Here is a 54,447-nt window from a genome sequence, read left to right on the forward strand (position 1 = left end):
GAGTAGTGAGTAGTGAGTAGTTATGAGAGTACTCTATTTAAGAAGTACTCCCTTAATTTTGATATAATAGTCTAGTTATAATGTTGGAAGTCGAATTATTGGATATAATAAGATACTTCTTCTTTTGTTAATTTAATAATGCCATCTTTGCGTTTACGGAATAAACGAAGCAAGATGATTAAACGGGGTAAGCAAAACCAAATATGCCACATAACTAAAGAAATTGAAAAGTTGACTGGGAGCCACATACATAAAACAGCAGCAAAGCATAACCCGATCCACGTTGTATGTAATAACACTCTGCGGAATGTAGAATAGCCCATAAATTGATCAGGCAGATAACCGATCCATGGAAATTGAATTTGAAATTTCCATCGTTTGCGTAAATGATTTACCGTCATAATCAATACAGAACGAGAAATAACATATTGAATCCATAATACTAATGGAAAAGAAAGCACCCAAAAACCAAAACTAGACCATGAGAAGTAATACAGTTCAATCGCTAATGTTAGAATAGGTATAAGTAAATATATTAAATTCCAGACTCTGGTCACTGGCCATTTTTTGATGAGTTGGTATTGATAAAAAGTTGCATTTTGTTGAGCTTCTGCTACCATCCAGTGCGACCCTCCTTGTATTGTATTATTGTTATCATTTGGTAGTGGTATTTAACTTTTGATCTTCATATTTTCGACGAGAAGTAGTCTGTATCCAATCGCTAGTTGTTACCCTTATATCGGTTAAATATGTACCTTTTGAAATACACGTACTCAAATTATAAGTACCTAGCATATATCATAAGTTAGTTTGAGACGATATCTGTTATTTTGATTATAATAAGAATAGGGAACAATACACAATAAATATTATAGGAATGACTATATGACTAATCAATGGAAAGCTTCTACAACCAAATTATGCAAAGCACCTTTGTACAATGCTTTGACTCATTACGCTGGTTCAGATCAGCGTAGCTTTCATGTGCCTGGACATAAAAATGGCATGATCTATACGAATGTGCTCAAACCAATCAGAGGAAATGACTTATTTAGCTCTATACTACAACTGGATGTTACCGAAATTAGTGGTACCGACGATCTTCATTATCCTCAGGGTGTTATTCAAGAAGCTCAGCAGTTGGCTGCCCAATGTTTTGGAGCTGAAGAAAGCCATTTTCTTGTAGGTGGTAGCACAGTTGGTAATCTAGCTCTTATTTTAACAGTATGTAGTCATCCAGGGGATATTATTATTGTACAACGTAATGTACATAAATCGATATTACATGGATTAATGATGGCAGGAGCTAAGGCAGTCTTTTTAACACCGGAGTTAGATCAAGCAAGCGGTCTGGCTGTAATTCCAAATCTAGAAAGTATTGAAGTAGCGTTGAAGCAATATCCGACTGCCAAAGCTGTTCTACTTTCTTCGCCCAATTACTATGGTATGGGCAAAGACTTGAGTGGAATTGCTGACGCTTGTCATCGCTATCAGATACCTTTGCTAGTTGATGAAGCTCATGGAGCACATTATAGCCAGCATCATCGTTTCCCTATCAGTGCGTTAGCAGCAGGTGCAGATGGTGTTGTTCAATCTACTCACAAAATGTTGGCGGCAATGACTATGAGTGCGATGCTACATGTGCAGGGGGATTTGATTGCTCGTTCTTTATTAAAGCAACGGTTGACGATGGTTCAGAGTTCAAGTCCTTCCTATCCGTTGATGGCTTCTCTGGATCTAAGTCGTTATTTATTAGATTGTTATGGAGAGCAAATTTTCACAACTGGATTAGAAGCTCGAGATCATTTTACGGATAAATTGGCGGAAAACAAAAGATTCGATTATTTATCTTTTTTAGATGAGAGATATACACAAGATCCTTTTAAAGTGGTGATCTATGATCTAGAAGGGTATTTGTCTGGTGAAGTCTTGCAAGAGCGGTTAGAGCACTATGGTTGTGTACCTGAGATGAGTGATGATCGGTATGTTGTGCTCGTATTTAGTCTGGGTTCGACATTGGAAGATAGTCTGCGCTTGTTAGATGCTCTTCATCAGATCGCTCAAGAGCCACTCACAGTTAGTGTAGAAGATCATCAAGTAAACAACGTGGAACAAGATAAGAATCAAGCTACAATAGAGCGTACACGATCTTCTGAGGGCACTGAGGATGACCATTTGTCAAAAAAGAAGAGTTCAGTGACTTTATTTCATTCTAATGCGGATAGTGCAGATCAGAAAATTAATGATCATACAGAACAGCATAGGGATCAAGCAACAAATCAAGGCAAATCTATCAATCTTGATAAAGATCAATCTAATGAGCAAAATAAGTACAATATATCAGAGCCTATTTTGTTTACAATGACACCTATTGATGAAGAAAATGTAGAGGTAGTGTCTCTAGAACAAGCAGAAGGACGTATATGTGCAGAAATGGTGATTCCCTACCCTCCCGGTATTCCCATTTTGTATGCAGGAGAAATCATACATTCTTCTGTATATGATAGACTGTTAACATTACGAAGCCATCATCACAAAATACAAGGCACTGCTGATTCTACATTGAATACATTGCGTGTCTATAAATAGATGTCTACCGAGCAGTAGTCTACAGAAAGCAGGAATAAGAATGAAGGCAAAAGGTTTATTTATTGTATTAGAAGGTATGGATGGTAGCGGTAAAACAAGTCAGCTTGAACATATTAAACGTTATCTTAATGAACAACAGATTGATTTTTTATCGACTCGTGAACCGGGGGGAATCTCTGTATCTGAACAAATTCGTGAAGTTATTTTGAATGTCGATAATGATATGAGTGGATTAACAGAGTGTCTATTATATGCAAGTGCTAGAAGAGAACATTTAATTCAAAAAGTGATTCCAGCGCTTCAGGCAGGAAGAATCGTTATCTGTGATCGGTATGTGATGTCTTCTTTGGCTTATCAAGGGTACGGACGTGAACTGGGCAAAGCTGTACTCGATATTAATCAATTAGCGATAGATGTAGATGGTCAGCAGTATTGGGCAGATATGAATATCTATATTGATGTTAAGCCTGAAGTAGGATTAGAGCGCATTATGTCTAAGTCTGGTGAACGAGAAGTCAATCGTCTGGATCTGGAAGCATTGGAATTTCATCATCGAGTACATCAAGGATATATGGAATTATCTGAACAACACGCAGAACGGTTTGTTATGATCAATGGTGAGCAAGATGAACAGCATGTTTTTAACGATATTAAGCAAGTATTGGATACATTAATTCAGCAGTATCATGTATAAGAATAAGGAATATGCTTCTTATTCAGGGTAGTCGGTTACAATATGGATAAAGAGTAAATAGAGGTATTATGCTTATCGATGTCGAATACAAAAAGCAGGGCTTGGTGCCTTACAGATCTGTAAAAGGAGGGCTATTATAATGAAACTGATTATTGCGATCGTGCAAGATAAAGATAGTAACCGTCTATCAGGCGAATTGGTAAAAGCTAATTTTCGGGCAACAAAACTAGCCAGTACAGGCGGATTTTTACGTGCTGGAAATACAACATTTATGATTGGTGTTGATGATAGCCAGATCGAAGCTGTTATGGAAGTCATTCGTAATAGTTGTAAGATTCGTGAACAGCTGGTTACACCAGTTACTCCAATGAGCGGTACAACAGATTCGTATCTTCCATTGCCAGTGGAAGTACAAGTAGGTGGCGCTACTGTATTCGTAATGCCTGTTGAGCGATTTGAACATTTCTAAAAAAGAATTTGATTTTATTTTAAAAAATACGCAAAAATCAGTACATCTTTAAACATAATTAAATAATAAAGAGTATAATTAAGAAACAAACAGAGGATCGGTTACGTTATTGGGAACCGGTCCGTCTTTATTATCTGCTGTAAATCTGTGATCGTTCGTTGTATCGATACGTAAAAATTGAACTTTTTTTCATTTTACTATTCGTAAATCAGTGAATATGAACGATACTAATTAATAACGACTCTGTTTAGCGACTGCTAATTGATATATACACTATCCGGCATATATAAAGAAAATCTGCCTATAAGCAGAAGTTCAATGCCAGCAAAGAAAGGAAGAAAATAATGAAAATTAACCCCGGTTATCCTCCATTAAAAAGTAACCCTATCGTATCCGATTCTCCCAATAGAGTAGTACAACAACGGAATTTCTCGGATGTGCTTCAAAATAATAGTGCTCAAGCGACACATGATGATATTCAGCGTCAATTTAAAGAGATTCAAATGCAGGGTGACCGGCTTGCAAAATCGATGACACTACGTGAACTTAAAGCGTATCAAATGTTGGTTAAACGCTTTTTGGAAGATACCGTGCGTCGCGGTGTCAAAGTAAAAGAAACGCAAAGCTTCGATCGTCGGGGTCGGGGTAAAAAGTATAAATTGTTAGATGAAGTGGATTCTATGTTGATGAATATGGCAGAAGAATTGCTTCAAAGTGAAGAAGGACGAATCGAGTTATTGCAACGGATGGGTGAAATTCGAGGTATGCTTATTAACTTTTTATATTAATATAGTGAGTATAGATCTTGAAGTGAGCTGTTCAGTAAGGAGGCACCATGTCTTTTCAAGAAATTGTCGGGCAAGATATTGCTAAGCAGATGTTACAAAATGGTCTGCGTAATCAAAAGATTTCTCATGCGTATTTGTTTAGTGGACCAGCAGGTAGCGGTCAGATGAAGATGGCGAATAGCTTTGCCAAAGCATTAGTCTGTATTCATAAAGGCGACGAAGCCTGCGGAGAGTGCATACAGTGTCGCAAGATGGAACATGGTAATCATCCTGATTTTCATGTGATTGAGCCAGATGGATCTTCAATCAAAATTGAGCAAATCCGCGATATTCAGCGGATTTTTTCGTATCGTTCAGAATCGGGTAACCGTAAAATATATATTATCAAAGATGCAGATAAAATGACGATACAAGCGTCCAATAGTCTGTTAAAATTCTTGGAAGAACCGCCAGCACCTGCTGTAGCTATTTTGCTCACAGAAAATGCACAGTCAGTATTGCCTACGATTCGGTCCCGTACTCAACCTATAGTATTTACGCCACCAGATCCTCAAAAAATGGCTCAAATCTTAGGAGATGAAGGCTTTCCAATGCCTTTAGTACGATGCGTTGTTCATATTGCGTCTGATCTGGAGGAATGCCGAGAATTGCTAGCACAGAATTGGTTTGCAGAAATCAGAAACGTAATGTTACAATTAGGGAAGGAATCCGCAGGTAGAGGGAGTATGAGCCTTATTACTGCTCAGCAAAAGCTGTTTAAAGGCGGACTTGGAGATCATATTGAGCACGTATTTGATCTTTTCCACTTATGGTTTAAGGATATCATTCATATCCAGATTGGAAGGCACGAGAGTATCGTTTTTATAGATCAGTTAGAGTCTCTCTCCAAGGTGGCTACCACTCGTGATATGCAGCATTGGATATCGTGTATGTCGCTTGCTGCAGAGTGTAAGAAAATGCTTCGTTCTCATGTGAATCCACAGTTATGCATGGAGCAATTTCTTATAGGCGTTAGCGGTTGAAGGAGCTTCATCACAGACCGGACAGTGTATAACATCATGCCGAGTGCACAAAGCTTTAAACAAACGCACATTTTTTGAATACGTCATGTCAGGTGAGAATAAGAAGTAATTCTTCATATCGGAATTTTTGCCGTAGAGTTGAAAAACGGTATTGGCAAATGAGGGGGCTTATCTTTTGTATAGTGTAGTAGGAGTCCGCTTTAAAAAAGCGGGTAAAATATATTATTTCGATCCGTTAGACTTTCCAGTTGAAAGTGAACAACACGTTATTGTAGAAACTGCACGTGGGATTGAATATGGTAAAGTAGTGATTGGTAAAAAAGAAGTCAATGAATCTGATGTCGTTCTTCCTTTGAAAAAAGTGATTCGGATTGCAGAAGATCATGATGCTCAAGTAGTAGAAGAAAATCGGATCGCAGCTAAAAATGCTTTCACAACCTGTCTTAACAAAATCAGAGAGCATGAATTGAAAATGAAGTTGGTCGATGTAGAATTTACATTTGATCGTAATAAGATTATTTTCTATTTTACAGCTGAAGGTCGAGTCGATTTTCGAGAGCTGGTTAAAGATCTAGCCAGTATCTTCCGTACACGTATCGAACTACGCCAGATTGGTGTACGTGATGAAGCTAAAATGCTAGGTGGTATAGGTCCTTGTGGACGTATTCTATGCTGTTCTTCCTGGTTAGGAGACTTTGAGCCAGTATCGATCAAAATGGCTAAAGATCAAAGCTTGTCCTTGAATCCAACCAAGATTTCTGGATTGTGTGGACGTCTAATGTGTTGTCTTAAATTCGAGCACGATAATTATGAGAGCGTGAAGGAAGAGCTTCCGGCTATCGGTAAATTTGTCGTCACTTCGCTAGGCGATGGTAAAGTGGTGGGTATCAATGCCGGTTCGCGTACTGTACATGTTCAGATTTTTGACATCAGTAAAGTCAAAGAACTGCCATTGGATGACGTGGTCGTGAAGTAAACCCGATCAAGGCTGCTTTTGAGGTGGGAACTTGGAGAAGAAAAATCTTTTTACACACATTCACGAATTGGAAACACAGATGGATCATATGCATGGAGATATGGGTAAAATGAAGCAAGCTGTGAAAGAACTGTTAGAAGAGAATCAACGCCTGAGTACCGAAAATGAACAGTTGCGCAGAGTCTTGAAAAAAGAGGTTCCTGTTATTGAGCCTAAATCTGTTGGCACCTATTCGTCTAAATTGTATTCAGAATTACCTGATCTAGAAGTCGTTGGAGAAGGTTATGATAATCTAGCACGTATTTATCACGAAGGCTTCCATATCTGTAATGTGTATTATGGACATTTGCGTACAGAAGGCGATTGCTTGTTCTGCCTTTCTTTTTTGAATAAATCTGAATAGTAGCATTATCCAAACCGCGGACAGCATTATGCCGCGGTTTTTATATAGTGTAATCATAATGTAGTATCATTTCTAAACAAAGCAGGATAAGAAAGGAAATACCATGAACGAACAACCCCTTCTGGCAGATGAGCGTATTGATGATCTGCTTACGTATGACCTTAAAATTATTCAAAGTCGAGAAGTGTTCAGCTTTTCGATGGATGCTGTACTGCTGGCACGGTTTGCCAGTATTCCTAAGCGTGGTAAAATAATTGATCTATGTACTGGCAATGGGGTAATACCTATTCTGTTATCGACACGGACAAATGCTAGTATTGAAGGTGTGGAAATTCAAGAGCGCTTAGCAGATATGGCGATGCGTAGTGTAACCATGAATAACTTACAAGAACAGGTGAAAATTCGCATACAAGACCTTAAAGATATGCCACTTGCAGGTGAACGAGAAGCTTATGATGCTGTAACCGTTAACCCCCCTTATGCTCCTGTAACAGGAAGCGATATGAAGTTAAATATTCATCATGCGATGGCAAGACATGAGATTGGTTGTACGTTAGAAGATGTGATTCAAACGTCTGCCAAGCTTCTTCGCAATGGTGGTAAGCTGTCTATGGTTCATCGTCCGCACCGGTTAGCAGATATTATTATTTTGATGCGTCAATATGGAGTAGAACCGAAGCGTATTCGATTTGTACATCCTCGTCAACATATGGAAGCGAATATGGTGTTAATTGAAGGATTACGTGGAGGTAAGCCAGAAATGCGTATGCTACCACCACTTATCGTATATGATGAACATGAACAATATACACCTGATCTCAAAGCTGTCTATTACGGGTTAAAGGAGTCACTATGAGCATACAGATTCAAAAAAGTTTTGCTAAAGGAGAGTCTGCTGTTCTTCATGAAGGGGCAGGCACTTTGTATTTAGTTGCGACACCGATTGGTAACTTAGAAGATATGACGTATCGAGCTGTACGGACATTACAGGAATGCGATATTATTGCTGCTGAAGATACAAGGCAGACTCGCAAATTGCTAACTCATTTCGATATTACACCAGGCAAATTACTGAGTTATCATGAGCATAATAAAAAAGCCAGTGGACCGGAGTTAATTCGCCTTATTATAGAAGGAAGTAGTCTGGCGCTTGTGAGTGATGCTGGATTGCCTGCTATATCTGACCCAGGGCAAGAATTAGTGAAGTTAGCACTGGAGCAACAAATTGCTGTGGTTCCTATTCCTGGAGCGAATGCAGCACTGTCTGCTTTGATTGCTTCTGGATTATCGACAGATCGATTTACGTTTATTGGATTTTTGCCTAGAGATCATAAAGGTCAAGAAGAAGTACTGGGTAGTGTGAAGCATGGAGCAGGTACATTGCTGTTATACGAGTCTCCACACCGAATTATCAAAACATTAACAGCGATTGCACATCATTTAGGCAATCGTAATGTGGTATTAGCACGTGAGCTGACAAAGCGTCATGAAGAATGGACACGTGGTAGTGTAGAAGAAGTATTGGAATGGTTAGAATCGCATCCACCGATTGGTGAATACTGTGTTGTAATCGAGGGACAATCTATCATTGAAGCCAAAGCTGAAGCCAGCGAATGGTGGCAACAGATGACGATAGAAGAGCATGTGATCTATTACGAAAATAAAGAGAATATTTCACGTAAAGATGCAATGAAAAAAACAGCAAAAGATCGTGAAATCTCTAAACGTGATGTATATCAAGTGTTATTAAATGAAGAAGAGTAAGACGCATATGAGTGGTTACGAAAGAGCTTGCTTGGTAAATACATTTATAATAGAAGAAACTCGTTAAATAGATGAGTTTTTAACAAAAATAATGAAGAAAATAAGCGTGAAAATAGAGGAATCTTGATCTGTTCGAGGTTCCTTTTTGATGTGCAAATTGGAAGTGCTATGCAAAAGGAAGTATAATGAAAGATAAGCCTTTTTTGAAAACCAAAAGAAAGCAAAAAAATACCTTTACCCAGACAAAATGCTGAGTAAAGGTTCAAGGAGATATTAAAAAGGTTAGAATTAATAAGTTGATAGTTCTAGTATAACCTATTTTATTTATTTTGTCACAGGGACAGGAATTTCGGAAATACACTCATTACAAACGATTTTTCCTTTAAAATAAGTTACATTTTCAGCGTTACCACAGAAAATACAAGCAGGCTCGTATTTTTTAAGCATAATGCGCTCGCCATCAACGTAGATTTCCAAAGCGTCTTTTTCTCCGATACCTAGTGTACGGCGAAGTTCGATAGGAATTACTACGCGGCCCAATTCGTCTACTTTTCTTACAATACCAGTTGATTTCATCATTACTGATCAATCCTCTCAAATTTAAATATATTAGTTGTTATTTTTTTGTTTGATGTGCTAACATTCGACAAATTTCTATGTTTTATGATATTCATAATACCAACGTTTCCCAAATCAGTCAACCTATAATTTAAGAAAAATACAGTTTTTTTCACTTTTTTTTGAAAAAATATTTTTATATAGCGGTATTATCAAGTATTATAGGGTTAAAATTATTTTGTCGATTTGGAAATTCGTAGCTTGTATATACCGACAACATTCGACAATATCGTCGAAAAAACTATTTTTAATTTTAAATAGTTAGGGTTTATTGATAGAAGGAGGAATTTATTTTGAAGCCTGTACAACCTTTAGGAGAAGAAAAAGTATTTAAAGATCCTGTACATAATTATATCCACGTGCAAGATCGTTTAATCTGGACTTTGATTAATACACCTGAATTTCAGAGATTACGTCGTATAAGACAATTGGGAACTTCCTATTTAACTTTTCATGGAGCAGAGCATAGCCGTTTCTCACATTCATTAGGTGTATATGAAATTACACGTCGTATTATTTCTCAATTTGAACGTGGTGGTTTTGAAGATTGGCCACGTGAAGAAAGTCTGGTGGCATTATGTGCCGCTTTATTACACGATTTGGGTCATGGACCTTTTTCTCATTCTATAGAAGAAGCTTTTGATATGGATCATGAAGAATGGACGTGTCGTATCCTACTTGGAGATACCGAAGTGAATCGGGTATTGGAAGAAGCAGAGAATGGTCTTGCTGAACGAGTCGCTTCTGTTATTCGCAAAGATTATGAGAAAAAGATCGTTGTGAATCTGGTATCGAGTCCGTTAGATGCGGATCGGATGGATTATTTGTTGCGGGATGCTTATTTTACAGGAGTTAATTATGGAACGATCGATGTTGATCGTATTTTGAGGATGCTTCGTCCTCACAATGGACGCGTTGTTGTCAAAGAATCAGGTATGCATGCGATCGAAGATTATCTTATGGCACGTTATCAGATGTACTGGCAAGTGTATTTTCATCCAGTAACTCGAAGTTCAGATATTGTATTAAAACAAATTTTCCGTCGTGCCAAAGAATTGTTCGATGAAGGATTCGATTTTAAATTTTTGCCGTATCCTTTACCCGAGTTATTCAAAGGTGATATTCAAGTTGGTGATTATTTATTGCTAGATGAAGCATTAGTACAGACAGCATTTATGCAATGGACAAGGGAAGACGATGATATTTTGGCAGATGTATGTCATCGTTTTATGCAGCGTAAGTTGTATAAATATGTAGAGACAGATCTAATTGATAAGCAGACAATTAGCAGTATACGTAGTGAATTTGCTAGAGTAGGATTGCATCCTGATTATGATCTAGAAATCGATTTTCCTACCGATCTTCCTTATGATGTATTTCGTCCAGGTGATCCTAAAAAAGAAAAACAAATTCTATTATTAGATCGTCAAAACCGAATCCAAGAAATATCAGAAGTATCGGATATTGTACGTTCGATTAGCGGGATTCATCGCGGTCGATATCATCTCTATTATCCGCAAGATAAGTTGGAGAAAGTTATTCATCAATTATCCGAAGAAGTGGCAGCGATATTTGAAAACAAAATTAATCCGCCACAGATGGAATTTGAAATATAAGATTAACGAAAAAAGAACGAGAAACAGAGAAGGAGTGAGAAAAGTATATGTTATTTGATACACATACTCATTTGGATTCGATCGAATTTGCCGATGATCGTAAAGAAGTGATTGAGCGTGCTTATGCACAAGGGGTAACCCGAATGATCAATGTGGGATTCAACCGTGAAACGATTCCCACCACGATGGAATTAGTCGAAAGTTATGAATTTATATATGCGGCTATTGGCTGGCATCCTGTAGATGCGATTCATATGCAACCTGGAGATCTGGAATGGATCGAATCGCTATGCAAACATGAAAAAGTAGTAGCAATTGGTGAAATTGGTCTGGATTATCACTGGGATACTTCACCGAAAGAAGTGCAGCATAAAGTATTGCGTGAACAAATCGGTCTAGCACGTTCGATTAATATGCCGATTGTTATCCATAATCGTGATGCTCATGAAGATATTGTTAAGATTTTGCGCGAAGAAAAAGCACATGAAGTTGGAGGGGTTATGCACTCCTTTTCAGGTAGCTGGGAAACGGCTAAAATGTGTCTCGATATGGGCTTTCATTTATCGTTTGGAGGACCAATTACTTTCAAAAATGCGAAGCAACCTAAAGAGGTGTTACAACAGGTTCCAATGGACCGTCTTTTGCTTGAAACAGACTCCCCATTTTTGACACCACATCCTTATCGTGGAAAACGAAATGAGTCCGGTTATGTGACACTTGTAGCAGAAGCTGCTGCTGCGCTAAAAGGGGTATCACTGGAAGAAATTAGTACAATTACAACTAAAAATGCACTGGAACGATTTGGCATTCGGTGAAAAAGAGAGTAAATCACGCAAAAAACAGCGTTAAACGGATATATGAATAAATTATAACCAAAAAACAGAAGAATATGACAACTTTTTAACCATTTATTCAGAAAAACGTGCTTGCTGGTCGCTTTACATGAGGGTTGGGTTCGGGATATTATTTCATCAGTGATTTAATCTTGCTGTTATTACGCAAGATTCCATGATTCGGTCTCGCTGAGTTTCCTGCATAGGAAAACGGGGGAACCAACATATGTCTTCAAGCCATTATTATCAGAATACCGAAGTCATTATGTATGATTCCTTTTACAGGGTCTATGGGGTGAATTGGAGGTACTCGCGCCATGAGCGGAGGAGCCTTCAAAGGGCAAGAAATATGATGTGTCCGAATCCGACAGCTAACCCCGTAAGCGATGCAGAGGCAACCTCGTATTTTCTAACGTTTTCCGAACTGTATTTAGATACGTCGGAAGCCAAGGAAAAGTTGCTTTGCTCTTTTCCAGAGGCTTCTTTTGTTTTGGGCTAAACGAAAAGATTCAGAGAATACGATATTTGAAATTTGATCTTTCAGATATTAGGTGTGTCCCTTAGACTGACCATGGCGCAGGCATTTTTGAACATCACGAAAGATTATCACACAGATTTGGTAATCTTATGCTTACGATCAGCCTGTGAAAATTCTGTTATATAGTCGCGTCATATACAATTACGTCACAGCTAGACGGCGAGACTATGAAGGAGGACGGAAGAAGTGGCAATTGCTCCTTTCGAAAAAACCCATGGTTCGCGCTCATCCAGCATGTCTTACGCGCTGAGTTGGAAGCAACAAAACCTACGCTATGTATTGTGGGCTGCATTATTAGTGATCGCTCTTGCAGCGATGCTATTGTCCCTACTTTATAATCAAGCGGGTAAAAATATTTCTGTAGTCATTGACGGCAAAGCACAAACCGTGGAAACACGTAAATTGATGCTTTCTCAACTGCTTGATGAAAATCAAATTAAAGTGGCACCACAAGATAAAGTATCTATGCCTATGAATGGCGCGCTTCAGGATGGGGACAAAGTTTATATTAACCATGCGGTTGCAGTAAACATTACGGCAGATGGTGGAACCAAGAAAATTTATACCACCTCTAAAACAGTTGGTAACACATTGGAGCAGGCTGGGTTAACACTGTCAGGTGAAGATCAATTAACACCTGCGATGGAATCTTCAGTTCATGACAATATGGATATCAAGATTGTGCGTACCAAATCATTTGTAGCGAAAAAAGTAGTCAAGATTCCATATCAAACGGTTAAGAAAACCGATGGTTCTATGCTTGAAGGTAAAACCAAGTTAGTGCAAGGCGGTCAAACAGGTAAAGTGGTTCAATACATCGAGAAAGTATACGAAGATGGAGAATTCGTCTCCAAACGTATGGTTGATAAAAAAACAACCGCAAAAGTAAAAGATAAGATTGTAGCTATTGGTACCAAAAAAGAGGAGCCTAAACTTCTCGCAGCTGCTTCTTCTAGTGGAGGATCAAGTAATAGTACTTCCAAAGCAGGTGTAGATTTCTCTTATGCGAAAGTACTGAACAATGTATCTTTAACTGCTTATTCGTCTCAAGAACCTGGTCTAGGTACAGTGACTGCTTCGGGAGCACGTGTAACAGAAGGTCGTACGATTGCAGTCGATACGAGTGTCATTCCTATGGGATGGTGGGTATACATTGAAGGCATTGGCTTCCGCCGTGCTGAAGATACCGGTAGTGCTATTAACGGTAATAAAATCGACGTGTATATAGACAGCTTGAGCCAAGCGAGAGCATTTGGACGCAAATCCGGTTACACTGTATATGTAATTGGCCCGGTTAAACCCTAGAGAGGGTGTTGATTGGGATAGCACCATTGCTTAAGCCCAGTCATCTGTTATATGATATAAATAATATTAACTATGAGCGTGCATAAAGAAAACAAAAAGAAGAGGATAAATCCTCTTCTTTTTGTTCTGTTAAGATGAATATCGAACAGATTATCTTATCATTTAGAGAGTGAAGGGAAGCGTACAATCAACGTGATTAAAGAAGTGATTGTTGTGGAAGGACGAGACGATACCGTAGCGATTAAAAGAGCTGTAGACGCAGATACGATCGAGACAGGCGGCTCAGCTATAGGTGCTCATGTGATTCGTCGTGTGAAATTAGCTCAAGAACGACGCGGTGTAATTATATTAACTGATCCTGATTTTGCAGGTGAACGGATACGTAAGATCGTAGCGCAGAAAGTCCCTGGATGTAAGCATGCTTTTATCCCTGAAAGTGAAGCTACGCTCAAAGGTGATATCGGTGTCGAAAATGCTTCTCCAGAAGCTATTCGTGAAGCGTTGGCGCGTGTACACTCTGAGATGCCAGAAGCGGAAGTTCTGATCGATTGGGAAGATCTGATCATGACAGGACTTGTGATGCAACCTGATGCTGCGGAGCGACGAATGAAAATGGGCAATCTGCTCGGCATAGGTTATGGCAATGGAAAGCAGTTCCATAAACGTTTACGTATTTTTGGAATTAGCCGTGAAGAGTTTGCAACAGCACTCTCACAAATGGAAGCGGAGGAAGAACAATAATATGGATGAACGATTAGAAATAGCCACACCCAAACGCACCAAAGAAATTATTAATAAATATGGATTCTCGTTTAAAAAAAGCTTAGGTCAGAACTTTTTGATCGATTCCAATATTTTGAACAAAATTGTAGAAGCAGCTGAATTAACGCCTGAAAATGGAGCATTAGAGATTGGACCCGGAATCGGTGCATTAACCGAGCGTCTAGCTCAAGAAGCAGGTGCAGTCACAGCAGTTGAGATTGACCGTCGCTTGATTCCGATTTTGAAAGAAGTCTTAGAGCCTTATCCTCATGCTAAAGTACGTCATGATGATGTGCTCAAAGTCGATTTGCATCAATTGTTCCGTGAAGACTTCAGTGAAGTTGAAAAAGTCAGTGTGGTGGCTAACTTACCATACTACGTCACTACACCTATTGTGATGAAGTTGTTAGAAGAACGTTTACCGTTAGACAATATCGTCGTTATGATTCAAAAAGAAGTCGCTCAGCGCATGGCAGCCCCTCCTGGAGGCAAAGACTACGGAAGTCTTAGTATTGCTGTTCAATACTATTGCGTGCCTGAATTGATCTGTATCGTCCCTAAAACGGTATTTATCCCGCAACCGAATGTAGAATCTGCTGTCATTCGCTTGAAACTAAGGGATCGTCCGGCAGTTGAAGTCGAAGATGAAGCGTACTTCTTTGAATTAATGCAATCTTGTTTTGTACAGCGTCGCAAAACAATCGCCAATAACTTGCGTAGCCGTTATTTTGAAGGTGGCGATCGTACACAATTAGAGCAACTTTTGGCAGAAGCAGGAATCGAACCTTCTAGACGTGGAGAGACACTTAGTTTGCAAGAATACGCGACTTTGAGCAGTGTATTTTTGAGAGCAGGTATCCGTTGAAAAAATTCGTTGACAAGATAAAATTAATACTGCTATAATTTAATGTTCATTTGACAAACACTCTTTTCTTTGATATAATGAAGAGGGAAAGAGGTGGTTGTAGTCAATGGCTAACAATGCGCTTTTGGAAATCAAACGTAGTCTTGATGCTCATGTAGGGCACAAAATTACGTTACGTGCTAATGGTGGTCGTAAGAAGACCATCGAACGAACCGGAGTTTTGGAAGAGACCTACCCTTCTGTTTTTATTGTCAAGCTCGCTGAAGAGCATCAGACATTTGAACGTGTGTCTTACAGCTATGCCGATATATTGACAGATTCTGTGGAAGTCACCGTCTGTGATGACGATTGTCAGACACGAATCGAATATGTTGGGAATTGAATAACTGTTTTAGTATAAGACAGTCTTTATCTCCTTTCGGGGTAGAGACTGTTTTGTTTTGTGACTATATTTGATCTACATGAACGGAACCCGATACCCATATAATAGACTTTGTACGTCATTTTTTTTATAATATGGATTATTCGTAATGATAAGCACAGGAACCCGTACGCAGCGTATCAAATCGTTCGGATGGAATGTTGAGGGTGGAGGAACAGCATGAAGATATATGAAAAAGCGCCAGCAAAAATCAACCTGATGCTGGATGTGTTACATAAAAGACCGGATGGGTATCATGAGGTCGAGATGATCATGACAATGGTGGATCTAGCCGATCGCCTAACGATCACTGAATTGTCTCGAGATACGATCCAAATTTCTAGTCAAGCAGGATATATTCCTTTAGACGAGAAAAATCTGGCTTTTCAAGCTGCTCAAAAAATTAAAGCAAAATATAATATTAAGCAAGGTGTACATATTCATATCGATAAGCAGATTCCAGTTGCGGCTGGTCTAGCTGGAGGTAGCAGTGATGCTGCAGCAGCGCTTAGAGGATTGAATCGTCTCTGGAACCTCCAGATTCCCCATGAAGACATGATGGAGCTAGGTGCTTCTATTGGCTCTGATGTTCCTTTCTGCATCACAGGGGGGACAGCACTCGCTACAGGACGTGGAGAGCTACTTACTCCACTGACCAGTCCACCAGATTGCTGGGTTGTGTTAGCGAAGCCACCTATTAACGTGTCTACTGCCGATGTATACGGACGGTTTCGGGCAGATAAGATCGCTAAGCATCCTTCTGCTCTAGAAATGCAAAAAGCGTTAGAAAACAAATCTTTTGATGAGATTTGTCATCAACTGGGTAACGTGTTGGAAGATGTTACTCTGACTCATTATCCGCAAGTTCAACAGCTCAAGCAGGCAATGATTCAGTTGGGAGCCGATGGTGTGCTTATGTCAGGAAGTGGACCCACTGTATTCGGATTGATCTCGCGCGAGTCCAAAGTAGCTCGTGTCTATAATGGATTACGTGGATTTTGCAAAGAAGTCTATGCTGTGCGGATATTAACTTAAATGATTTCAAATCGCAGTCTTTTTAACTCTAAATGGTGCTCGATGATAAGCCATAAGAGAAAAAGATTGCGATTTTCTTTTACAAACACGTACAAAAATGTTATATTCACTTTAATTATTCGGATTTAGGGTATAAAATGTCAATATTTTGTAGATAGCGAGGCGTTATGGTGAAAAAATTAAAGAGAAGCGCGCGGTTAGTTGAATTAACTCAATATTTAACTTCACGACCACATACGCTGATTCCATTAACCACTTTCGCTGATCGATACGGAGCGGCCAAATCATCGATTAGTGAGGATCTGACCATTATTAAAGAAGTTTTTGAAGAAGATGGTACGGGAGAATTATTAACACTTGCAGGAGCAGCAGGCGGAGTGAAATATATTCCAAAGCTGGCGAAAGAAAAAGCATTTTCATTTATGGAAGAAATCTGCGGTCAATTAGGACAACCGGATCGTCTGCTTCCAGGTAACTATATTTATATGTCTGATCTGTTAGGGCAACCTGCGATTTTGAATGAAGTAGGTAAGATTTTTGCTTCAGCTTTTGCAGATACGCCGATCGACGTCATTATGACAGTAGAAACCAAAGGAATTCCTTTGGCTCATGCTACAGGTACGCAATTGAATCTGCCGGTTGTACTGGTACGCCGTGATCATCAGATGACAGAAGGATCTGCGGTAAGTATTAACTATGTATCAGGTTCACACAAGAGTCTGCATACGATGACATTGTCACGCCGCGCACTTAAAGAAAAATCACGTGTATTGATTATCGATGATTTTATGAAAGCTGGCGGTACTATTCAAGGTATGGTTGATCTTTTAGGAGAATTTAATGCAACGGTTGCTGGAGTCGGGGTGCTTTTAGAATCTGGTTCTGTCGACACAGATGATCGTCTGTGGGCAGATTATGTGTCACTTGCGAAAGTAACTGATATTGATCCTAAAAACAAAAAAATTACGGTACAACCTGGAAACTACTTTGAAAATGATTCTAATTAAGCTTTTCTGCCGATAATTTTCATTTTCGTAATGAGAACGAATATCATCAAAATCAGGTGAAAACGGTAGAAATCGAGCCTAAAGATAAATAAAATAAAAAAATATACAATTAATTTGGAGAAAAAAGAAGGAATTTGACTTCCATGTGTGGAATTACACAACCAAGTCTTGAATAGACAAAGGTGGTGAACACATATGGAAATAACGGATGTAAGACTCCGCCGAGTAAATTCCGAAGGCAGAATGAAAGCAATCGCATCCATCACAATTGATAGCGAATTTGTCGTTCATGACATTCGTGTAATTGATGGTAACAATGGAATGTTTGTTGCAATGCCAAGCAAACGGACACCTGATGGCGAGTTTCGCGACATCGCACATCCTATTTCTTCTGGAACTCGCGAGAAGATTCAGTTAGCTGTATTAGCTGAATATGAACGTGCAGGATTGGAAGAAGAAGCGATTGAAGAAGTGATTGAAGAAGGTGCTTAACGTTTACTTATTGGGGTTTGAAAGAAAAGGGAGCCACAGGGAGCTACATTGTGGCTCCCTTTTCTTTTTGTCTGGAATAAGATATATTCATTAAGGAGTTTTAACGATAAATCTAACATAATGATTTAAATATATGAGTTCGAATAAGGAGGTCTGTATTGTTGGATTCAAAAAGAATGGCAATCATACTCGCAGCAGGTAAAGGTAAACGCATGAAATCCAAATTGTACAAAGTTCTACATCCGGTATGCGGTAAGCCGATGGTAGGTCATGTACTGGATGCTGTACAGCAAGTTCATTGTGAGCGCAGTGTAGTCGTTGTAGGTCACGGAGCAGAAGCGGTACAAGCTTATCTAGGCGATCGTGCAGAATACGCACTACAAAGTGAACAATTAGGAACCGGTCATGCGATTCAACAAGCAGAATCTTTGCTAGGTACTGAAAAAGGAACAACGATTATTATTTGTGGAGATACGCCTTTGGTAACTCCTGAGACACTTGAAAATATTATTGCTAATCATGAAAGTCAGGGTGCAGCAGTAACGATTTTGACAGCTTCAATGACTGATCCAACAGGATACGGTCGTATTATTCGTGGAGCTGATGGCAGTGTACAGAAAATCGTTGAGCAAAAAGAAGGCACGCCTGAAGAATTAGCTGTACAAGAAATCAACACAGGTACGTATTGTTTTGATAACAGCAAATTGTTCCAAGCTCTTTCTCAAATTACGAATGATAATGCTCAACAAGAATATTATCTAACAGACTGCATTACTATTTTGCGTGAACAAGGTGAAATGGTAGCTGCCTACGAAACATTCGATCTAGCTGAATCAATCGGTGTAAATGACCGTCTAGCGTTGTCAGAAGCTGAAGGATTTATGCGCGCACGCCTTGCAAAAAAACATATGTTAAACGGAGTTACGATTATTGATCCATCAGCAACTTATATTGGAGCTGACGTAGTGATCGGTTCAGATACAGTCCTTTATCCAGGAACCGTCCTTAACGGTGCAACAGTGATTGGTGAAGATTGTATCATCGGACCGAATACAGAAATTGAAAATTCCACAATAGGCAATGGTTCAACGGTTCGTCAATCGATTCTGTCTGGAGCTGAAGTAGGGGCTGAAGGTAATATTGGTCCATTTGCTTACTTGCGTCCAGGTACAAAGTTAAGTGATCAAGTAAAAGTAGGCGACTTTGTAGAATTGAAAAATGTAACTGTAGGACAAGGTTCCAAAATTCCTCATCTTAGTTATGTAGGGGATGCTGTTGTAGGTTCAGGCGTTAATATTGGTTGTGGGGCGATCACAGCTAACTATGATGGACTCAACAAAGCTGTTACAGAGATTGGTAACAACGTATTTATTGGCAGCAATTCGAACTTGATTGCTCCTGTACGTATCGGTGATGGCGCTTATGTGGTAGCAGGCTCAACCATTACAGAAGATGTAGAAGCTAACGACATGGCAATCGCTCGTCAACGTCAAGAAAACAAATCAGGATATGCTGAAAAAATTCGCGCTAAAGCGAAAGCAATTCATGATAAAAAGGAATAATTAACATTTATAACAAAAATTAATGATGTGTAGCTAAAATTATTATCGATTCTTACGAACAAAATGCCACTATTCGCTAAAGAATTATTATATAATATGAAATATATAATGCTTGTTGTATGATTTGACGGATCTAAAGAGAAATGAACGCCGAGTTGATAAGCATTCCAATGAACCATCACGGAGGGTTTTAACCATTATGACTTATTGTGATTCTAAATTAAAAATTTTCACTTGTAATTCTAACCCTAAGTTGGCGGGACAGATTGCTGACTATATTGGTATTCCTATGGGTGAATCTCGTACGACTGGATTTAGTGACGGAGAGATTCAGGTGAAGTTGTCTGAAAGTGTTCGTGGTTGCCATGTCTATGTCATCCAATCTACGTGTGCACCTGTCAATGATAATCTGATGGAACTGCTAGTTATGGTAGATGCATTAAAACGTGCTTCTGCTAAAAGTATCAATGTGGTTATTCCGTATTACGGATATGCACGTCAAGACCGTAAAGCACGTTCACGTGATCCGATCACAGCCAAATTGGTTGCGAATCTGATTGAAAAAGCAGGCGCTCATCGCGTTATTGCTATGGATCTACATGCAATGCAGATTCAAGGATTCTTCGATATTCCTGTAGATCATCTACTTGGAGTACCGATTTTGGCTCAATATTTCCGTTCCAAAAAAATTGAAAATCCTGTTGTCGTGTCTCCTGACCACGGTGGTGTAGTTCGCGCGCGTAAGCTTGCTGATCTACTCAGTGCTCCGCTTGCGATTATCGATAAGCGTCGCCCTGAACCGAATGTGAGTGAAGTGATGAACATCATTGGTAATATCGAAGGTAAAACTGCGATCTTGGTAGATGATATTATTGATACTGCGGGTACTATTGTATTGGGTGCAAATGCTTTGATCGAAGGTGGAGTGAAAGAAGTGTATGCTTGTTGTACACATCCTGTATTATCCGGCCCAGCTATGGATCGTTTGGAAAACTCACCACTCAAAGAAGTTATTGTTACAGATACTATTCCGATTACACATCCTAATCCTACAAGCAAATTAAAAGTATTGTCGGTAGCACCTCTTATGGGTGAAGCGATTATTCGTGTTCATGAAGAGTTGTCGATCAGTAAATTATTTGAAATTGAATAAGCGTTGATGTAATAAAAGGGTTACTTGCCCCATCTGAGGCGAGTAACCCTTATCGGCGTATCTATTTTAATAACCTGGTCTTGATAAAAAAACATGACGTTGCCGATGGTACAATACACGATTCACTTCAATAAACTGGTGATCATACGCCGTAATCATTCCGATATCGACAGGAATATCACGACGATAAATCTGCACAGGCACTTCCTGTTTAAAATGATCATAAAAATGACGGTTTTTCAGCAATTGCTGCCCAAAGGTGTACATGCTGAATCCCCCTCTCTACTGGTTAGTCGTGAAGTTGATCATTTGCAGATAAGTATCAAAAAGATGATACGTATTCAATAATCTGATTTTAGCAAAAAATGTTAGTGACTGCACGATAATATAGCAACCTTTAATTTTTGTATCATTGCCTATTTCTAAAGAAAAGAGGATATGTACGAATGAAATGGATTGTAGGTTTGGGCAATCCCGGATCTGAATATGCCAAAACTCGTCATAATGTAGGTTTTATGGCATTGGATCGTTTAGCAGATCGCCACGGGATCGCTATTAATCAAGCTAAAAGTAAATCGCTGATCGGTGAAGGACATATTGATGGAATTAAGGTCGTTTTGATTAAGCCGATGACCTATATGAATTTATCTGGCGAAGCAGTCAGAGGATATATGGATTATTATAAAGTTGCTCTAGAAGATATGATTGTAGTCTATGATGATATGGATACCGAAACAGGTAAAATTCGTCTGCGTTATCAAGGTAGTGCAGGTGGACATAATGGGATCAAATCGATTATTCAACATACTGGTACACAGACATTTGATCGTATTCGAATGGGTATTTCAAGACCAACGCCTGGTTATGCGATTGTTGATTATGTTCTATCTCCTTTTGCTAAAAAAGAAAAGGAACTGTTAGATGAAATGATCGAAAATTCGTGTAATGCGATGGAATATAGCTTAAAGCATACCTTTGAGCAGACGATGGCTAAATTTAACGGTTAATGCTATAATAAGCCTTAATTCGTAAGCAAATACAGACATTGATAACTGTCCCAAATTCATAAGTACCGCCTTTGAGTCTGATCCGTAATAAGGGTTGGATAAGAAGGCGGTTGTTTATAGGCAAATCGAGATGAATCCGATTTGTCGTTTTACCGTTTTTACCTAAGGATAAGTGAGGTGCCGTTTTGTTAGAAACTCTGATACAAGCATTTGCCAAAGATAAGGATTTTGGTTCTGTTACATCTGGTATTGTGTCCGGGATGAAAGAACAACTCATCTCCGGTTTATCCGGTTCTTCACGCCAGATCATGATGGCTAGTCTGTTCACAGAAGTTCAAAGACCGTTATTGGTTGTCACTCATAATATGTTTGCTGCTCACAAGCTTGCTGAAGATTTACAGGAAGCGCTAACACCTGAGCAGGTTTTGCTATACCCTGCGAACGAACTGGTAGCCGCAGAGTCAGCGATATCAAGCCCTGAGACATTAGCTCAACGCATCGATGTATTGATGAAATGTGCTGCTGGATTCAGAGGCATTGTTGTTGTGCCTTTTTCTGGTATTCGGCGATTTGTACCTGCTCCCGAGTCATTAGCAGGTGCTGAAATTGAATTGCAAGAAGGCGGTACACTGGTTCTAGACACATTTCTGACGCGTATGATTGAGCTTGGCTATGAGCGTGTAGAACGTGTAGAATCACGTGGTGAGATGAGTGTACGTGGCGGGATTATCGATTTTTACCCTGCGACTGCTAATCTGGCTTACCGGATAGAATTATTTGATGAGGATATTGATTCTATTCGTACATTTGATCCTGATGATCAGCGTTCGATTAATAAAGTCAAATCGATTATCATCACTCCTTGTCGCGAAATTATTGCTGATCGTACCCGTATGAATCATGCAGCAGATTTGGCTTCTGCTCGTCTTGAAATGCAAATCGAAAAAATGACCGATCGTCAGGCGAAGATTCGTCTACGTGAAGAAATTGGTCGTGAAATCGAATTGATGCGCCAACATATTTATTTCCCAGAAATATATAAATATATCAGCTTGCTGTATCCAGAACAGGTGACTTTATATAATTACATGCCTGAAGATACGATTCTGATTATGGAAGAACCTGCACGATTGCTAGAGACTGCTAAGCAATTAGAGCGTGATGAATCCGAATGGAATATGCATTTACTGCAAAATGGTAAAAACCTGCCTTCGCTTGAACTTGCTGGAGACACTGATGATATTATGTATCGTAGTGGCTTCCAGACGATCTGGACGTCGATCTTTTTGCGTCAAGTTCCGCATGTGCTACCCGGCAATATCGTTAACTTTGTCAGTCGCACTATGCAAGATTTCCATGGACAGATGAACGTACTCAAGTCTGAGATGGAACGCTGGAAAAAAGCAGGCATTCAAGTATTAATGGTGGCAAATGGTGAAGAACGGATGGAACGTGTACGCCGTGTTCTTGACGATTATGATATTGAGACACCGATTATGATTGATGGAAGTCTACAAACAGGATTTGAATTGCCATCGATTAATCTAGCCGTTATTACTGAAGGCGAAATGTTCTCTAAAAAGCAGCGTAAAGTCCGCAAAGTCAGTAAGAATGTAGATAATGCTGAACGGATTCGTAGTTATACCGAACTTAAAGTAGGCGACTATGTGGTTCATCAGAATCACGGTATCGGTAAATATATGGGGATTGGTACACTTGAAGTAGCCGGTATTCATAAAGACTATATGCATATTATGTATGCAGGTGGCGATAAGCTGTCTGTACCAATCGAACAGATCGATTTGATTCAGAAATATGTAGGTTCTGAAGAAAAAGAACCGAAAGTCTACAAGCTTGGTGGCAATGAATGGACGAGAGTGAAAAGCAAAGTTCGTTCTTCGGTTCAAGATATTGCAGATGATCTTATCAAACTGTATGCTGAGCGCCAAGAAGCTTCGGGTTATGGATTTGAAAAAGATACAGCAGAACAGCAAGAGTTTGAAGATATTTTCCCATACGATGAGACTCGTGATCAGTTACGTGCGATTGATGAGATCAAAAAAGATATGGAACAAACACGTCCAATGGATCGTCTGCTTTGTGGTGATGTAGGGTATGGTAAAACAGAAGTAGCGATTCGGGCAGCCTTTAAGTCAGCTATCGAAGGTAAGCAAGTGGCTATTCTTGTCCCAACTACTATTTTAGCGCAACAGCATTATGAGACATTCCGTGAACGATTTGCTGAATATCCGTTCAATATCAGTGTATTAAGCCGATTCCGTACACGTAAAGAGCAGAATGATACGATCAAAGGCATCAAGCAAGGTACAGTTGATATTGTTATTGGTACGCATCGACTATTATCTCAAGATATTATTTTCAAAGATCTTGGTCTATTGATTGTCGATGAAGAGCAACGATTCGGTGTATCCCATAAAGAAAAGCTCAAACGCCTCAAAACCAATGTCGATGTACTGACACTGACAGCAACACCGATTCCGCGTACGCTTCATATGTCGATGCTTGGTGTGCGTGACCTTTCTGTTATTGAGACACCGCCAGAGAATCGCTTCCCTGTACAGACGTATGTGGTTGAACATAGCTATACTCTGGTTCGTGAAGCAGTAGAGCGCGAATTGATTCGTGGTGGTCAAATTTATTATCTTTATAACAAAGTACAAGGCATTCATGAGATGGCAGCGCAAATCTCGGAACTGGTTCCTGATGCAAGAGTTGCTGTTGGACACGGTCAAATGTCTGAGCAGGAATTGGAGAAAACGATTCTTGACTTCTTGGACGGCGAATTCGATGTACTCGTCAGTACCAGTATTATTGAGACAGGCGTCGATATTCCAAACGTGAATACGCTAATCGTGCATGATGCTGATAAAATGGGTCTTTCTCAGCTTTATCAGTTACGTGGTCGGGTTGGACGTTCGAACCGAATTGCGTATGCTTATTTTACGTACCAACGGGATAAAGTCTTAACTGAAGTGGCAGAGAAGCGTCTGCAATCGATCAAAGAGTTCACAGAGCTGGGTTCAGGATTCAAAATTGCGATGCGTGATCTATCGATTCGTGGAGCAGGTAATCTACTAGGTGCAGAGCAATCGGGCTTTATCGCTTCGGTCGGGTTTGACTTGTATTCACAAATGTTAGCTGAAGAAATTCAGAAACGTAAAGTGACTATGCTAGGCGAAGAAGATACCAAAGCGAACGATTGGAATACCGTTATTGATCTGTCTATTGACGCGTATCTTCCAGCTGATTATATTTATGACAGTATCCAAAAAATAGAAATTTATAAAAAGGTCGCTGTTTTATCTGCATTTGATGATATTGGCGAACTTGAAGATGAGCTGTTGGATCGTTTTGGTGAATTGCCTGAAGCGGTATTGCAGTTGTTACAGGTGGCACGACTCAAGCTGTACGGCAAGCGTTATGGAATCGAAAATATTTCGCGCCGTGGAGACGATGTGTTGCTGAAGTTCCATACAGGGCAAGAAAAAGCGTTCAATTTGTCCAAACTGTCCCAAGTTGGCAATCGCTTCGAAAGACGTGTACAATTTAATCAGGGTTCCAATATGGTTATTCAAGTCAAAGGTAAAGGACTAACGGATGGCGAGCTACTTGAACTGCTCTGCCAATTCCTCGAGGCTATCATGGAATCATTCAAACTAAAGGGGGAACTACAGGATGTGGCCAATTAAAAAAGCTGCGCGGAAAACGACGATGTTAGCAGTAGTTGCTATTCTGTGCATCAGTCTGTTAGCAGCTTGTAACAAAGGAACAACCGCAGAAACAAAGAATGATGAAACGAAAGATACAAGTGCGGTGGTTGCCGAGTATAAAGGCGGTACAATCACTGAAAATGAATTTAATCATGAAGTTAGTATGATGAAATTCTTCTCTCCTCAATATGCACAAATGTTTGATATGGACGAATATAAAGAAATTTTGCTTGAGCAAGAGGTAGCTTACAAATCTCTTGATGAAAGTGCTAGCGAAGCAGCAAAAACAGCAGGTGCTAAACAAGGTGAAGAACAACTGAAACAATTCAAAACAAGTGTAGATCCTGAACAACTTGCTACTATGCTCAAAGAAGCTAATTTGACAGAGCAAGATGTTAAAGATTATATGACACGTGTATTGACTGCTTCTGAAGTGATGAAAGAAAAAGTAACCGATGCAGATGTAGAGAAATACTACACAGATAACAAAAAAGATTATGCAACAGCGACTGTACGTCATGTATTAATCGGACTACAAAGTGCTGATGGCAAAACAACTCGTACAGATGCTCAAGCATTGAAATTAGCTAAAGAAGTTAAAGCTAAATTGGATGGCGGAGCAGACTTTGCAACCATCGCTAAAAAATATTCTGACGATACAGGTTCTAAAGACAAAGGTGGTCTTTACGAAAATGAGAAAGTCGGAAACTGGGTTGAAGGTTTCAAAAATGCAGTACTAGAACAAAAAATCGGTGTGATCGGTGATCCAGTTAAAACAGATTACGGTTATCATGTAATCGAAGTTGAATCTCGTACAGAAAAAGCATTTGCTGATCTTACAACAGAAGAAAAAGAAACGATTAAATCTCAAATTGCTTCTCAAAAATTCAGTGAGTATATGTCTAAAGAAGTACCAGGTATGATTACGAAGAAAAATCTACCTAAATCTGAAACGGCTCCAGCAACTACAGCTCCAACAGCGCCGACAGAAGGTACAACAGCACCAGCTACAGAGGGAACAACAGCTCCAACAACAACTGCACCTGCTACAGAAGCACCAGCAGAAAGCAGTAAATAATATTTGATGACTGATTGGCTTCTATAGCAAAAAGTAGATTGAATGAGCAAAACAAATAGCGCGGAGACTCCGCGCTATTTTTGTGTAATTTATTCCGAAAAAAGAATGCCACGACTGGCTAGAAAGGAGCACCGTGCATATGAAAGAATCATCTCCATCGTCCCGCATGCTCAAGGGAGCATTTATATTAGCGTTAGCTGCTGTATTGTCTAAATTAATCGGCACAATCCAAAAAATACCGTTGCAGAATATCGGAGGCGATGGAGTATTCGGTATTTATAATGCGGTGTATCCTTTTTATACGCTCGTTCTTCTTGTAGCCACTGCTGGTTTTCCAGCTGCCGTCTCCAAATTTGTAGCTGAACGTATCGCCGCAGGTAATGAAGAAGGAGCAAGGCGCGTACTTACGATCTCATCCGTGATGTTGATCGTGTTAGGCGTAGTGGGTGGCATTCTGATGTACATAGGAGCACCTTTACTAGCAGATTGGATTGATAACCGACATACAGAAGCCGCGATCCGTAGTTCAGCACTCGCTTTGCCGTTAGTACCGATCATGGCAGGGTTAAGAGGGTACTTCCAAGGAATGCACAATATGATTCCTACAGCTGTCTCTCAGGTTGCTGAACAGACGATTCGAGTAGCCGCTATGGTTATTCTACTACTGATGTTAGATCGTAATGGAGCCGCAGATGATTGGATCGCCGCAGGCGCTACATTTGGTTCTGCTGCTGGTGGAGCCGCTGGACTATTCGTGATGCTGATCTACTGGTGGATTTATCGGCAGAAATCAGCGAACAAGTTGTCTTTATCCTCTCAATCACATAGCGTGCATGAACCTGTCTTTCCGCTACTTAAAGCTTTATCATTATATGCACTCCCGATCTGCTTAGGCTCTTTGTCTGCTCCTTTAATCAGTCTGGTGGATACTTTTACCGTACCACGCTTATTAAAAGGGATCGGCTGGAGCGAAGCAGAAGCTATGGTACAATTCGGGATATACAATCGAGGTATGCCTTTAGTTCAGTTAATGTCGATGTTAGCAACTTCCTTATCAGTGCTATTTATTCCTGCGCTGGCAGATGCTAGAGTGCGTGATCGGATGGATCTGGTGCAATCACAGAGTCGGCAGGCATTAAGCTGGTTTTGGTTACTAGGGCTTGCTGCTTCAGCGGGTGTAGCTGTATTAGCAGTTCCGCTAGATATTATGTTGTATCAAGATGATGCAGGTAGCGAAGCGATGCGCTGGTTAGCATTTACAGGTGTAGGAGCTACCGTATCTATAGTGACCGCTGCATTATTGCAAGGAATGGGTTCTGTCAAAGCGCCAGCAGTACATCTACTACTTGCTACTGTGGTCAAAGCGGTGCTGAATATTATATTGGTGCCGTACTTTGGTATTAATGGTGCTGCTTTTGCGGGTATTGTTGGGTATGCGGTAGCTGCTGTATTGAATACATGGTTATTGATACGATTAACACGTTTGCAAGTTACCTGGAAGCAAGATGTAGTGAAGCCTTTATTTTTAGTGGCTGTGATGTCTGGTGCTGTAATCGCATGGATGTTCGGCGCTGAATATCTATTTGATCGTTGGGCATTAGATGGACGTATTCAAGCTTCACTGATTACTTTAGGCGGAGTATGTATCGGTGGTGTTGTGTTTGCCGGCGGGATATTCCAGTTGAAAATCATGACAACAGCAGAGATTATTGCTTTGCCGAAAATAGGCAAAAAACTAGCAAAATTACTTCAAAAATTCAAATTAATTTCGTGAAAATAGGGACATTATTGAGAAATGTAAGGAGGAACAATATGAGTGCTCAAATTACAATAGTTGGATTGGGTTCAGGCGATGTTGATCAATTGACTGTCGGAATTTTTCGCAAATTAGAACAAGCTGAAAAGCTATTTGTTCGCACCAAAGATCATCCAGCATTAGAAGCTTTACAGGCTGATTTTGTCACATTTGATGATGTATATGAATCGAAAAATTCATTTCCAGAAGTGTACGCAGAGATTGCTAATCGATTGTTACAAGCAGCAGTAGAGGGACTAGATACAGAAGAAATCATCTATGCTGTACCCGGTCATCCGATGGTGGCTGAGAAAACAGTTCAGATTTTGCGTGAGCAGGGACAAGCGCTGAATATTACTGTGAATGTACTGGGTGGAGAAAGCTTTTTGGATGAGGCATTTACCCGTCTAGGCTTCGATCCTATCGAAGGATTCCAGTTACTAGATGCAGCGCAGTTGAATGCTCAATTGCTTCAGCTGCATACGGTCATTGGACAAGTGTATGATACGTTTACCGCTTCAGATGTCAAATTAAGCTTAATGGAACTGTATCCTGATGATTTTGAAGTGATCGTGTGTCACTATTTGGGAGTGCAAAGCAAAGAAATAATCGAACGTACACCTGTATATGAATTAGATCGTACTGAAAACTATGGTAATTTATCATTGATCTATGTACCTCGTACAGAAGATGAGCAAATACGTAATCGTACATTTGCTCGTTTGCATGAGATCGTTGCTATTTTACGTAGTCCGGGTGGTTGTCCATGGGATCAAGAACAGACTCACCAATCGCTTCGCCAGAACTTTATTGAAGAAACCTATGAAGTGTTAGAAACGATAGATGATGATGATCCAGAACATATGCAGGAAGAATTAGGCGATGTGTTATTACAAATTATGCTTCATGCTCAGATCGAAGAAGAAACAGGGACTTTTACTGTTTATGATGTGATCGAAAGTCTGAATCAAAAATTGATCTTCCGCCATCCGCATGTATTCGGTGATCGTGAAGCCAATGATGCGCAGACAGCACTCCAAAATTGGGATGCGATGAAAGTAGAAGAGAAAAAACTCAAAGGTACATTAGATGTAGCCGCTTCTCTTCTGGATGGGGTTCCACGTGATCTGCCTGCACTACTAACTGCTTATAAAATTCAGAAAAAAGCAGCTAAAGTCGGCTTTGATTGGGAAAATATCGAAGGTGCTTTTGCCAAAATGGACGAGGAAATTCTAGAGCTTAAAGAAGCAGTACGTGAAGGACATTCTGCATTAGATCAACAGTTGGAGCTTGGAGATGTGTTGTTCTGTGCAGTGAATATTGCACGCTTTATCGATGCTGATCCTGAACAATCTTTAGCATTAGTCAATCGCAAATTCAAACAAAGATTTCAATATATCGAACAGTCTTTACACACGCAAGTCAAAGATATTCGTTCGATGACACTGGAAGAACTGGATCAATTATGGGATGAAGCTAAATTGCAAAATAAAGGGTAATCAATTATTTCGAAAAAAATAAGCAGAGCATACGTTCTTATGTTATGATCTTTCTAGCAGCGTTGAAGCACACGCTTACGGTATGCTATGATGCATATGGCACCAAAAACTCTAGTGAAATATAGAGGAATTTGGGATGTCGTGAAGAATGTAATATACTGTAGGCAAGCAACTTTGCGTAAACTTATTGTGCATGTATAGACAATCAGAATAACGCAGCTATATTTCTTTGAATATTTGGGAGGCTTTGAATAATGAATAAAACAGACTTGATTAACAACATTTCTACAAGCAGTGGATTGACAAAAAGAGATGTAGAAACAGTATTAAACGGTTTCCTTAGCGAAATTACAGATGCATTAACAAAAGGCGATAAAGTTCAATTGATCGGTTTCGGTACGTTTGAAACTCGCAAACGTGCAGCTCGTACTGGACGCAACCCGCAAACAGGTGAAGAAATTAACATTTCAGAATCTACTGTTCCTGCGTTTAAAGCAGGTAACAAACTTAAAGAAGCGGTAAACTAATGCGTCTGGACAAATTCCTGAAAGTATCGAGACTGATCAAGCGCCGTACTGTGGCAAAAGATGTGTCCGAGCAGGGACGAGTCCTGTTGAACGGACGTGAAGCCAAGCCTAGTGCTACACTTAAAGTCGGTGACGAGATTACGGTTCAATTTGGACAAAAGCTAGTCACTGTACAAGTAGAACGGTTGGCAGATAGTACGCGCAAAGACGAAGCAGCAACGATGTATACATTGCTTAAAGAAGAGCCTATCGTCAGACAGGATGATATTTTTTCCAAAGAGTAATTTGGAGAGATATCCAATGGTATATGTATTGCTCAGTGTTTAAAAAAGGTTGTCCTTAAGTCTTCGGACTGGAGGACAGCCTTTTTTGTTTTTGTTTTAATTTGTCGACAAAGTGTTACAAATCGTTATTTTGTGGTAATGTTAATTAAAATGTAATGTTGGTGATACGATAACGACAGACCATCAAGGAGGCAACCCGATGATATCAAAACCTACGCCGATTCGAAGCGGTAGCTACAAAACAAATAATCAGTCATCTCAAGGAAACAATGGGGCGCGCAGACGGCTACGGATTTGGATGCTTTTCATGGTGTTATTCCTGGGCTGGGCGATCTATACTTTCATCATGCAGTCGATACATCTAGCGGATAAAAAAGAAGAACTCGCACAGCATCAAGTGCAGAAGCAAAAAGCAGATGCAGCATTTGCTCAATCACAAAGTGAAGTGAAGCGATTGGAAGATCCTGAATACATCGGACAAGTCGCTCGTAAGCAATATGGTATGTATTTACCAGGTGAAACACCGATTTGGGCAACCGATGCAACAGACAGCAAATGAATAATGAAGTGAAATAAGTCGTAAAACTGAGCATTAGTGAGTTGACCTTATTTTCGGCTTCCGTTATAATTTAATCAACGCAGATTGTAATCCGTAAGGGATTTTACTGTATATTTTAAGGGAGGATTATTTTACTCTATGGCAATTGAAGTGGGCACCAAGTTAGAAGGCAAAGTGACGGGAATAACGCACTTTGGAGCATTTGTAGATTTGTCGGGAGGTGTCACTGGTCTTGTTCACATCTCGGAAATTGCCGACAACTATGTAAAAGACGTTAATGACCATCTTAAAATGGGCGACGTCGTTACTGTTAAAGTCATCAATGTCGACAAAGACGGTAAAATCGGACTTTCGATCAAGCAAGCCGTTGACAAACCAGCAGAACCAGCACCATCTTCTAGACCACCTCGTCCTGAGCGTAGCTTTGAGCAACGTAACAGCGGTGGCGGCGGTAGAGACGGCGGAGAACGTTCTGGAGGCGGCGGTGGCGGATTTAACCGCGGCGGTGGCGGTGATCGTGGAGGTCGTTCTTTCAACAAGCCAGCAGTTGGCAAACCTACGTTTGATGATAAATTGACACGCTTCATGAAAGATAGTGAGGAACGCATTTCTTCACTCAAAAAAAATACGGAATCCAAACGTGGAGGCCGTGGTGCCAAGCGTAGTTAATCCTTACCTTGCATATAGAACACAATAACGACCGTAGGTGCCTAGGCATCTGCGGTTTTTTTGCTATAGGTATGGTACACTAAATTGAGAGACTGCCCTCAGAGGAGAAGGAGAAGCCCGGTGTCAATATCAACTAATTCTGAATTGCCGCCAGGAACGATGATTAGCGGAAGAACCAGAGGACAACAGTATATGATACAGCGCGTACTGGGCACCGGAACCAACGGAACCGTTTATTTAGTGTCTGCTCTAGCGAATGGTAATCTATATGCATTGAAAATGGGAGCTTATAATCGTACGTTACAAGCAGAGATCAAACTTCTTTTTTCTTTACATAAGCATTGGAAAGAAACAGGAAAAAATCAGGTCAATCGTTATCTATATGATGCCGATGACTATGAAGAAGATGGACTCATTATTCCTTTTTATGTGATGAAATATGTAAAAGGTCAAACATTAAGTAATTTCCTTCGATCCAAAGGAAGTGAACATATAGGCAAAGCAGGTCTAGGGGTGCTAGAAATTTTACGTGATCTGCATGAAGCAGATTGGGTATTTGGCGATCTCAAAGCAGAACATGTGATTATTACCGACGAAGGACAGGTAGAATTGATCGATTACGGTGGTGCAAGTCAAGCAGGACGAAGTCTGCATCAATTTACAGAATGGTATGATCGCAAATTCTGGAAAGCAGGCAGTCGCACAGGAGATTACGCCTATGATTTGTTTGCTTTTGCCGTGATGTGTATCAAATTATTCAATGAACCGGGCTTACAAAAAGTGATAGTTACTCAATTGCCACAAATACGAAGTTCTGCCGATCTGGTAACGCTGGTCGACCAGACGCCCAGATTGAAACGGTATGCTCCTTGGTTAAAGCGTGCTTTGCGCGGAGAATTTGACAGTACTGGCGAAGCTTATCATGCATGGAAAGCAGTAAGTGGTTCAGGTGTATTGAATAGATATGGAGACAATGGCGATCCAGTGACCAGGCGCCTAAAAAATGCGCTGATCTGGTCGATCATTATATTAGGAATTACATTACTTATCGCTTTATTCTTTACCAAGTAAAAAACGATCAAGAAACGGGGAGTGTATGATGAGTGGAAAGACATGGCAATCGTTGTTAGAGCATGTCAGAACACTTGTAAAAGAACAGCGTCTTTGCTCAGCTGGCGATACCATTATTGTCGCTGTATCAGGTGGGCCAGATTCTGTAGCACTACTTCATGTTTTGCATGCTTTATCCGATGAATATCAATGGAAGCTAGTCTGCGCTCATCTTAATCATGGATTTCGTCCAGAAGAATCTGCACAAGAAGCGCAATATGTAGCTAAGATATCGTCAGACTTGCACATTCCTTTTGAGCTAGAAGAAGTCAGTACGCCTGATTATATGGTAGAGACGGGTCAAGGACCACAAGAAGCTGCACGTACATTACGCTATGATTTTTTGCATCGAATCGCTGAGAAATGGTCTGCACATTCGATCGCACTGGCTCATCATATGGATGATCAAGCAGAAACGGTATTGATGCGAATTTTGCGTGGATCAGGGGCTGAAGGATTAAGCGGAATAAAAATGCGTAGAACTGAAAAAAATGTGGAACTTATACGTCCGTTCTTACGTATATACAAGACGACCTTGATTCATGCCTGTGAAGAATGCGATTTTGGTTACATTACAGATAGCAGTAATCTTCACCGCAAGTATACACGTAACCGTATCCGATTGGATGTTTTACCATTTTTGGAGCAATTTAATGAGCAGTTGGTGCCATCACTGGCAAGGCTTGCTGAAATTGTCGGAACTGAAAATGATTATATTCAACAGGAAACAGGGACGTTATACGCAGAATTGGTTAAAGAAGAAGAAGGATCGTTTTCATTTGAAGTTACTTCTTTCGTGGAAGTGCATGTCGCTTTACAACGGAGGTTGATTAAACTAATATTGAGTTATCTGTCACCATCTTACGAACAATTTGATTTTTCCAAAATTGAGATGGTTCGGGGACAGATTATGCAAAGTGGTCTCACAAGTTGGAGTCTGGATATTGGCGATAAGGTCACTTGTGTCCGAGAGTATCAGAATATCCGATTTATACGAGGAGTACCCAAGTTTTATGAACCATATTGTATTCCGATTTTGCGTAATAATGAGGTTATATCTATTCCTTTTACCAAGGAGCAATTAGATATCCGATTATTGCCATGGAATAGGAATGATTCAGATCAGATGGAACTTTCTTCGGAGGAAGCGTTTTTTGATGCGGATTTACTGACTTTTCCGCTTTGTTTGCGTTCTCGCCGTCAAGGTGACTCGTTTAAACTTACAGGAGAAGGCGGAACGAAGAAAGTTAAAAATCTTTTTATCGATGAGAAAATACCATTATCTCAGCGTAATACTTTGCCTTTATTGGCTGATTTTCACGGTCAAGTGCTATGGATTCCAGGAATTCGACGTTCGGGATCAGCTTTGGTGCACCCGGGTACTTCTTGTGTAGTACATATGAGGCGAATAAAAACTGAAGAAAATGTTTGATTATCGTCGATTCGGCTTGATAAGTATAATGTAGGAGGTTCAACCAAGTTGCGCAATGACATTGAAGAAGTACTCATCAGTGAAGAAGAGATTCAGCAGAAGATTTTAGAACTTGGCGCTAAGCTAAGTGACGATTACAAGGGACGCAACCCGCTTGTGATTTGTGTATTGAAAGGTGCTTTTGTATTTATGGCTGATCTGGTTAAACGGATCGACGTACCGCTTGAGATTGATTTTATGGCGGTATCCAGTTATGGAGCATCTACCAAATCATCCGGTGTTGTCAAAATCATTAAAGATCTAGATGTTTCTGTTGAAGGACGGGACGTATTGATCGTAGAAGACATTATTGACAGTGGACTCACGCTTAGTTACCTTATGGAGGTATTGCGCGGTCGTAGTGCTAGTAGCGTACGTGTAGTTACTCTTTTCGATAAGCCAGCAGGCAGAACCGTTGACTTAGAAGCAGATTATACCGGTTTTGTTATTCCGGATGCTTTTATTGTTGGATACGGTCTAGATTATGCTGAGAAATACCGGAATCTCCCCTACATTGGGATTTTAAAACCGGCAATTTATTCAAACTAATTACCTATGCCTGAATAGCAGCAATATCCGTTATTTGGCTTCGAGCTCTATTGAGAACGTAAGTCTGGCTATGGTAAAATAATTTAAGTGTCTCGAGAGGAGGTAGGGGATGAATCGGTTCATCCGGAATTCGGGTTTCTATTTAATTCTTTTTTTAGTCGTGGTGGGCATTGTACGTTACGTTAGTGACGGAAGCGAAGCTACCGATAATCCAAGATATGATCAGCTTAAAGCAGCACTTGCTGCTGGTAATGTCTCCTCTGTTACGGTTCAGTTTGATAACTATGCGTATTTAGTTACAGGTGAATACAAAACAAAACCAGCAGATGCGAAGTCGAATGCATTTTCTTCTTACATCCCTGCCACTGATGCAGCGATCAACGAGATCGAAACAGCTAGTGACAATGGGGGTACACAAGTAACCATTAAGCCGATGGAAGGCGACAGTATTTGGTTGTCATTCATCACTTCGATGATTCCACTTGTGATTATGTTTATTCTGTTCTTCTTCCTCTTCAATCAAGCTCAGGGTGGCGGCGGCAAAGTGATGAACTTTGGTAAGAGTCGTGCTCGCTTGTATAACGAAGAGAAGAAAAAAATTACATTCGAGGATGTAGCAGGGGCTGACGAAGAGAAACAAGAACTCGTCGAAGTTGTTGACTTCCTGAAAGATCCACGTAAGTTTAACGCCGTTGGAGCTCGTATTCCCAAAGGGGTACTTCTTGTAGGTCCTCCGGGTACTGGTAAAACATTGCTTGCTCGTGCAGTAGCAGGAGAAGCAGGCGTACCATTCTTCAGCATTTCCGGTTCTGATTTCGTAGAAATGTTTGTCGGTGTCGGTGCGTCGCGTGTACGTGATTTGTTTGAAAATGCGAAGAAAAATGCACCATGTATTATTTTCATCGATGAAATTGATGCTGTTGGTCGTCAACGGGGCGCAGGTCTTGGTGGCGGTCATGATGAGCGCGAACAAACGCTAAATCAACTTCTTGTTGAAATGGATGGATTTGGAGCAAACGAAGGTATTATTATCGTTGCTGCAACTAACCGTCCAGATATCTTGGATCCTGCATTGTTACGTCCAGGTCGTTTTGACCGTCAAATTACGGTGGATCGTCCAGACGTGAAAGGTCGCGAAGCTGTACTGAAAGTTCACTCACGTAACAAACCACTTACGTCTAACGTAAGATTGGATACAATTGCGAAACGTACAACAGGTTTTACAGGTGCAGATCTGGAGAACTTGATGAACGAAGCAGCATTGCTTGCTGCGCGTCGTAATCGTCGTGATATTTCGATGAATGAGGTTGATGAAGCTATTGACCGTATCATCGTAGGTACAGAAAAACGTAGTCGTGTTATTAGTGATCGTGAAAAACGTATCGTTGCTTATCATGAAGCGGGTCATACGATTGTAGGTTATTTCTTGGAGCATGCGGATATGGTACACAAAGTAACAATCGTACCGCGTGGACGTGCTGGCGGGTATGTTATTATGCTTCCTAAAGAAGACCGTATGCTTGTAACGAAACAGGAATTGTTGGATAAAGTAACTGGTTTGCTAGGTGGACGTGTTGCTGAAGAATTATTTATCGGCGAGATTGGTACTGGAGCATATAGTGACTTCCAACAAGCAACTGGTATCGTACGTAGCATGATCGTTGAATACGGTATGAGTGAGAAGCTTGGACCGATGCAATTCGGTACTGCTCAAGGTCAAGTATTCTTGGGTCGTGATATCGGACACGAGCAAAACTATAGTGATAAAATCGCTTATGAGATCGATCAAGAAATGCACCGTTTTATTACGGAATCTTACGAACGCTGTCGCGAATTATTGCAAAAGCATTCAAGAGAAATGCATTTGATTGCTCAAACATTGCTTGAAGTAGAAACATTGGATCTAGAACAAATCAAAGAATTGATTGAAACTGGATCTTTAAGTGATACTGGCAATAGCGATGGTAATAGCGGTTCAGGGGAAACACCAGAAGGTGGCGAACCAACTGTAGATACAATCGGTGGTTCTTTGAGCTTGGAGAAAGATAACACTCCATCTACACCTGGATTGGGCAAAGACGGAGATATTCCGAATAGCCCTACTAATGGCCCTGGCGAAGATCGTGGACCAAATGGAACAGGTGGAAGTACACCCACTTCGTAATCAATAACAAAAATGCAGTAAATAAAAAGCCTGAAGATTAATAGGATCTTCAGGCTTTTTTGCGTTTAAAGCATTTGTTCAAATTCATAGATTGACAAGTGAGTATAGCATTGTGTACATTATTGGTTGAACCTGATCACAAATTTGACACAATTTACACGGTAGTACGGGATATTTTTCACAAACTATTCGATCAGAAAGCTATAACTACCTTAGAACATACTTCTCTGCCAAACATTGTGAAATGAATCTCAATCAATTTGAAGGAGTGATTACGATGGAAGCGTTAGCACTGGAAAAGAAAGCAGAACGGGATGCACAGCTCAAGGAACGTCTTTTAAAATTAAAAAAGGAGCGCAATGCTATTATTCTAGCTCATTATTATCAACGGGATGAGATTCAAGAAGTGGCAGATTTCCGTGGCGATTCTTTTTTGTTAGCGCAAAAAGCAGCTCAGACTGAAGCGGATACGATTGTGTTTTGTGGAGTTCACTTTATGGGTGAAAGTGCTAAAATTCTAGCACCTAACAAAACAGTGATTATCCCTGATGAGCGGGCAGGTTGTCCAATGGCAGATATGGTCAATGTAGATGGTCTGCGTCGATTAAAAGAAAAACATCCTAATGCTAAAGTGGTTACTTATATTAATTCATCTGCTGAGATCAAAGCAGAAACAGATATCTGCTGTACTTCGGCAAATGCGGTGAAAGTCATTCAGTCCGTTGATTCCGACGAAATCATTTGGGTTCCTGATAAAAATTTAGGGCACTATGTACAACAGCATACCGATAAAAAGATGATTATCTGGGAAGGGTATTGTAACACTCATGATATGTTGACGGTCAAAGACGTGATGGAGATGAAAGCGAAACATCCTCATTCTGAATTTGTTGTTCATCCTGAATGTCGGCCAGATGTTGTTGCTTTAGGTGACTTTGTAGGTAGCACAACAGCGATTATCAAATATTGCAAAGAATCGCCTTGTCAGGAGTTTATCGTAGGGACAGAAGATGGTACGGGTTATCAGCTTCGCAAAGACAGCCCTGATAAAGCATTTCGCTTTGCTAGCAAATATTTAGTATGCCCTAATATGAAAGTGAATAATTTAAAAAAATTAGTCAATTGCTTAGAGCAGATGAAACCTCAAATCTATGTACCACCTGCTGTTGCTGATCAAGCTCGTGTTTCTTTGGAACGTATGCTACAAGTATCTTCATCTTGAACGATTGAGAGGGAACAGATTATGATTCCGAGTCGCCTGATAGATTATCATCTGAGTGAATATATTCACAAACAAGTCGATGTTATTATTATAGGTTCAGGAATTGCAGGATTGTTTGCTGCTATTTCGGCAAGTGAATATAAGCACGTTCTTATGATCACAAAGAAATCATTATTAGACAGTAATACTCGTTATGCTCAAGGCGGGATTGCAGCGGTGATAGCAGCAGACGATTCTCCTCTTTATCACCGTCAAGATACATTGCTTGCAGGAGCTGGTCTTTGTTCCTCGTCTGCCGTAGATGTGCTTGTGCAAGAAGGGCCAGCAGGTGTACAGGAACTGATTCGTCTAGGCACTTTATTTGATACGATTGACGGACAATTGGAGTTAACACGAGAAGGGGCTCATAGTCATCGCCGTATTTTACATGCAAATGGGGATTCTACAGGATATGAGATTGTTAGAGCATTATCTCAGCATGTGGCTGAACACCCACGTATTGAAGTTTGGGATGAGCATTTGGCAATTGATCTAGTCACGCATCACAATGAATGTACAGGCGTCATCGTAAAGCAACCAGATGATCGTCTCATCTATGTCCAAGCAGAAGCGACTGTGATCTGTTCAGGAGGTAGTGGACAGCTATATCAATATACGACGAATCCTGATGTGGCTACAGGTGATGGAGTGGCGATGGCTTACCGCGCAGGAGCACAGGTACGAGATATGGAATTTATTCAATTTCATCCGACTGCTTTATGTTATCCAGGTGCACCGCGATTTCTGATCTCAGAAGCGTTACGTGGTGAAGGAGCTATTTTGCGTAATCATACAGGTGAAGCTTTTATGGCAAATTACCATCTGTTAAAAGAACTGGCACCTCGAGATATCGTAGCTAGAGCGATCATCAGTGAAATGGAAAAAGAAGAAAGTACTTGTGTCTATCTGGATATCACACATGAGTCTGAAGAGACATTGAAACGCCGTTTTCCTACTATTTTTGCAACCTGTATGAGTTATGGATTAAATATAGCTCAAGACTGGATTCCTGTGGCACCTGCGGCTCATTATATGATGGGCGGTATCAAAACCGATCTTCAAGGAGCAAGTAGTGTGCAGCGATTATTTGCTTGTGGTGAAGTCTCTTCTACAGGTATTCATGGGGCAAATCGATTAGCAAGTAATTCATTATCCGAAGCGATTGTTTTTGGCAAACGGGTAGTTCAGCAAATTCTTCAACTACCTCCACTGGTTGAACCCGAGCAAGAATCTTCTTTATCAGCAAAAGATATGCTTTCTTATGATAAGAATGTACCTGAATTCACAAACTCTGCCGAACAATGGATCAGTTGGCGCTTAGAGCTCCAACAGATTATGGGACAGTACGCTGGACTTCGTCGTACCTCTGTATCTCTTCAAGAAGGCTTAACTAAGCTTGAAGCATTAGGGATTATTTTTGAATATCCAATGAATACAAAGGAAGCTATCGAGCTGTCCAATATGTTGACATGTGCTTTGCTTGTGATGCGTTCAGCATTGTATCGGGAAGAAAGTCGTGGCGGACATTATCGAGAAGATTTTCCAGAGCGTAATGATACAGATTGGCAACAGCATATTGTGCAACAGATTCATCAAGGGCTAACAAAGGAGAGTAGTGATGATGTTTAACGGATACGAAGACAATCTAATACAATGGATCAAATCATGGCTAAACGAAGATGTAGGCGCTGGAGATATCACTACAGCAACTACAGTTCCACAAGGACATAGCAGTTGCGCTGTTATTCATGCTAAACAAGATGGAATACTTGCGGGGCTCCCGGTAGCGGAGTTAGTATTTCGCACAGTTCATCCTGATCTGAAGTTTCAACCTATCGCTCAAGAAGGACAAAAGCTACACAAAGGTGATATCATTGCAGAAGTAGAAGGTAGTACACATCATCTATTAACAGGAGAACGTCTAGCACTTAATTTATTGCAACGGATGTCGGGGATCGCTACTCGTACTCGCGAATATGTAGATGCTATTCAAGATTTGCCGGTAAGATTGGTAGATACACGTAAGACCACACCGGGACATCGTATGCTTGAGAAATATGCTGTACGTGTTGGTGGCGGACATAATCATCGTTTTGGACTTTATGATGCTGTGATGATTAAAGATAATCATATCAAAGCAGCAGGCGGAATCACCGAAGCGGTCAACTCAGCTCGTCACCAGATTCCGCACACAATGACGATTGAAGTCGAGACTGAAAGTATAGAACAAGTACAAGAAGCTTTGACTGTTGGAGCAGATATCATTATGCTTGATAATATGTCACCAGAACGTATGCAAGAAGCAGTGCATATGATTCGTGAGCAAGCCCCCCATGTCAAAATTGAAGCATCGGGCAATGTATCGTTAAACACAATTTATAACTTAGCAGCCACAGGCGTTGATATTATATCTGTAGGACGACTGACGTATTCTTTTGAAAATCTGGATATTAGTCTGGATTTGGGTGCGAAGAAAGGGGAGTGACGCACTTTGATAGTTGTGATTGATATTGGAAATACGAATATTGTGTTGGGCGTATATCAAGGAGAACAATTGCTTCATCATTTCCGTATCAATACGAATCGTCAAGCTACACCGGATGAATATGGAGTGATGGTGCATAACCTTTTTCAGATGTCCAATATTGTGATTGATCATATTCAAGGAATTATTATTTCTTCTGTTGTGCCTCCAATTATGAACACGCTAGAAGAAATGTGTAGAAAATATTTACATCATACTCCTATGATTGTCGGACCGGGCATACGCACCGGTCTGAACTTGCGTTATGAGAACCCACGCGAAGTGGGAGCAGATCGGATTGTTAACGCAGTAGCCGCTGTTGCAAAATATGGTGGTCCTGTTATTGTTGTTGATTTTGGTACAGCGACTACATTTGATTGTATTGACAGTAAAGGTGATTATCTAGGCGGCGCAATCGTCCCTGGAATTGGGATTTCTACAGAAGCTTTGTATCAACGAGCTTCCAAGTTACCGAATATTGAATTAGAGAAACCTAAAAAAGTCATCGGACGTAATACCGTTCATGCCATGCAATCTGGTATTATATATGGATACGCTGGACAAGTGGATGGAATCGTCAAACGAATTCATGCTGAAATGGGTGTGATTGGTAAAGTCGTGGCTACTGGTGGTTTGGCAGAACTGATTTCCAGTGAAACCGAAACGGTCGATGAAGTGAATCCGATGCTTACACTTGAAGGATTACGTTTGATTTATGAGCGTAATGTAATAACCACACCGATAGACAAAACTTTTGGTACGCCTAAAGCGTCTAAATAAAAATAGAAGAACCATGCTCATTGGAAAATACAGCAAGAGCAACGAGAGGAGCCATTACAAATGGAAAATCAACAACACACAAAACCGGACCTTGTTGTCCGTGGTATAGCATTAGGTGGTAAAGTACGTGCATTTGCTATTCGCTCTACTCATTTAGTCGAGGAAGCACGTCAACGTCATGATACATGGCCTACAGCAACAGCAGCAATGGGTCGTACGCTGACAACAGCTGCAATGATGGGTGCTATGCTTAAAGGCGAAGAAAAATTAACATTACAAGTAAAAGGTGACGGCCCGATCGGTCAGATCGTAGCGGATGCTAATGCCAAAGGCGAAGTTCGTGGATATGTTGATCATCCACATGTTCATTTGCCAAGTAATGCGATGGGTAAATTGGATGTAGCAGGAGCAGTAGGTACAGAAGGCTTTGTATATGTAATCAAAGATTTGGGACTTAAAGATCCTTATCGTGGAAGTGTGCCGATTATTTCAGGAGAGCTAGGCGAAGATTTCACGTACTATTTTGCGAAGTCTGAACAGACTCCATCTGCGGTAGGTATTGGCGTACTTGTAGATACAGACAACTCTGTTATTGTAGCCGGCGGATTTATTATTCAATTGTTACCCGGTCTTACCGATGCAGAAATTGACCAAATCGAACAATCGATCAGCACGTTGCCACCTGTAACGACTCTTTTAGCAGAAGGATTAGAGTTAGAAGAACTGTTACGCCGTGTTGTGCCTGATGCTCAAGTGATGGAAACATCAGATGTGCGATTCTATTGCCCTTGTTCTCGTGAACGTGTAGAACAGACGTTGATGAGTCTAGGTGAATATGAATTGACGCAATTGATCGAAGAAGATGGACAAGCAGAAGTAGTATGTCATTTCTGCGGTGAAAAGCATTTATTCAATCGTCAAGATCTGGAATCTATTCTTGCTGAAGCTAAAAGTTAAGGAATACGAAATATATGACTAGAGGCAGATCACCTGTATGGACAGCCGTCTTGGTCTTATTATCTGTAATTATTATGCTGCTCGGTGCCTTTTGGGTGATCCGGGCAGTTCAACATTCTAGCTCTTCTACAGTAGCGATGGTAGGTAATGAGTCGATCAGTGAACAAGAATGGGTTAATGAATTGAAGCGAAGATATGGCAAAGAAATTTTGACACAAATGCTGAATCATCAAGCGGTCAAGCTTGAAGTGCAAGTACGCCATATCGCAGTTACTGAAGAAGAGATTCAAGATGATCTAGCAGAGCGTATTAGCGGATATTCTTCACCAGCAGACTTTTATCAAGAAATGAATACTCAATTTGGATTAAGTGCAGATGATCTGAGACAAGAATCTGAATATCAGATTGAACTGGAAAAGATCGCTACAGCAGATATCAAAATTACAGATGCAGAAGTGGATGCGTACTTGAAGCAATACGAACAATCGATGCAAAAGCATCAATTTGATTTGGCGTGGATTGAATTAGACACTGAAGAATCAGCGCAACAAGCGATAGAACGTATCGATCAAGGAGAAGTGTTCTCCTCAGTTGCACAATCGATGTCAGTGGATACATTTTCAGCACCACAAGGTGGAGCACTTGGATGGATCGATCAAGATGATCCTTTTCAACCACCTGAATTGTTAAAAGCTATTCAAGATATGCAAGCAGGTGATGTTGTTGGACCGATTACATTAAGTACAGGTCATTATGCGATTGTACAAGTCACCGATATTCGTCCAGCTCCTTCTGCCAAGCAGAGCATGAGCCGGGAGACTGCAAGACGCAAAATTGCTCTAGGACAAGCCAAACCTTTAAATGAAATTGAGCAACAATTAAGAGAAAAATATAATGCGTACATTTTATCTGTGGCAGAATAAAATATTTATTCAATCTTAGCGATTTCATGTTATTTTTGCTAAATGCTAGATTGACAACGCTGTGACAGATTGATAATATAAAAGTATATTAAAACCTACTATTTTACTCGGAATAGCGTAGATTAGACATATAGAATAGAGTTCGTATTCACAGCTACGTTCTATCATTTGAAGGAGGGCTATAGGCATGGCAAAAGTCGTCAATAACATCACAGAACTTATCGGAGGAACACCGCTAGTTAAGTTGAATAGTATCGTTCCTGAAGGAAGCGCAGATATCTATCTGAAGCTTGAATATCAGAATCCGGGTTCCAGTGTCAAAGACCGAATTGCAATCAGCATCGTAGAAGAAGCGGAAAAACAAGGTTTACTCAAACCTGGTGGTACGATTGTTGAAGCAACTAGTGGTAACACAGGTATTGGACTAGCTATGGTCGCTGCTGCTAAAGGATATAAATGTGTAATTGTAATGCCTGAGACAATGAGCATAGAGCGTCGCAATTTGCTGCGTGCATATGGAGCAGAATTGGTTCTTACTCCTGGATCAGAAGGTATGAATGGAGCAGTCAAAAAAGCAGAAACGATTTTGAGTGAAAATCCAGATTACTTTATTGCAGAACAATTTAAAAATAAAGCGAATGTTAAAATTCACCGTGAAACAACAGGCCCTGAAATTGTAGAAGCGATCGGTTCGATCGGTGGAACATTGGATGCTTTTGTAGCAGGTATCGGTACAGGTGGTACTATTTCTGGTGCGGGTGAAGTTTTGAAAGAATCTTTCCCAGAGATCAAAATTTATGCAGTAGAACCAGCAGCTTCTCCTATTTTGGCAGGTGGTCAACCAGGCCCTCACAAAATTCAAGGAATCGGCGCTAACTTTATTCCTGAAATTTTGAACCAAAACATTTACGATGAAATTATTCATGTTGAAAATGAAGAAGCCTTTGAATGGGCTCGTCGTGTAGCTAAAGAAGAAGGGATTCTTACAGGTATTTCTTCCGGTGCAGCGATCAAAGCCGCTCTTCAAGTGGCTAAAGAGTTAGGTACAGGTAAACGTGTCGTTGTGATTATCGCAAGTAACGGTGAACGTTACCTTAGTACACCGCTATACAACTTCGAATCGTAATTAGAACTATCGGATGATCTACAGTATCTTTATTGATATGAAGATGTTTCCGTATTGAGATCAAGTAGTATGATACACTGATCTTTTGTTCTAAGATGTTATATTCGAATATATATGGATCTCAAGCTTCTACCTTTGTCTACACGGCATAAGGCTAGAAGCTTTTTTATATTCCGCATCTTCTCATTCGATCCGTGCTTTAGTATACTAACGACAATGAATAGATCATCAGGTTGGAGGAAGATCGATTGACCAAAGTATATACATCATTTCAACAATGGACAGACTGGCAAGCAGAAGGATACACCCAACTGCCTTATATCGTTCGTATCCCGTTAGAAGATCAACTTTTACCGGATAGCTGGGAACAATTGTGGCAAGAAGAGATGCCTTATTCTTTTGTATTGGAAAATGGGAAAAGTGGCAGATACAGTTATGTTGGACTTTCTCCTGTATCTATACTCAGTGGTCAAGATCAGCAAGCACATATTCGAAAGTCCACAGATACCACTCCTGTTTTGGCTATACCGAGTGCACAACCTGAATATATAACTGATGCCTCTTATACAGGCAAGCCTTTAGATATATTAAGAACATGGATGTCGACCGATCGTGCTCCTAAATTACCAGAAGTGCCTCCATTTACAGGAGGGTGTGTTGGCTTTCTAAGTTACGATGTCGCTCGTTCTTTAGAAAAATTACCTGATCATCTAAGCAATGATCTAGGGATGCCAGATTATCTATGGATGAAATTTAACCAAATTTGGGTGATTGATCATGCAGATAAGCAGTTGTATTGTTGTGTCCATACCTCTATAGGCAACAGTACAGATCATCAATCTTCGTATAATCATGCGGCTACATGCGCAACGCAGATGGCAGAGCAGTGGCACAACATTCTACAACAAGCTCAAGCATCATCGACAATAGCACGTAAGCAATTTCTAAAAGAACATCCAATAGCATTAACCGATTCACGTACGGATGGGTATGGATTTGAGACCGAATTTGATCAGATTCAATTTGAAAAAGCTGTGCAAACGATTCAGGAGTATATCCGTCAGGGTGATGTATTTCAAGTCAATTTGTCTTTACGCAGTCATCGACCTTTAGCTTCGACACCAGAATCGGTGTATGAATGGCTTCGTTTAACCAATCCATCTCCATATATGGGATTGCTACGTACACCTGATTTTTATTTAGTATCGGCTTCACCCGAATTATTGGTGCGTGTTGTAGATGGCAAAGTTTCTGCAAGACCGATAGCAGGTACAAGGCGTAGAGGTACAACTGAAATTGAAGATCAAGCGATGGAAGACGATCTTTTATCTAATGAAAAAGAACGTGCCGAACATATTATGCTAGTCGATCTTCAGCGTAATGATCTCGGACGAATCGCCAAATATGGCACAGTACGTGTGCCTGAACTGATGACGATCGAACGTTATTCTCATGTGATGCATTTAGTCTCTGGAGTCGAAGGTGAACTAGCTGAGTCCAAAGATGTGTATGATGTTATCGCTGCTGTATTTCCCGGTGGAACAATTACCGGTGCACCGAAAGTGCGTACGATGGAAATTATTGAAGAATTAGAACAGACTCGTCGTGGTGCGTATACAGGTTCGATGGGCTGGATTGACTATAATGGTAATATGGAATTAAATATTATTATTAGAACATTAACGGTCAAAGACCATATAGCGTATATGCAAGCAGGTGCAGGTGTGGTGATCGATTCGGAACCGTATCGTGAATATCGGGAATGTTTTAACAAATCGAGAGCGATGGCAAGAGCGGTTATGTTAAGTGAGCAATACGATCAAGTGCAAGCAGAGAAAGGGAGAATATAATGATACTCGTTATAGATAACTACGATTCATTTACGTATAACCTTGTTCAATATTTAGGCGAATTGGGTGAAGAGGTTGTTGTTCGTCGCAATGATGAGATCGATATGGCGGGTATTCGCACAATGGCACCCGATCATATTCTATTATCCCCGGGTCCATGTACACCGACAGAAGCAGGTATTACTTTAGACGTGATCAACCATTTCAAAGGCGATATTCCGATCTTCGGTGTTTGTCTGGGTCATCAAGCGATTGGTCAAGCTTTTGGAGGCAATGTTATTCGTGCAGAGCGATTAATGCATGGTAAGACATCACCTATTTTGCATGATAAGAAATCTGTTTTTGAAAATCTACCTTCTCCATTTACTGCGACTCGTTATCATTCATTGATCGTGGAACGTGAAAGCCTACCGGATTGTTTAGAAATTACAGCGGAGACAGCGGAAGGCGAAATTATGGGTCTACGTCATAAAGAATATGCAGTCGAAGGTGTGCAATTCCATCCTGAATCGATTGTGACCGATCATGGGCATGAAATGTTGCGTAGCTTTTTGAGTCGTAAAGTAGATAAAGCACCCACATTATGAAATATGTATCATTAAACGGACAAGTTATTGCTACAGATCAAGCCGTGGTCTCTGTCATGGATCACGGTTTTTTGTATGGAATGGGATTGTTTGAGACGTTTCGTACTTATAATGGACAGCCTTTTTTACTGAAGCAACATCTAACTCGACTATCTACAAGTTGTGAATCGCTCAGAATCATGTGGAACGAATCGGTAGATCAGGTGCAAAATCAGATTCGAGATCTCATGTATGCTAATGAATTAACAGAGGCGTACATTCGGTATACCGTTTCAGCAGGAACCGATATATTAGGTTTGCCTTCTGGAGCCTATGAGCAACCGAATATCATTATATATGCCAAATCATTACCTCCAGCACGTCCTGATTCTATGTCGCTTATCGATCATCTATATAGTCATAGCAAGTCATTACGTTGTTTACACACATTACGCAACACACCAGAAGGCGATATTCGTTTTAAGTCACTCCATTATATGAATAGTATTTTGGGCAAACGCGAATTGATGCAATATCAAGATCATCCATCTACGGCTGTAGAAGGGCTAATGCTGACCAAAGAACAACATATAGCAGAAGGTATTGTAAGCAATCTCTTTTTTGTGAAAAATCAGCAACTGTATACGCCTGCTATAGATACAGGCATACTACCCGGCATTACACGCGCTTTTGTTATCCAATTAGCTATGGCAGCAGGTATTGTTGTGCATGAAGGTCATTATACATGGGAGCATTTACTTGAAGCAGATGAAATATTTTTAACCAATTCAGTTCAAGAAATTGTTCCTGTAAAGCAATTATTAGAAGATACAGTAACGTATGAGGTTCCTCATGATCTTTCCCATTCAATGACTTTGCAATTAGCTTACGCTTATCTTAAGGAGGCTTATCAGCAGTGAAACAGCCTATGCGCTATACAAGAACATACGATTTGGGTTCGACCAACTTAACACTTGGAGATACAACATTAATAATGGGTATTTTGAATGTCACTCCAGATTCTTTTTCAGATGGAGGACAATATACATTAATCGAGCGAGCTGTCGAACATGCTTTGCAAATGATGGAAGACGGAGCAGATCTGATTGATATTGGTGGCGAATCCACTCGTCCCGGACATGATCCTGTATCGACAGAGCAAGAGTTAGAACGTGTAATTCCTATTATTGAAGCTTTGCATCGTCAAGCTCCCCATATTCCATTATCAATAGACACCTACAAAGCAGAAGTGGCTAAGCAAGCACTGCAAGCCGGAGCACATATCATTAATGATGTTTGGGGCGGACAAGCTGACCCTTTGATGGTACAAGTAGCTGCTACTGCCCAGTGTCCGATTATTTTAATGCATAATCGAGATAACATGGATTATACCGATCTGGTATCTGATGTTCGTCATGATCTTCAGGCTTGTATCGATCATGCTCTGCAAGCAGGAGTCCAAGCTGAACATATCATTTTAGATCCGGGTATCGGATTTGCCAAAACAGCGCAACACAATTTACAACTAATGTCGCAACTCGATCAACTATCTTCACTAGGCTATCCATTATTATTAGGAACATCTCGCAAAAAGTTTATTCGGACAGTACTTGATCTACCTGCTAACGATGTAGTTGAAGGAACAACAGCTACCACTGCTTTTGGGATTGCTCAAGGCTGTCAGATTATTCGTGTGCATGATATTAAGCAGAATAAGCGGATGGCGATGATGTGTGATGCGATGCTAGAGTCTACCATCAATCAATAGAAGTTAATCAAAGAAACAGATACACAGGAGGATAAATAATCAATGGATAAAATGATTCTAACACGGATGGAATATTACGGTTATCATGGTGTTTTTGAAGAAGAACGTAGATTAGGTCAACGTTTTTATGTCGATTTAGAATTAGAAATGGATCTGGCAACTGCTGGACAGACCGACGATCTTAGCACAACGATCAACTACGCTGAAATTCATGAAAAAGTAAAACAAATCGTTGAAAAGCAGTCTTTTAAATTGATTGAAACTCTGGCAGAATGTATTGCATCCTCTTTACTGGACGCTTATACTGGGGTACATGCACTAACTGTTAGAGTAACCAAGCCTCATCCACCGTTTGATATTCATTTTCAAGGCGTTACTGTGGAATTGCGGCGTACACGAAAGTGAGAGTCGGTCATGAAGTCATCTGTTCCCTCTGAATATTCAGAGGCTTATATTGCTTTAGGCGCTAATTTGGGCGATCGTGAGCAGACCTTAACAGAAGCTATACAGATGCTTGGTGATCATTCCGATATAGAGATTGTTCGTTGTTCAGGTCTGTATGAGACAGCACCGGTCGGGTATATCGATCAACCTTCTTTTTTAAATATGGTATTAATGTTACGTACCACATTAGAACCGGAACCGTTATTAATGAGCATGTTGGATGTTGAGAATAAGTTAGGTCGGGTACGAGATATTCGCTGGGGCCCACGTACAGTCGATCTCGATTTACTATGGATGGATCATCAACAATTGCATACTGAGCGTTTAGAGTTACCTCATCCACGAATGAACGAACGTGCTTTTGTACTGGTGCCATTAGCAGAAATAGTATCCTCTGATCAGCACCCCGAGTTATTTTATTCGGTTCAGCAATCGCTACAGCTTATTGAAGCCGAACAACAAGGAATTCACTATGTCAAAGCTTTTACTATGCCCTTTAATTCAAAATTAAAATAAATATACAGATTATAAAATCTGTTGTTTGATACAGGGAATCAGTCGCTTGTTTGCATGCTACATTATGGATAGAGATACAAGGAGTGAACCCGAATGTTAAAAATCGGTGATATAGAAATGAAAAATCAGGTCGTACTCGCACCTATGGCTGGAGTATGTAATCCTGCTTTCCGTTTAATAGCCAAAGAATTTGGTACAGGTCTAGTCTGTGCTGAAATGGTAAGTGATAAAGCCATCTTGAATGGTAATAAGCGTACACACGAAATGTTATTTGTGGATGAGCGCGAAAAGCCGCTAAGTCTACAAATTTTTGGAGGAGATCGTGAATCTCTAGTTGCAGCTGCCAAAGTGGTGGATCAAGATACCAATGCAGATATTATTGATATCAATATGGGTTGCCCGGCTCCCAAAATTAACAAAAGTGATGCAGGAGCCAAATGGCTACTTGATCCGAATAAAATCAATGAAATGGTCGCTGCTGTAGTTGCTAATGTAAGTAAGCCTGTTACTGTTAAAATGCGTATCGGTTGGGATAGTGATCATATCTTCGTAGTCGATAACGTCAAAGCGGTAGCTGATGCAGGTGGTAAAGCGGTCAGCGTACACGGTCGTACACGTCAACAACTATACACAGGACAAGCTGATTGGTCATATATCAAGCAAGCCAAAGAAGCAGTCTCTATTCCAGTAATCGGTAATGGAGATGTGATTACTCCTGAAGATGCGAAGCGTATGCTGGATACCACAGGTTGTGATGGGGTTATGATCGGACGGGGCGCTCTAGGGAATCCATGGATGTTATACCGTACCATCGAATACCTTAAGACCGGTCAATTACTATCCGAGCCAACCGCAGAAGAGAAAATCAGAATAGCGATTTTGCATATGGATCGTTTGATTGATCTCAAAGGGGAACATGTGGCTGTGAGAGAAATGCGTAAGCATCTTTCTTGGTATTTAAAAGGAATCAAAGGATCAGCCAAAATCAAAGATTCTATTATGGAAGAAGTAAAGCGTGATGAAATGGTACAGATTTTGCACAATTTCTTAGAAGGACTTCCTGTAGGTGAGCTAAGTTCTCCGGGGAATGAAATCGAAGAAGCAGAGCAAGTATGTAGCATCTAAATGATCGTCATAGGTACAAATAATAAAGGCAGGATACAGTGTTTAATACTGCTCCTGCCTTTTTATTGACATTTCGTAATCATTCCCATATACTTTTTCAGTATAAATTTGCCTGAACTAAAGGTTTAGATACAGCAATTAAGCCTCTTTGGGGAATCCCTATTGCAATCATCATTTCGACAAGAAACCCCGAAGCGCGATGAGCGAAAATTATTCACATGACAGGAGAATCGGTTGAGATGAGCGACAAAGAAGTCATTTTAACACAGGACGGTCTGAAGAAGCTGGAAGACGAGCTAGAAATGCTTAAATCTGTAAAAAGACGTGAAGTAGCAGAACGGATCAAAGTTGCTATCGGGTACGGTGATATTAGTGAGAACTCTGAATACGAAGATGCTAAGAACGAACAAGCATTTATCGAGGGACGCATTATTACACTTGAAAAGTTGCTACGCAACGCTCGTATTATCAATAGTGATGAGATCGTTACTAATATCGTAAGTATTGGTGCTACTGTTATTGTAGAAGATATGGAATTTGGCGACACAATGGAATATACCATTGTAGGTAGTGCTGAATCTAACCCTTCACAGAATAAGATTTCGAATGAAAGCCCTGTAGGTAAAGCTATTCTTGGTAAGCAAAAAGGAACAACCGTTGATGTTAGCGTTCCTGCTGGCGGTGTGATCCAGTACAAAATTCTTGAAATCAAAAAATAAGATTGTCTTATGTACGTTAAGATAAGTAGATCGTATTTATGTTATATCCTATGAAAAAGCTTCCTTTGGGAAGCTTTTTTCTTGAAATGAATACGAAATATATGGACATTTCGCAAAGGTTAAGCAGATATTATCAGTTAAAATCGTTTTATAGATTTATGAATACTGCCAAATCAGTTACACTATACTCATAGTGTATATTTCATAGCCTGTATGTAACGCGATTAATAGATATGAAATATAGCCAACAGGTATTACTTTGAAGGAGTTGAAGTTCAGCAATGTCTGAAGAAAATGTAAACCCCAATCCAGAAGAGATGGATAACGAAAACGAAATAAGTGAGCTATTGCAGATACGTAGAGACAAATTAGACGAGTTACGCGGTCTAGGTATTGATCCATTTGGTCAAAAGTATGTACGTACTTCTACAGCAGCAGACGTTATTAGTGAGTATGATAGTTTGACCAAAGAAGAACTAGAAGAAAAAAGTATCACAGTAAGTTTAGCAGGACGTATTATGGCTAAACGTGGTATGGGTAAAGCAAGCTTTGCACATATTCAAGATTTAAGCGGACGTATTCAAATCTATGTTCGTCAAGACAGCACGCCAGAAGTGAAGTACCAAGCGTTCTCTATTCTAGATCTTGGAGATATCGTAGGTGTTACAGGTAAAGTATTCAAAACCAAAACAGGCGAAACTTCTATTAAAGTAAGTGATCTAGAAGTATTGTCCAAATCACTATATCCATTGCCAGAGAAATATCATGGTCTAAAAGACGTTGAATTGCGTTACCGTCAACGTTATGTAGATTTGATTGTGAATCCTGAAGTTCAGCAGTCATTTATCACGCGTTCCCGTATTATTCAATCGATGCGTCGTTATTTGGATTCATTAGGCTATCTAGAAGTGGAAACACCTACACTACACTCTATCGCAGGTGGAGCCGCAGCCAAACCTTTTATCACGCATCATAATGCGCTAGATATGGAACTGTATATGCGTATTGCAATTGAGCTTCACTTGAAACGCTTAATTGTCGGCGGTCTGGAGAAAGTATACGAAATCGGACGCGTATACCGTAATGAAGGAACGTCAACGCGCCATAACCCTGAATTCACAATGATTGAATTGTATGAAGCATATGCAGATTACAAAGATATTATGAGTCTAACAGAGAATATGATCGCTCATATCGCTCAAGAAGTACTGGGTACAACACATATTCAATATCAAGGACAAGATATTGATCTAACTCCACAATGGCGTCGCCTGTCTATGGTAGATGCTGTTAAAGAAGTAAAAGGAGTAGACTTTGGCGTACACATGACGAATGAAGAAGCTCATGCACTAGCTAAGGAACATCATGTTAAAGTAGAACCGCATATGACATTCGGTCATATTTTAAATGAGTTCTTTGAACAATTTGTAGAAGAGACATTGATTCAGCCAACCTTTATTACAGGACATCCGGTTGAAATCTCTCCACTTGCTAAACGTAATACAGAAGATCCACGCTTTACAGACCGTTTTGAGCTATTTGTTGTGGCACGTGAACATGCTAACGCGTTTACAGAGCTTAATGATCCGATTGACCAACGTCAACGTTTCGAAGCGCAAATGGTTGAAAAAGAAAAAGGCAACGATGAAGCACATGAAATGGATGATGACTTTATTCGTGCACTAGAATATGGTATGCCGCCTACAGGTGGATTAGGTATCGGTATAGATCGTCTAGTGATGCTATTAACAGATGCAGCTTCTATCCGTGATGTACTACTATTCCCACATATGCGTAATCGTTCAGCTGAATAAGATGTTCTTTATAAGTAAGAAGAGATAAAGCTTCATTTCAGTTCATAATGAATAGCAATAGAAAAAGGATCAAGCTGGTCTAGCTTAGCGACTAGCTTGATCCTTTTTTATCTAAACAGTTGTCATACATATAGTATGGCAGTATATAAATGCATCATCTATTAATTAAACTGTTCAACAATATAAAAAAAGTTTATAGAAAGTGTTGCACTAATGAAAAATATGTGGTATTCTATAAATCCAGTCAACAACTGGCGCCATCGTGTGCAAGACAAGTTGTGAGAACAACTTAAAAAACTTTTTCAAAAAAAGTGCTTGCCAAGTGGTTGGAAACATGATATGATATAAAAGTTGTCACCGAGAAACACAGACAACAAAAAACGAAATGTTTGATCTTTGAAAACTGAACAACGAGTGAGTAATGAAGGTCTTAGCCGACCTTTAAAAAATAGAGAACTTCGGTTCTCGCCAGTTTAAGAATTGAGCAAGTCAAACACTTTATGGAGAGTTTGATCCTGGCTCAGGACGAACGCTGGCGGCGTGCCTAATACATGCAAGTCGAGCGGAGTTGACGAGAAGCTTGCTTCTCGGATGCTTAGCGGCGGACGGGTGAGTAACACGTAGGCAACCTGCCCTCAAGCTTGGGACAACTACCGGAAACGGTAGCTAATACCGAATACATGATTTGTTCGCCTGAACGAATTTGGAAAGACGGAGCA

General features: G+C 40.3%; 52 protein-coding genes, 1 rRNA gene and 1 riboswitch. Of the genes, 50 read left to right on the forward strand and 3 right to left on the reverse strand.

The annotated features are described in order from the left end of the window. Positions 1-95 precede the first annotated feature (95 nt). A complete protein-coding gene (locus tag PTI45_RS02955; protein ID WP_069326052.1) occupies positions 96-620 on the reverse strand; it encodes a hypothetical protein in 525 nt (174 codons plus the stop codon). Between the two features lie 265 nt (positions 621-885). On the opposite strand from PTI45_RS02955, the gene PTI45_RS02960 reads away from it, so the two are divergent. The 9 genes from PTI45_RS02960 (at position 886) to rsmI (ending at position 8,705) form a co-directional block, all read left to right on the forward strand. After that, positions 886-2,589, forward strand: a complete 1,704-nt coding sequence (locus PTI45_RS02960; RefSeq protein WP_069326053.1) for an aminotransferase class I/II-fold pyridoxal phosphate-dependent enzyme — start codon at positions 886-888, stop codon at positions 2,587-2,589. Positions 2,590-2,629: 40 nt separating this feature from the next. Next, complete coding sequence (gene tmk / locus PTI45_RS02965) at positions 2,630-3,283, forward strand: dTMP kinase (protein ID WP_069326054.1); 654 nt, start codon at positions 2,630-2,632, stop codon at positions 3,281-3,283. A gap of 139 nt (positions 3,284-3,422) precedes the next feature. Then, entirely contained in the window at positions 3,423-3,752 is a 330-nt protein-coding gene (locus PTI45_RS02970; protein ID WP_069326055.1) for a cyclic-di-AMP receptor, read from the forward strand. 344 nt (positions 3,753-4,096) lie between these two features. Further along, positions 4,097-4,540: a YaaR family protein gene (locus tag PTI45_RS02975; RefSeq protein WP_069326056.1), complete on the forward strand. Its 444-nt coding sequence runs from the start codon at positions 4,097-4,099 to the stop codon at positions 4,538-4,540. Positions 4,541-4,587: 47 nt separating this feature from the next. Then, a complete protein-coding gene (gene holB / locus PTI45_RS02980; RefSeq protein WP_069326057.1) occupies positions 4,588-5,562 on the forward strand; it encodes a DNA polymerase III subunit delta' in 975 nt (324 codons plus the stop codon). 175 nt (positions 5,563-5,737) lie between these two features. Continuing rightward, positions 5,738-6,538, forward strand: a complete 801-nt coding sequence (locus PTI45_RS02985) for a PSP1 domain-containing protein (protein ID WP_069326058.1) — start codon at positions 5,738-5,740, stop codon at positions 6,536-6,538. 31 nt (positions 6,539-6,569) lie between these two features. Continuing rightward, positions 6,570-6,941: a DNA replication initiation control protein YabA gene (gene yabA / locus PTI45_RS02990; RefSeq protein ID WP_069326059.1), complete on the forward strand. Its 372-nt coding sequence runs from the start codon at positions 6,570-6,572 to the stop codon at positions 6,939-6,941. Positions 6,942-7,044: 103 nt separating this feature from the next. After that, positions 7,045-7,797 carry a tRNA1(Val) (adenine(37)-N6)-methyltransferase gene (locus PTI45_RS02995; protein WP_069326060.1) on the forward strand — a complete coding sequence of 251 codons (753 nt, stop codon included), beginning with the start codon at positions 7,045-7,047 and terminating at the stop codon, positions 7,795-7,797. Continuing rightward, the gene (gene rsmI, locus PTI45_RS03000; protein ID WP_069326061.1) at positions 7,794-8,705 is read left to right on the forward strand and encodes a 16S rRNA (cytidine(1402)-2'-O)-methyltransferase; all 912 of its coding nucleotides are present in this window, start codon (positions 7,794-7,796) and stop codon (positions 8,703-8,705) included. The genes PTI45_RS02995 and rsmI overlap by 4 nt, the downstream gene beginning before the upstream one ends. Positions 8,706-9,029: 324 nt before the next feature. On the opposite strand, the gene PTI45_RS03005 is transcribed toward rsmI, so the two are convergent. Further along, entirely contained in the window at positions 9,030-9,284 is a 255-nt protein-coding gene (locus PTI45_RS03005; protein WP_017815545.1) for an AbrB/MazE/SpoVT family DNA-binding domain-containing protein, read from the reverse strand. Positions 9,285-9,616: 332 nt separating this feature from the next. Here PTI45_RS03005 and PTI45_RS03010 point away from each other — a divergent pair, with 332 nt between their 5' ends. From PTI45_RS03010 to PTI45_RS03060, 11 genes are all read left to right on the forward strand, one after another. Beyond that, positions 9,617-10,939 carry an HD domain-containing protein gene (locus tag PTI45_RS03010; protein ID WP_069326062.1) on the forward strand — a complete coding sequence of 441 codons (1,323 nt, stop codon included), beginning with the start codon at positions 9,617-9,619 and terminating at the stop codon, positions 10,937-10,939. 47 nt (positions 10,940-10,986) lie between these two features. Continuing rightward, positions 10,987-11,754, forward strand: coding sequence for a TatD family hydrolase (locus tag PTI45_RS03015; protein ID WP_069326063.1), 768 nt, complete (start codon positions 10,987-10,989; stop codon positions 11,752-11,754). Between the two features lie 195 nt (positions 11,755-11,949). Next, positions 11,950-12,173, forward strand: a riboswitch (cyclic di-AMP (ydaO/yuaA leader). A gap of 323 nt (positions 12,174-12,496) precedes the next feature. Further along, on the forward strand, positions 12,497-13,615 hold the full coding sequence (locus PTI45_RS03020) for a resuscitation-promoting factor (RefSeq protein WP_371748125.1): 1,119 nt from the start codon (positions 12,497-12,499) through the stop codon (positions 13,613-13,615). 192 nt (positions 13,616-13,807) lie between these two features. Further along, positions 13,808-14,356, forward strand: a complete 549-nt coding sequence (gene rnmV / locus PTI45_RS03025) for a ribonuclease M5 (RefSeq protein ID WP_069326064.1) — start codon at positions 13,808-13,810, stop codon at positions 14,354-14,356. 1 nt (position 14,357) lies between these two features. Then, positions 14,358-15,242, forward strand: a complete 885-nt coding sequence (rsmA, locus tag PTI45_RS03030; protein WP_069326065.1) for a 16S rRNA (adenine(1518)-N(6)/adenine(1519)-N(6))-dimethyltransferase RsmA — start codon at positions 14,358-14,360, stop codon at positions 15,240-15,242. A 106-nt stretch (positions 15,243-15,348) separates the two neighbouring features. Continuing rightward, positions 15,349-15,624, forward strand: coding sequence for a biofilm formation stimulator Veg (gene veg / locus PTI45_RS03035; RefSeq protein ID WP_069326066.1), 276 nt, complete (start codon positions 15,349-15,351; stop codon positions 15,622-15,624). A gap of 219 nt (positions 15,625-15,843) precedes the next feature. Next, on the forward strand, positions 15,844-16,698 hold the full coding sequence (gene ispE / locus PTI45_RS03040; protein WP_069326067.1) for a 4-(cytidine 5'-diphospho)-2-C-methyl-D-erythritol kinase: 855 nt from the start codon (positions 15,844-15,846) through the stop codon (positions 16,696-16,698). A gap of 170 nt (positions 16,699-16,868) precedes the next feature. Next, positions 16,869-17,705 (forward strand): pur operon repressor, encoded by an 837-nt coding sequence (purR, locus tag PTI45_RS03045; protein ID WP_069326068.1) that lies wholly within the window; start codon positions 16,869-16,871, stop codon positions 17,703-17,705. A 195-nt stretch (positions 17,706-17,900) separates the two neighbouring features. Continuing rightward, positions 17,901-18,197 carry a septation regulator SpoVG gene (gene spoVG / locus PTI45_RS03050; protein WP_069326069.1) on the forward strand — a complete coding sequence of 99 codons (297 nt, stop codon included), beginning with the start codon at positions 17,901-17,903 and terminating at the stop codon, positions 18,195-18,197. 176 nt (positions 18,198-18,373) lie between these two features. Further along, positions 18,374-19,759 carry a bifunctional UDP-N-acetylglucosamine diphosphorylase/glucosamine-1-phosphate N-acetyltransferase GlmU gene (gene glmU, locus PTI45_RS03055; protein ID WP_069326100.1) on the forward strand — a complete coding sequence of 462 codons (1,386 nt, stop codon included), beginning with the start codon at positions 18,374-18,376 and terminating at the stop codon, positions 19,757-19,759. Positions 19,760-19,958: 199 nt separating this feature from the next. Further along, positions 19,959-20,912 carry a ribose-phosphate diphosphokinase gene (locus PTI45_RS03060; protein ID WP_069326070.1) on the forward strand — a complete coding sequence of 318 codons (954 nt, stop codon included), beginning with the start codon at positions 19,959-19,961 and terminating at the stop codon, positions 20,910-20,912. Positions 20,913-20,978: 66 nt separating this feature from the next. On the opposite strand, the gene PTI45_RS03065 is transcribed toward PTI45_RS03060, so the two are convergent. Further along, complete coding sequence (locus PTI45_RS03065) at positions 20,979-21,179, reverse strand: hypothetical protein (protein WP_069326071.1); 201 nt, start codon at positions 21,177-21,179, stop codon at positions 20,979-20,981. A gap of 179 nt (positions 21,180-21,358) precedes the next feature. Here PTI45_RS03065 and pth point away from each other — a divergent pair, with 179 nt between their 5' ends. The 30 genes from pth to PTI45_RS03215 all read left to right on the forward strand — a co-directional run. Beyond that, complete coding sequence (pth, locus tag PTI45_RS03070; RefSeq protein ID WP_069326072.1) at positions 21,359-21,919, forward strand: aminoacyl-tRNA hydrolase; 561 nt, start codon at positions 21,359-21,361, stop codon at positions 21,917-21,919. Between the two features lie 185 nt (positions 21,920-22,104). Continuing rightward, entirely contained in the window at positions 22,105-25,629 is a 3,525-nt protein-coding gene (gene mfd, locus PTI45_RS03075) for a transcription-repair coupling factor (RefSeq protein WP_069326073.1), read from the forward strand. Beyond that, the gene (locus PTI45_RS03080) at positions 25,616-26,728 is read left to right on the forward strand and encodes a peptidylprolyl isomerase (RefSeq protein ID WP_069326074.1); all 1,113 of its coding nucleotides are present in this window, start codon (positions 25,616-25,618) and stop codon (positions 26,726-26,728) included. The genes mfd and PTI45_RS03080 overlap by 14 nt, the downstream gene beginning before the upstream one ends. 139 nt (positions 26,729-26,867) lie before the next feature. Further along, positions 26,868-28,502, forward strand: coding sequence for a putative polysaccharide biosynthesis protein (locus PTI45_RS03085; protein WP_069326075.1), 1,635 nt, complete (start codon positions 26,868-26,870; stop codon positions 28,500-28,502). A gap of 38 nt (positions 28,503-28,540) precedes the next feature. Then, positions 28,541-30,022, forward strand: a complete 1,482-nt coding sequence (gene yabN, locus PTI45_RS03090) for a bifunctional methyltransferase/pyrophosphohydrolase YabN (RefSeq protein WP_069326076.1) — start codon at positions 28,541-28,543, stop codon at positions 30,020-30,022. Between the two features lie 254 nt (positions 30,023-30,276). Continuing rightward, on the forward strand, positions 30,277-30,549 hold the full coding sequence (locus tag PTI45_RS03095; protein ID WP_069326077.1) for an HU family DNA-binding protein: 273 nt from the start codon (positions 30,277-30,279) through the stop codon (positions 30,547-30,549). Further along, on the forward strand, positions 30,549-30,833 hold the full coding sequence (locus PTI45_RS03100) for an RNA-binding S4 domain-containing protein (RefSeq protein WP_069326078.1): 285 nt from the start codon (positions 30,549-30,551) through the stop codon (positions 30,831-30,833). The genes PTI45_RS03095 and PTI45_RS03100 overlap by 1 nt, the downstream gene beginning before the upstream one ends. A gap of 199 nt (positions 30,834-31,032) precedes the next feature. Further along, positions 31,033-31,392: an FtsB family cell division protein gene (locus tag PTI45_RS03105; protein WP_137225685.1), complete on the forward strand. Its 360-nt coding sequence runs from the start codon at positions 31,033-31,035 to the stop codon at positions 31,390-31,392. Between the two features lie 138 nt (positions 31,393-31,530). Further along, positions 31,531-32,061 (forward strand): S1 domain-containing RNA-binding protein, encoded by a 531-nt coding sequence (locus tag PTI45_RS03110; protein WP_069326079.1) that lies wholly within the window; start codon positions 31,531-31,533, stop codon positions 32,059-32,061. Positions 32,062-32,181: 120 nt separating this feature from the next. Continuing rightward, the gene (locus PTI45_RS03115; protein WP_069326080.1) at positions 32,182-33,132 is read left to right on the forward strand and encodes a protein kinase domain-containing protein; all 951 of its coding nucleotides are present in this window, start codon (positions 32,182-32,184) and stop codon (positions 33,130-33,132) included. Between the two features lie 28 nt (positions 33,133-33,160). Then, positions 33,161-34,603, forward strand: coding sequence for a tRNA lysidine(34) synthetase TilS (tilS, locus tag PTI45_RS03120; protein WP_069326081.1), 1,443 nt, complete (start codon positions 33,161-33,163; stop codon positions 34,601-34,603). Positions 34,604-34,651: 48 nt separating this feature from the next. Further along, positions 34,652-35,191, forward strand: a complete 540-nt coding sequence (gene hpt, locus PTI45_RS03125; RefSeq protein WP_069326082.1) for a hypoxanthine phosphoribosyltransferase — start codon at positions 34,652-34,654, stop codon at positions 35,189-35,191. A gap of 109 nt (positions 35,192-35,300) precedes the next feature. Then, positions 35,301-37,355 (forward strand): ATP-dependent zinc metalloprotease FtsH, encoded by a 2,055-nt coding sequence (ftsH, locus tag PTI45_RS03130; protein WP_069326083.1) that lies wholly within the window; start codon positions 35,301-35,303, stop codon positions 37,353-37,355. 277 nt (positions 37,356-37,632) lie between these two features. Continuing rightward, complete coding sequence (nadA, locus tag PTI45_RS03135) at positions 37,633-38,577, forward strand: quinolinate synthase NadA (protein WP_069326084.1); 945 nt, start codon at positions 37,633-37,635, stop codon at positions 38,575-38,577. A 21-nt stretch (positions 38,578-38,598) separates the two neighbouring features. Next, complete coding sequence (nadB, locus tag PTI45_RS03140) at positions 38,599-40,245, forward strand: L-aspartate oxidase (protein WP_069326085.1); 1,647 nt, start codon at positions 38,599-38,601, stop codon at positions 40,243-40,245. Next, positions 40,235-41,101, forward strand: a complete 867-nt coding sequence (gene nadC / locus PTI45_RS03145) for a carboxylating nicotinate-nucleotide diphosphorylase (RefSeq protein ID WP_069326086.1) — start codon at positions 40,235-40,237, stop codon at positions 41,099-41,101. Before nadB ends, nadC begins: the two co-directional genes overlap by 11 nt. 6 nt (positions 41,102-41,107) lie before the next feature. Continuing rightward, a complete protein-coding gene (locus tag PTI45_RS03150) occupies positions 41,108-41,920 on the forward strand; it encodes a type III pantothenate kinase (RefSeq protein WP_069326087.1) in 813 nt (270 codons plus the stop codon). 60 nt (positions 41,921-41,980) lie between these two features. Further along, complete coding sequence (gene hslO / locus PTI45_RS03155; RefSeq protein WP_069326088.1) at positions 41,981-42,877, forward strand: Hsp33 family molecular chaperone HslO; 897 nt, start codon at positions 41,981-41,983, stop codon at positions 42,875-42,877. Positions 42,878-42,891: 14 nt separating this feature from the next. Next, positions 42,892-43,800, forward strand: coding sequence for a peptidyl-prolyl cis-trans isomerase (locus tag PTI45_RS03160; protein ID WP_069326089.1), 909 nt, complete (start codon positions 42,892-42,894; stop codon positions 43,798-43,800). Positions 43,801-43,987: 187 nt separating this feature from the next. Beyond that, complete coding sequence (gene cysK, locus PTI45_RS03165) at positions 43,988-44,926, forward strand: cysteine synthase A (protein WP_069326090.1); 939 nt, start codon at positions 43,988-43,990, stop codon at positions 44,924-44,926. Between the two features lie 248 nt (positions 44,927-45,174). Then, the gene (locus PTI45_RS03170) at positions 45,175-46,776 is read left to right on the forward strand and encodes an anthranilate synthase component I family protein (RefSeq protein ID WP_069326091.1); all 1,602 of its coding nucleotides are present in this window, start codon (positions 45,175-45,177) and stop codon (positions 46,774-46,776) included. Beyond that, positions 46,776-47,363 (forward strand): aminodeoxychorismate/anthranilate synthase component II, encoded by a 588-nt coding sequence (pabA, locus tag PTI45_RS03175; protein ID WP_069326092.1) that lies wholly within the window; start codon positions 46,776-46,778, stop codon positions 47,361-47,363. Before PTI45_RS03170 ends, pabA begins: the two co-directional genes overlap by 1 nt. Beyond that, positions 47,360-48,262 (forward strand): aminodeoxychorismate lyase, encoded by a 903-nt coding sequence (gene pabC, locus PTI45_RS03180; RefSeq protein ID WP_069326093.1) that lies wholly within the window; start codon positions 47,360-47,362, stop codon positions 48,260-48,262. The genes pabA and pabC overlap by 4 nt, the downstream gene beginning before the upstream one ends. Then, complete coding sequence (gene folP, locus PTI45_RS03185; protein WP_425415564.1) at positions 48,259-49,110, forward strand: dihydropteroate synthase; 852 nt, start codon at positions 48,259-48,261, stop codon at positions 49,108-49,110. Before pabC ends, folP begins: the two co-directional genes overlap by 4 nt. 42 nt (positions 49,111-49,152) lie before the next feature. Then, positions 49,153-49,515 carry a dihydroneopterin aldolase gene (gene folB / locus PTI45_RS03190; RefSeq protein ID WP_069326094.1) on the forward strand — a complete coding sequence of 121 codons (363 nt, stop codon included), beginning with the start codon at positions 49,153-49,155 and terminating at the stop codon, positions 49,513-49,515. 9 nt (positions 49,516-49,524) lie between these two features. Beyond that, the gene (gene folK / locus PTI45_RS03195; protein WP_069326095.1) at positions 49,525-50,070 is read left to right on the forward strand and encodes a 2-amino-4-hydroxy-6-hydroxymethyldihydropteridine diphosphokinase; all 546 of its coding nucleotides are present in this window, start codon (positions 49,525-49,527) and stop codon (positions 50,068-50,070) included. A 93-nt stretch (positions 50,071-50,163) separates the two neighbouring features. Continuing rightward, the gene (gene dusB, locus PTI45_RS03200) at positions 50,164-51,195 is read left to right on the forward strand and encodes a tRNA dihydrouridine synthase DusB (RefSeq protein WP_069326096.1); all 1,032 of its coding nucleotides are present in this window, start codon (positions 50,164-50,166) and stop codon (positions 51,193-51,195) included. Positions 51,196-51,434: 239 nt separating this feature from the next. Next, positions 51,435-51,914: a transcription elongation factor GreA gene (gene greA, locus PTI45_RS03205; protein ID WP_069326097.1), complete on the forward strand. Its 480-nt coding sequence runs from the start codon at positions 51,435-51,437 to the stop codon at positions 51,912-51,914. 281 nt (positions 51,915-52,195) lie between these two features. Next, positions 52,196-53,728: a lysine--tRNA ligase gene (gene lysS / locus PTI45_RS03210; protein WP_069326098.1), complete on the forward strand. Its 1,533-nt coding sequence runs from the start codon at positions 52,196-52,198 to the stop codon at positions 53,726-53,728. Positions 53,729-54,225: 497 nt separating this feature from the next. Further along, positions 54,226-54,447, forward strand: a 16S ribosomal RNA gene (locus PTI45_RS03215); the annotation flags it as partial.

The sequence above is a fragment of the Paenibacillus nuruki genome (assembly GCF_001721045.1).
Taxonomy (GTDB): domain Bacteria; phylum Bacillota; class Bacilli; order Paenibacillales; family Paenibacillaceae; genus Saccharibacillus; species Saccharibacillus nuruki.

Excerpts from the sequence above, each read along its gene's own strand:
- nadC (WP_069326086.1), top strand. The coding sequence starts at position 40,235 with ATGATGTTTAACGGATACGAAGACAATCTAATACAATGGATCAAATCA.
- tmk (WP_069326054.1), top strand. The coding sequence starts at position 2,630 with ATGAAGGCAAAAGGTTTATTTATTGTATTAGAAGGTATGGATGGTAGC.
- PTI45_RS03110 (WP_069326079.1), top strand. The coding sequence starts at position 31,531 with ATGGCAATTGAAGTGGGCACCAAGTTAGAAGGCAAAGTGACGGGAATA.
- pabC (WP_069326093.1), top strand. The coding sequence starts at position 47,360 with ATGAAATATGTATCATTAAACGGACAAGTTATTGCTACAGATCAAGCC.
- tilS (WP_069326081.1), top strand. The coding sequence starts at position 33,161 with ATGAGTGGAAAGACATGGCAATCGTTGTTAGAGCATGTCAGAACACTT.
- hslO (WP_069326088.1), top strand. The coding sequence starts at position 41,981 with ATGGAAAATCAACAACACACAAAACCGGACCTTGTTGTCCGTGGTATA.
- folK (WP_069326095.1), top strand. The coding sequence starts at position 49,525 with ATGAAGTCATCTGTTCCCTCTGAATATTCAGAGGCTTATATTGCTTTA.
- pabA (WP_069326092.1), top strand. The coding sequence starts at position 46,776 with ATGATACTCGTTATAGATAACTACGATTCATTTACGTATAACCTTGTT.
- PTI45_RS02970 (WP_069326055.1), top strand. The coding sequence starts at position 3,423 with ATGAAACTGATTATTGCGATCGTGCAAGATAAAGATAGTAACCGTCTA.
- PTI45_RS03095 (WP_069326077.1), top strand. The coding sequence starts at position 30,277 with ATGAATAAAACAGACTTGATTAACAACATTTCTACAAGCAGTGGATTG.
- lysS (WP_069326098.1), top strand. The coding sequence starts at position 52,196 with ATGTCTGAAGAAAATGTAAACCCCAATCCAGAAGAGATGGATAACGAA.
- veg (WP_069326066.1), top strand. The coding sequence starts at position 15,349 with ATGGCTAACAATGCGCTTTTGGAAATCAAACGTAGTCTTGATGCTCAT.
- PTI45_RS03080 (WP_069326074.1), top strand. The coding sequence starts at position 25,616 with ATGTGGCCAATTAAAAAAGCTGCGCGGAAAACGACGATGTTAGCAGTA.
- PTI45_RS03160 (WP_069326089.1), top strand. The coding sequence starts at position 42,892 with ATGACTAGAGGCAGATCACCTGTATGGACAGCCGTCTTGGTCTTATTA.
- pth (WP_069326072.1), top strand. The coding sequence starts at position 21,359 with ATGAAATGGATTGTAGGTTTGGGCAATCCCGGATCTGAATATGCCAAA.
- PTI45_RS02955 (WP_069326052.1), bottom strand. The coding sequence starts at position 620 with ATGGTAGCAGAAGCTCAACAAAATGCAACTTTTTATCAATACCAACTC.
- PTI45_RS02960 (WP_069326053.1), top strand. The coding sequence starts at position 886 with ATGACTAATCAATGGAAAGCTTCTACAACCAAATTATGCAAAGCACCT.
- PTI45_RS02995 (WP_069326060.1), top strand. The coding sequence starts at position 7,045 with ATGAACGAACAACCCCTTCTGGCAGATGAGCGTATTGATGATCTGCTT.
- greA (WP_069326097.1), top strand. The coding sequence starts at position 51,435 with ATGAGCGACAAAGAAGTCATTTTAACACAGGACGGTCTGAAGAAGCTG.
- spoVG (WP_069326069.1), top strand. The coding sequence starts at position 17,901 with ATGGAAATAACGGATGTAAGACTCCGCCGAGTAAATTCCGAAGGCAGA.
- folB (WP_069326094.1), top strand. The coding sequence starts at position 49,153 with ATGGATAAAATGATTCTAACACGGATGGAATATTACGGTTATCATGGT.
- PTI45_RS03105 (WP_137225685.1), top strand. The coding sequence starts at position 31,033 with ATGATATCAAAACCTACGCCGATTCGAAGCGGTAGCTACAAAACAAAT.
- rsmI (WP_069326061.1), top strand. The coding sequence starts at position 7,794 with ATGAGCATACAGATTCAAAAAAGTTTTGCTAAAGGAGAGTCTGCTGTT.
- nadB (WP_069326085.1), top strand. The coding sequence starts at position 38,599 with ATGATTCCGAGTCGCCTGATAGATTATCATCTGAGTGAATATATTCAC.
- PTI45_RS03085 (WP_069326075.1), top strand. The coding sequence starts at position 26,868 with ATGAAAGAATCATCTCCATCGTCCCGCATGCTCAAGGGAGCATTTATA.
- PTI45_RS03015 (WP_069326063.1), top strand. The coding sequence starts at position 10,987 with ATGTTATTTGATACACATACTCATTTGGATTCGATCGAATTTGCCGAT.
- PTI45_RS03060 (WP_069326070.1), top strand. The coding sequence starts at position 19,959 with ATGACTTATTGTGATTCTAAATTAAAAATTTTCACTTGTAATTCTAAC.
- nadA (WP_069326084.1), top strand. The coding sequence starts at position 37,633 with ATGGAAGCGTTAGCACTGGAAAAGAAAGCAGAACGGGATGCACAGCTC.
- PTI45_RS03065 (WP_069326071.1), bottom strand. The coding sequence starts at position 21,179 with ATGTACACCTTTGGGCAGCAATTGCTGAAAAACCGTCATTTTTATGAT.
- cysK (WP_069326090.1), top strand. The coding sequence starts at position 43,988 with ATGGCAAAAGTCGTCAATAACATCACAGAACTTATCGGAGGAACACCG.
- yabN (WP_069326076.1), top strand. The coding sequence starts at position 28,541 with ATGAGTGCTCAAATTACAATAGTTGGATTGGGTTCAGGCGATGTTGAT.
- PTI45_RS03100 (WP_069326078.1), top strand. The coding sequence starts at position 30,549 with ATGCGTCTGGACAAATTCCTGAAAGTATCGAGACTGATCAAGCGCCGT.
- glmU (WP_069326100.1), top strand. The coding sequence starts at position 18,374 with ATGGCAATCATACTCGCAGCAGGTAAAGGTAAACGCATGAAATCCAAA.
- PTI45_RS02975 (WP_069326056.1), top strand. The coding sequence starts at position 4,097 with ATGAAAATTAACCCCGGTTATCCTCCATTAAAAAGTAACCCTATCGTA.
- dusB (WP_069326096.1), top strand. The coding sequence starts at position 50,164 with ATGTTAAAAATCGGTGATATAGAAATGAAAAATCAGGTCGTACTCGCA.
- ispE (WP_069326067.1), top strand. The coding sequence starts at position 15,844 with ATGAAGATATATGAAAAAGCGCCAGCAAAAATCAACCTGATGCTGGAT.
- holB (WP_069326057.1), top strand. The coding sequence starts at position 4,588 with ATGTCTTTTCAAGAAATTGTCGGGCAAGATATTGCTAAGCAGATGTTA.
- PTI45_RS03005 (WP_017815545.1), bottom strand. The coding sequence starts at position 9,284 with ATGATGAAATCAACTGGTATTGTAAGAAAAGTAGACGAATTGGGCCGC.
- rsmA (WP_069326065.1), top strand. The coding sequence starts at position 14,358 with ATGGATGAACGATTAGAAATAGCCACACCCAAACGCACCAAAGAAATT.
- ftsH (WP_069326083.1), top strand. The coding sequence starts at position 35,301 with ATGAATCGGTTCATCCGGAATTCGGGTTTCTATTTAATTCTTTTTTTA.